The sequence below is a fragment of the Terrabacter sp. NPDC000476 genome (assembly GCF_040300125.1).
GTDB lineage: Bacteria > Actinomycetota > Actinomycetes > Actinomycetales > Dermatophilaceae > Terrabacter.
On record NZ_JBEPDF010000003.1, the window covers coordinates 513,909 to 571,579 of the forward strand.

General features: G+C 73.5%; 45 protein-coding genes, 1 pseudogene and 1 riboswitch (2 of these 47 cut by a window edge). Of the genes and pseudogenes, 21 read left to right on the forward strand and 25 right to left on the reverse strand.

Translation table 11 applies throughout. The features are described 5' to 3' along the window. From ABT295_RS18355 to ABT295_RS18365, 3 genes and pseudogenes are all read right to left on the reverse strand, one after another. On the reverse strand, positions 1 to 565 hold the 5' portion of the coding sequence (locus ABT295_RS18355; protein WP_352395835.1) for a quinone oxidoreductase family protein. Its footprint begins 419 nt before the window's first position; 565 of the gene's 984 nt are visible here — the first part of the coding sequence; it begins with the start codon at positions 563 to 565; the stop codon falls past the left edge of the window. Beyond that, positions 562 to 2,106 carry a wax ester/triacylglycerol synthase family O-acyltransferase gene (locus ABT295_RS18360; RefSeq protein ID WP_352395836.1) on the reverse strand — a complete coding sequence of 515 codons (1,545 nt, stop codon included), beginning with the start codon at positions 2,104 to 2,106 and terminating at the stop codon, positions 562 to 564. The genes ABT295_RS18355 and ABT295_RS18360 overlap by 4 nt, the downstream gene beginning before the upstream one ends. Further along, positions 2,107 to 2,622, reverse strand: a pseudogene (locus ABT295_RS18365) (GNAT family N-acetyltransferase); the annotation flags it as partial. A 107-nt stretch (positions 2,623 to 2,729) separates the two neighbouring features. Here ABT295_RS18365 and pcrA point away from each other — a divergent pair. Continuing rightward, positions 2,730 to 5,231, forward strand: a complete 2,502-nt coding sequence (gene pcrA / locus ABT295_RS18370; RefSeq protein ID WP_352395837.1) for a DNA helicase PcrA — start codon at positions 2,730 to 2,732, stop codon at positions 5,229 to 5,231. Between the two features lie 519 nt (positions 5,232 to 5,750). Here pcrA and ABT295_RS18375 read toward each other — a convergent pair. Next, on the reverse strand, positions 5,751 to 6,575 hold the full coding sequence (locus ABT295_RS18375) for a M23 family metallopeptidase (RefSeq protein ID WP_352395838.1): 825 nt from the start codon (positions 6,573 to 6,575) through the stop codon (positions 5,751 to 5,753). A gap of 264 nt (positions 6,576 to 6,839) precedes the next feature. Continuing rightward, entirely contained in the window at positions 6,840 to 7,808 is a 969-nt protein-coding gene (locus ABT295_RS18380; protein ID WP_352395839.1) for an esterase/lipase family protein, read from the reverse strand. Between the two features lie 79 nt (positions 7,809 to 7,887). On the opposite strand from ABT295_RS18380, the gene ABT295_RS18385 reads away from it, so the two are divergent. The 3 genes from ABT295_RS18385 (at position 7,888) to sucD (ending at position 10,768) form a co-directional block, all read left to right on the forward strand. Continuing rightward, positions 7,888 to 8,355, forward strand: coding sequence for a cobalamin B12-binding domain-containing protein (locus ABT295_RS18385; protein ID WP_352395840.1), 468 nt, complete (start codon positions 7,888 to 7,890; stop codon positions 8,353 to 8,355). Between the two features lie 303 nt (positions 8,356 to 8,658). Then, complete coding sequence (gene sucC / locus ABT295_RS18390; RefSeq protein WP_352395841.1) at positions 8,659 to 9,843, forward strand: ADP-forming succinate--CoA ligase subunit beta; 1,185 nt, start codon at positions 8,659 to 8,661, stop codon at positions 9,841 to 9,843. Between the two features lie 31 nt (positions 9,844 to 9,874). Continuing rightward, positions 9,875 to 10,768 carry a succinate--CoA ligase subunit alpha gene (sucD, locus tag ABT295_RS18395; protein ID WP_352395842.1) on the forward strand — a complete coding sequence of 298 codons (894 nt, stop codon included), beginning with the start codon at positions 9,875 to 9,877 and terminating at the stop codon, positions 10,766 to 10,768. A gap of 60 nt (positions 10,769 to 10,828) precedes the next feature. Here the strand turns inward: sucD and ABT295_RS18400 are convergent, their stop codons facing one another. Next, positions 10,829 to 11,530 (reverse strand): polysaccharide deacetylase family protein, encoded by a 702-nt coding sequence (locus tag ABT295_RS18400; RefSeq protein ID WP_352395843.1) that lies wholly within the window; start codon positions 11,528 to 11,530, stop codon positions 10,829 to 10,831. Between the two features lie 210 nt (positions 11,531 to 11,740). Here ABT295_RS18400 and ABT295_RS18405 point away from each other — a divergent pair, with 210 nt between their 5' ends. Then, positions 11,741 to 13,072, forward strand: coding sequence for a cell division protein PerM (locus tag ABT295_RS18405; protein ID WP_352395844.1), 1,332 nt, complete (start codon positions 11,741 to 11,743; stop codon positions 13,070 to 13,072). Here the strand turns inward: ABT295_RS18405 and ABT295_RS18410 are convergent. Next, positions 13,059 to 13,451 carry a hypothetical protein gene (locus ABT295_RS18410; RefSeq protein WP_352395845.1) on the reverse strand — a complete coding sequence of 131 codons (393 nt, stop codon included), beginning with the start codon at positions 13,449 to 13,451 and terminating at the stop codon, positions 13,059 to 13,061. The two genes, ABT295_RS18405 and ABT295_RS18410, sit on opposite strands and share 14 nt — an antisense overlap. 111 nt (positions 13,452 to 13,562) lie before the next feature. On the opposite strand from ABT295_RS18410, the gene purN reads away from it, so the two are divergent. The 3 genes from purN to ABT295_RS18425 all read left to right on the forward strand — a co-directional run bounded on the left by purN (position 13,563) and on the right by ABT295_RS18425 (position 17,062). Beyond that, a complete protein-coding gene (gene purN, locus ABT295_RS18415; protein ID WP_352395846.1) occupies positions 13,563 to 14,195 on the forward strand; it encodes a phosphoribosylglycinamide formyltransferase in 633 nt (210 codons plus the stop codon). Between the two features lie 8 nt (positions 14,196 to 14,203). Continuing rightward, a riboswitch (ZMP/ZTP riboswitch) is annotated at positions 14,204 to 14,280 on the forward strand. Positions 14,281 to 14,349: 69 nt separating this feature from the next. Further along, positions 14,350 to 15,975, forward strand: a complete 1,626-nt coding sequence (gene purH / locus ABT295_RS18420) for a bifunctional phosphoribosylaminoimidazolecarboxamide formyltransferase/IMP cyclohydrolase (RefSeq protein ID WP_352395847.1) — start codon at positions 14,350 to 14,352, stop codon at positions 15,973 to 15,975. Positions 15,976 to 16,087: 112 nt separating this feature from the next. Beyond that, entirely contained in the window at positions 16,088 to 17,062 is a 975-nt protein-coding gene (locus ABT295_RS18425) for a DMT family transporter (RefSeq protein ID WP_352395848.1), read from the forward strand. Positions 17,063 to 17,183: 121 nt separating this feature from the next. Here ABT295_RS18425 and bar read toward each other — a convergent pair whose 3' ends face one another. Together bar and ABT295_RS18435 are read right to left on the reverse strand one after the other, a co-directional pair. After that, positions 17,184 to 18,320, reverse strand: coding sequence for a barbiturase (bar, locus tag ABT295_RS18430; RefSeq protein ID WP_352395849.1), 1,137 nt, complete (start codon positions 18,318 to 18,320; stop codon positions 17,184 to 17,186). A gap of 5 nt (positions 18,321 to 18,325) precedes the next feature. Continuing rightward, positions 18,326 to 19,273 (reverse strand): carbamate kinase, encoded by a 948-nt coding sequence (locus tag ABT295_RS18435; protein WP_352395850.1) that lies wholly within the window; start codon positions 19,271 to 19,273, stop codon positions 18,326 to 18,328. A 222-nt stretch (positions 19,274 to 19,495) separates the two neighbouring features. On the opposite strand from ABT295_RS18435, the gene ABT295_RS18440 reads away from it, so the two are divergent. Next, positions 19,496 to 19,741, forward strand: a complete 246-nt coding sequence (locus ABT295_RS18440; RefSeq protein WP_352395851.1) for a hypothetical protein — start codon at positions 19,496 to 19,498, stop codon at positions 19,739 to 19,741. Positions 19,742 to 20,004: 263 nt separating this feature from the next. On the opposite strand, the gene ABT295_RS18445 is transcribed toward ABT295_RS18440, so the two are convergent. Next, complete coding sequence (locus tag ABT295_RS18445) at positions 20,005 to 21,462, reverse strand: carboxyl transferase domain-containing protein (RefSeq protein ID WP_352395949.1); 1,458 nt, start codon at positions 21,460 to 21,462, stop codon at positions 20,005 to 20,007. Positions 21,463 to 21,837: 375 nt separating this feature from the next. Between ABT295_RS18445 and ABT295_RS18450 the strand changes: the two genes are divergently transcribed. Next, positions 21,838 to 22,746 (forward strand): potassium channel family protein, encoded by a 909-nt coding sequence (locus ABT295_RS18450; protein ID WP_352395852.1) that lies wholly within the window; start codon positions 21,838 to 21,840, stop codon positions 22,744 to 22,746. An 18-nt stretch (positions 22,747 to 22,764) separates the two neighbouring features. On the opposite strand, the gene ABT295_RS18455 is transcribed toward ABT295_RS18450, so the two are convergent. From ABT295_RS18455 to ABT295_RS18485, 7 genes are all read right to left on the reverse strand, one after another. Then, positions 22,765 to 23,697 carry an ABC transporter permease gene (locus tag ABT295_RS18455; RefSeq protein WP_352395853.1) on the reverse strand — a complete coding sequence of 311 codons (933 nt, stop codon included), beginning with the start codon at positions 23,695 to 23,697 and terminating at the stop codon, positions 22,765 to 22,767. Next, positions 23,694 to 24,782 carry an ABC transporter permease gene (locus tag ABT295_RS18460; protein ID WP_352395854.1) on the reverse strand — a complete coding sequence of 363 codons (1,089 nt, stop codon included), beginning with the start codon at positions 24,780 to 24,782 and terminating at the stop codon, positions 23,694 to 23,696. The genes ABT295_RS18455 and ABT295_RS18460 overlap by 4 nt, the downstream gene beginning before the upstream one ends. After that, positions 24,779 to 26,440 (reverse strand): ABC transporter ATP-binding protein, encoded by a 1,662-nt coding sequence (locus ABT295_RS18465; protein WP_352395855.1) that lies wholly within the window; start codon positions 26,438 to 26,440, stop codon positions 24,779 to 24,781. The genes ABT295_RS18460 and ABT295_RS18465 overlap by 4 nt, the downstream gene beginning before the upstream one ends. Before the next feature lie 10 nt (positions 26,441 to 26,450). Then, a complete protein-coding gene (locus ABT295_RS18470; protein ID WP_352395856.1) occupies positions 26,451 to 27,470 on the reverse strand; it encodes a BMP family protein in 1,020 nt (339 codons plus the stop codon). A gap of 123 nt (positions 27,471 to 27,593) precedes the next feature. Beyond that, positions 27,594 to 28,472 (reverse strand): NmrA family NAD(P)-binding protein, encoded by an 879-nt coding sequence (locus ABT295_RS18475; RefSeq protein WP_352395857.1) that lies wholly within the window; start codon positions 28,470 to 28,472, stop codon positions 27,594 to 27,596. A gap of 17 nt (positions 28,473 to 28,489) precedes the next feature. After that, positions 28,490 to 30,520 carry a hydantoinase B/oxoprolinase family protein gene (locus ABT295_RS18480; protein WP_352395858.1) on the reverse strand — a complete coding sequence of 677 codons (2,031 nt, stop codon included), beginning with the start codon at positions 30,518 to 30,520 and terminating at the stop codon, positions 28,490 to 28,492. Between the two features lies 1 nt (position 30,521). Next, the gene (locus ABT295_RS18485) at positions 30,522 to 32,654 is read right to left on the reverse strand and encodes a hydantoinase/oxoprolinase family protein (protein ID WP_352395859.1); all 2,133 of its coding nucleotides are present in this window, start codon (positions 32,652 to 32,654) and stop codon (positions 30,522 to 30,524) included. Positions 32,655 to 32,890: 236 nt separating this feature from the next. Between ABT295_RS18485 and ABT295_RS18490 the strand changes: the two genes are divergently transcribed. The 3 genes from ABT295_RS18490 to ABT295_RS18500 are packed head-to-tail and all read left to right on the forward strand — an operon-like array spanning position 32,891 to position 35,898. Then, positions 32,891 to 34,198 carry a hypothetical protein gene (locus ABT295_RS18490; RefSeq protein WP_352395860.1) on the forward strand — a complete coding sequence of 436 codons (1,308 nt, stop codon included), beginning with the start codon at positions 32,891 to 32,893 and terminating at the stop codon, positions 34,196 to 34,198. 39 nt (positions 34,199 to 34,237) lie between these two features. Then, entirely contained in the window at positions 34,238 to 34,678 is a 441-nt protein-coding gene (locus ABT295_RS18495; protein ID WP_352395861.1) for a YciI family protein, read from the forward strand. Between the two features lie 26 nt (positions 34,679 to 34,704). Next, on the forward strand, positions 34,705 to 35,898 hold the full coding sequence (locus tag ABT295_RS18500) for an RNA polymerase sigma factor (protein ID WP_352395950.1): 1,194 nt from the start codon (positions 34,705 to 34,707) through the stop codon (positions 35,896 to 35,898). Positions 35,899 to 36,034: 136 nt separating this feature from the next. Here ABT295_RS18500 and ABT295_RS18505 read toward each other — a convergent pair whose 3' ends face one another. The 7 genes from ABT295_RS18505 to ABT295_RS18535 all read right to left on the reverse strand — a co-directional run bounded on the left by ABT295_RS18505 (position 36,035) and on the right by ABT295_RS18535 (position 45,275). Continuing rightward, positions 36,035 to 36,958, reverse strand: a complete 924-nt coding sequence (locus tag ABT295_RS18505; RefSeq protein WP_352395862.1) for a carbon-nitrogen hydrolase family protein — start codon at positions 36,956 to 36,958, stop codon at positions 36,035 to 36,037. A 1-nt stretch (position 36,959) separates the two neighbouring features. Further along, positions 36,960 to 37,622, reverse strand: a complete 663-nt coding sequence (locus ABT295_RS18510; protein ID WP_352395863.1) for an SRPBCC family protein — start codon at positions 37,620 to 37,622, stop codon at positions 36,960 to 36,962. Beyond that, the gene (gene cutA / locus ABT295_RS18515; RefSeq protein WP_352395864.1) at positions 37,619 to 40,060 is read right to left on the reverse strand and encodes an aerobic carbon-monoxide dehydrogenase large subunit; all 2,442 of its coding nucleotides are present in this window, start codon (positions 40,058 to 40,060) and stop codon (positions 37,619 to 37,621) included. Before cutA ends, ABT295_RS18510 begins: the two co-directional genes overlap by 4 nt. Further along, positions 40,057 to 40,656, reverse strand: coding sequence for a (2Fe-2S)-binding protein (locus ABT295_RS18520; RefSeq protein ID WP_352395865.1), 600 nt, complete (start codon positions 40,654 to 40,656; stop codon positions 40,057 to 40,059). The genes cutA and ABT295_RS18520 overlap by 4 nt, the downstream gene beginning before the upstream one ends. Continuing rightward, positions 40,649 to 41,533: an FAD binding domain-containing protein gene (locus ABT295_RS18525; RefSeq protein WP_352395866.1), complete on the reverse strand. Its 885-nt coding sequence runs from the start codon at positions 41,531 to 41,533 to the stop codon at positions 40,649 to 40,651. The genes ABT295_RS18520 and ABT295_RS18525 overlap by 8 nt, the downstream gene beginning before the upstream one ends. 145 nt (positions 41,534 to 41,678) lie before the next feature. Next, complete coding sequence (locus ABT295_RS18530; protein ID WP_352395867.1) at positions 41,679 to 43,166, reverse strand: uracil-xanthine permease family protein; 1,488 nt, start codon at positions 43,164 to 43,166, stop codon at positions 41,679 to 41,681. Positions 43,167 to 43,508: 342 nt separating this feature from the next. Beyond that, the gene (locus tag ABT295_RS18535; protein WP_352395868.1) at positions 43,509 to 45,275 is read right to left on the reverse strand and encodes a helix-turn-helix domain-containing protein; all 1,767 of its coding nucleotides are present in this window, start codon (positions 45,273 to 45,275) and stop codon (positions 43,509 to 43,511) included. A gap of 138 nt (positions 45,276 to 45,413) precedes the next feature. Between ABT295_RS18535 and ABT295_RS18540 the strand changes: the two genes are divergently transcribed. The 4 genes from ABT295_RS18540 to ABT295_RS18555 all read left to right on the forward strand — a co-directional run bounded on the left by ABT295_RS18540 (position 45,414) and on the right by ABT295_RS18555 (position 53,374). Further along, the gene (locus tag ABT295_RS18540; protein ID WP_352395869.1) at positions 45,414 to 46,292 is read left to right on the forward strand and encodes an oxamate carbamoyltransferase subunit AllH family protein; all 879 of its coding nucleotides are present in this window, start codon (positions 45,414 to 45,416) and stop codon (positions 46,290 to 46,292) included. Beyond that, the gene (locus ABT295_RS18545; protein ID WP_352395870.1) at positions 46,271 to 49,306 is read left to right on the forward strand and encodes a bifunctional FdrA/YlbE family protein; all 3,036 of its coding nucleotides are present in this window, start codon (positions 46,271 to 46,273) and stop codon (positions 49,304 to 49,306) included. The genes ABT295_RS18540 and ABT295_RS18545 overlap by 22 nt, the downstream gene beginning before the upstream one ends. Positions 49,307 to 49,379: 73 nt before the next feature. Further along, positions 49,380 to 51,350, forward strand: a complete 1,971-nt coding sequence (locus ABT295_RS18550) for an ABC transporter ATP-binding protein (protein ID WP_352395871.1) — start codon at positions 49,380 to 49,382, stop codon at positions 51,348 to 51,350. Further along, positions 51,347 to 53,374: an ABC transporter ATP-binding protein gene (locus ABT295_RS18555; RefSeq protein ID WP_352395872.1), complete on the forward strand. Its 2,028-nt coding sequence runs from the start codon at positions 51,347 to 51,349 to the stop codon at positions 53,372 to 53,374. Before ABT295_RS18550 ends, ABT295_RS18555 begins: the two co-directional genes overlap by 4 nt. 75 nt (positions 53,375 to 53,449) lie before the next feature. On the opposite strand, the gene ABT295_RS18560 is transcribed toward ABT295_RS18555, so the two are convergent. After that, positions 53,450 to 54,598: a phosphotransferase gene (locus tag ABT295_RS18560; protein ID WP_352395873.1), complete on the reverse strand. Its 1,149-nt coding sequence runs from the start codon at positions 54,596 to 54,598 to the stop codon at positions 53,450 to 53,452. 66 nt (positions 54,599 to 54,664) lie between these two features. On the opposite strand from ABT295_RS18560, the gene ABT295_RS18565 reads away from it, so the two are divergent. The 4 genes from ABT295_RS18565 to ABT295_RS18580 form a co-directional block, all read left to right on the forward strand. Further along, complete coding sequence (locus tag ABT295_RS18565; protein WP_352395874.1) at positions 54,665 to 55,147, forward strand: MarR family winged helix-turn-helix transcriptional regulator; 483 nt, start codon at positions 54,665 to 54,667, stop codon at positions 55,145 to 55,147. A gap of 71 nt (positions 55,148 to 55,218) precedes the next feature. Beyond that, a complete protein-coding gene (locus ABT295_RS18570) occupies positions 55,219 to 56,478 on the forward strand; it encodes an NAD(P)/FAD-dependent oxidoreductase (protein ID WP_352395875.1) in 1,260 nt (419 codons plus the stop codon). 39 nt (positions 56,479 to 56,517) lie between these two features. Then, positions 56,518 to 57,372, forward strand: a complete 855-nt coding sequence (locus ABT295_RS18575; protein ID WP_352395876.1) for a bifunctional methylenetetrahydrofolate dehydrogenase/methenyltetrahydrofolate cyclohydrolase — start codon at positions 56,518 to 56,520, stop codon at positions 57,370 to 57,372. 10 nt (positions 57,373 to 57,382) lie between these two features. After that, positions 57,383 to 57,671 carry the 5' portion of a DUF3017 domain-containing protein gene (locus tag ABT295_RS18580; protein ID WP_352395877.1) on the forward strand. It continues 32 nt past the right edge of the window, so 289 of the gene's 321 nt are visible here — the first part of the coding sequence; it begins with the start codon at positions 57,383 to 57,385; its stop codon lies beyond the right edge, outside the window.

Here is a 57,671-nt window from a genome sequence, read left to right on the forward strand (position 1 = left end):
GGTGCTGCGCGCCCAGCCCCCTTGCGATCTCGAGCTTCTCGTCGGTGCCGGCGGTCGCCACGACGGTCGCGCCACGGGCCGTGACCATCTGGACGAGCAGCTGCCCGACGCCACCGGCGGCGGCGTGCACGAGCGCCACGTCACCCGGCTTGACGGCATACGTGCTCGTGACGAGGTAGTGCGCCGTCAGGCCCTGCAGCATCGTGGCCGCCGCGACCTCGAGGTCGACGGCGTCGGGCACGGGCACGACGAGGTGGGCCGGCTTGTTGACGAGCGTGGACTCGCTGCCGGCGGACTGGCACCACGCCACGCGGTCGCCGACGGCGACGTCGGTGACGCCGGCGCCGACAGCGGTGACGGTGCCTGCGCCCTCCTCGCCGAGCACGAACGGGGTCGGCACGGGGTAGACGCCCTGGCGCTTGTAGACGTCGATGAAGTTGACGCCGGCGGCGCCGACCTCGACCTGCACCTCGCCCTCGGCGGGGTCCGGCAGGTCGTGCTCGCGCACCTGCAGGACGCTGCGGTCGCCGGGCTCGGAGACGAAGACGCTGGTCGCTCGGTTCATGCCCGCCACCCTACGACCGGCGCCGCGCCGCCCGGTGGGGGGGAGCGCCGCCCACGCCCGCCGGGCCCGGCCCCTCCTGCCCGGCCGTCGTCGTCCGTCCCGGCCGCACCGATGCGCACGAGGAGGGCCACCTCGTCCTCGAGCGCCGTCAGCAGGCGCTCCGGCTCCGGCACCTCCGCGTCGTCGGCCATGATGCCGATGCGCACGGCGCCGTCGTAGGTGACGATGCAGAAACCGACCGTGTGGCGCCCCGACCCCGGCACCCAGCCGAGCACCCCCGTCACGGGCACGCCCGCGAGGCGACGCGGCTCGCGGGGCCCGGCCACGTTCGTCGTGACGCCGATCGCCTTGTCCGCGAAGAAGTCCACGAACCGGCGCTGCAGGCGGGCGGGCACGCGCCCGATGACGGAGAGCAACGCGAAGGTGAGGGATGCCTCGGGCGAGGCCTTGAGCCAGTCCATCCGGGCCTTGCAGACGGCGAGACGGCCCAGCGGGGTCGCGTCGGCGCTCGGGAAGCGGAGGAAGAGCAGGGCGAAGCGGTTGCCGAGCTCGCGGGGGAGCGGCTCGTCGGGCGGCCGGACGTCGACGGGCACCATGGTCGCGAGGTCGACCGGAGAGCGGCCGCTCTCGCGCTGGTAGGTGTGCAGCGCGCCGGCCACCGCGCTGAGCAGCACGTCGTTGAGGGTGGCCCCGACGAGGCGGCCCACCTGCTTGAGCCCGGTGAGCGGCAGGGGCGCCGTCCACAGCACGCGCTTGCGGTGGCCCGGCACGCCGCCCACCGCGCTCTCGGGGCTGCTCGTGAGGAGCACGTCGCCGACGACCTGGCCGGTGCGCAGCGCGACGGCCGCGGTGGTCGTCGCGGCGTCGACGACGACGCGGCGGGCTCCCTTGTCGCGCAGCTGCATCCGCCCGGAGCGGATGCCGGCGCGCGCGAGTCGCAACCCGGCGGCCAGGAGGCCGCCGTTCGGCTCCCCGGCCCGGCCGAGGGGGAGGGCGGTGAGGGGGAGGGCGGCGAGCCCCGCCGCCTCCGGCGGGCCCACGAGGTCGCCGGGCACGCCGTCGGCGTCCTCGGTGAGGCCGAGCAGCACGCGGGTCAGCGCGATCCCGTCCGCGAGCGCGTGGTGGATGCGGAAGACGAGGGCGGCCCCGGGCCCGGGGCCGTCGACGAGGTGCACCTCCCAGAGCGGGCGGGACCGGTCGAACGGCCGGGGGAGGTGCTCCTCGACGTAGGCCTGCAGCGCCGCGTCGGCAGTGCCGTGCACCGGGCCGGGGAGCGTCGCCCGGTGCACGTGGTGGGAGAGGTCGAAGTCGGGGTCCTCCTCCCAGCGGTGCGCCCCGAACGGCCGTCGGCGGTGGCGCGAGCGCTCGCGGAAGACGGGGTGGGGCTCGACGAGGCGGGTGCGCAGGACGTCGAGCACGGCGTCCCAGTCGGGTCGCGACTCGAGGAGCACCACCGAGGTGATCACCATGAGGTTCGTCGGGCGGTCCATCGTCAGCCAGAGGGAGTCGGCCGACCCCATGCGCCGGCTCGCGCGGGCCACCTACGGGCTCGCCAGCCGGGCGAGGGCGTCGCCGTCCACCCGGAACGTCGTCCACTCGTCGAGCGGGCGGGCACCCTGCGCGCGGTAGAACGCGATCGACGGGGTGTTCCAGTCGAGCACCGTCCACTCGAGGCGCGTCCACCCGCGCTCGACGCACGTCGCAGCGAGCCGGGCGAGCAGGGCCCGGCCGAGACCGCCGCCCCGGTGCGCCGGCTCGACGAAGAGGTCCTCGAGCCAGATGCCCGCCTCACCGGTCCACGTGGAGAAGCTGCGGAACCACAGCGCCATCGCGACGGTCCGTCCCTCCCACACCCCCACGAGGGCGTATGCCGTCGGGTCGCCCTGCGCCGGGAAGAGGGCCCCGTGGAACTGCTCGGGCGTCGCGGTGGCCGCCTGCGGCTCCTTCTCGTACGCCGCGAGCTCGCGGACCAGCCGGATGAGGTCGGGCACGTCGGCCGGCGTCGCCTCACGGATCTCGAAGTCGCTCACGGCCCCATCCTCTCCCGCCGCGACGGGGGCACGCCTCCGGCCACGGCGGGAGGCGTGCCCCGATCGCGACGGCCCGGGCGGCCCGGGTGGCGCGGTCGGGCGCTGTGGGTGGTTCGACGTAGGCTTGAGCGATCATGAGCACGCTCTTCGACGACCTCCCCATCCCCGGCTTCCCGCACGGTCAGGACGCCTCCTCCGGAGGCTCCGGGCGGACGTCGCGGAACGGCGACGTCACCGAGCAGGGAGTGCCCACCTGGGCCGAGGCGGCCGCGCGGGGCGGGGTGGCGACCCCCGACGGGGGCCGCGGCGGGATCGACCCCGACGCCCTGCTCCAGGGGCTCAACCCCGAGCAGCGCGAGGCCGTCGTTCACGAGGGCACGCCCCTGCTCATCGTCGCCGGTGCCGGATCGGGCAAGACCCGGGTGCTGACGCACCGCATCGCGTGGCTGCTCGGCGAGCGCGGGGCGCAGCCGGGGCAGATCCTCGCGATCACCTTCACGAACAAGGCCGCGGCCGAGATGCGCGAGCGGGTCGAGGCCCTCGTCGGGCCGCGGGCGCGCGCCATGTGGGTCATGACCTTCCACTCCGCCTGCGTGCGCATCCTGCGCCGTGAGGCCGCCAAGGTCGGCATGAAGTCGACCTTCTCCATCTACGACGCCGCCGACAGCCAGCGACTCATGAGCCTCGTGCTGCGCGACCTCGACCTCGACCCGAAGCGCTACCCGCCCCGCAGCTTCTCGGCCCAGGTGAGCAACCTCAAGAACGAGCTCGTCGACGAGGAGGCCTACGCCTCCCAGGTCACCGAGGGCAACCACTACGAGCGCACGCTCGCCAGCGCCTACTCGCAGTACCAGCGTCGCCTGCGCCAGGCGAACGCCCTCGACTTCGACGACATCATCATGATGACCGTCAACATCCTGCAGGCCTTCCCCGACGTCGCCGAGTACTACCGCCGCCGGTTCCGCCACGTGCTCGTCGACGAGTACCAGGACACCAACCAGGCGCAGTACCAGCTCATCAAGGAGCTCGTCGGCGAGGTCAAGGGCCCCGAGGGCGCCTATGCCGTGCCGCCGGGCGAGCTGTGCGTCGTCGGCGACTCCGACCAGTCGATCTACGCCTTCCGCGGCGCGACGATCCGCAACATCCTCGAGTTCGAGCAGGACTACCCCGACGCGCGCACCATCCTGCTCGAGCAGAACTACCGCTCCACGCAGCGCATCCTGCGCGCGGCCAACTCGGTCATCGCCCGCAACGAGGGGCGCCGCGCCAAGAACCTGTGGACCGACTCCGGCGACGGACCGATGATCACCGGATACGTCGCGGACAACGAGCACGACGAGGCCGCGTTCGTCGCGAAGCAGATCGACGACCTCGCGGCGGAGGGCGACGTGCGCCCCGGCGACGTCGCGGTGTTCTACCGCACCAACGCCCAGAGCCGCGCCATCGAGGAGGTGCTGGTCCGGGTCGGGCTGCCCTACAAGGTGGTCGGCGGCACGCGCTTCTACGAGCGGCGCGAGGTCAAGGACGCGCTCGCCTACCTCCGGGTCATCTCCAACCCCACCGACACGGTCAACCTGCGCCGCATCCTCAACACCCCGAAGCGCGGCATCGGCGACCGCGCCGAGGCGTGCGTCGCCGCGCTGGCCGAGCGCGAGCGCATCCCCTTCGTCGCGGCACTGGGGCGCGCCGAGGACGCCCCGGGCATCGCGACCCGCTCGGTCGCGGCCATCCAGGGCTTCACGGCGCTGCTCGAGAAGCTGCGCGGCGTCTACGACGCCGGTGACGGCGTGGCAGCCCTCCTCGAGGCCACGATCGAGGAGAGCGGCTACCTCGCCGAGCTGCGGGCGAGCCACGACCCGCAGGACGAGACCCGGATCGAGAACCTCGCCGAGCTCGTCGCGGTGGCGCAGGAGTTCGACGACCGCAAGCTGCAGGAGGCCCAGGAGGTCGCGGCCAACGGCGGCGAGCTCGCCCCGGGCCAGGAGCCCGAGGACGTCGGCCCGGCCGGGGCGCTCGAGGAGTTCCTCGAGCAGGTCTCGCTCGTGGCCGACGCCGACGAGATCCCCGACGAGCCCGAGGCGAAGGCGCTCGGCGTCGTCACGCTCATGACGCTGCACACGGCCAAGGGGCTCGAGTTCCCCGTCGTCTTCCTCACCGGCATGGAGGACGGCACCTTCCCGCACATGCGTGCCCTCGCGGACCCCAAGGAGCTCGAGGAGGAGCGCCGCCTCGCCTACGTCGGCATCACGCGCGCGCGCGAGCGGCTCTACCTCTCGCGCGCGGCCGTCCGCTCCGCGTGGGGCGCGCCGCAGTACAACCCGCCGTCACGCTTCCTCGACGAGATCCCGGGCGACCTGCTCGACTGGCAGCGCCTCGGCCCCTCGTTCAGCGGTGCCCGCGGCTCCGACCGCCCGGCCGTGGCGACGCTCGCCGCCCGACCGGGCGTGCGCAGCGCCGGCAAGCGGCCGGTCATCGCCCTGTCGGCGGGCGACCGCGTCACGCACGACTCGTTCGGACTCGGCACCGTCGTGCGGGTCGAGGGGGAGGGCGAGAAGTCGATGGCGCACGTCGACTTCGGGGCCGACACCGGCACCAAGCGCCTGCTGCTGCGCTACGCCCCCCTCGTCAAGCTCTGACCCCGCACCCCCCACCCCCCACCGTCGAAAGGCCACCCTTCGCGAGTGCGCCACCGTCGAGAGGCCACCTTTCGCGGGTGCGCCACCGTCGAGAGGCCACCTTTCGCGGGTGCGCCATCGTCGAGAGGCCGGGTTTCGCGGGTGCGCCACCGTCGAGAGGCCACCTTTCGCGGGTGCGCCATCGTCGAGAGGCCACCTTTCGCGGGTGCGCCATCGTCGAGAGGCCGGGTTTCGCGGGTGCGCCACCGTCGAGAGGCCGGGTTTTGAGGGGTCGTATGCCGTCGAGCGCCGTCATCGGACGGAGGCGCACGAAGGCATCTGGCGAGGCACGGCGCCAGGCAGACGGCCGGCGGGATCGCCAAGGGTGACCTTTCGACGGCATACGGCCGCGAAAAATGGCCCCTCGACGGTCTAGGACCCGCGAAAAATGGCCCCTCGACGGTCTAGGACCCGCGAAAGGTGGCCTCTCGACGGGTCAGGACCCGCGAGAAGTGGCCTTTCGACGGTTGGGGGCGTCCGTCAGATGTCGACGCCGCGCTTGGCGAGCCAGCGCACCGGAGCGACGGCGCCGCCGTCCTCCGGGTGGATCTCGAGGTGCACGTGCGGGCCGGTGGAGTTGCCGGTGTTGCCGCTGTAGGCGACGCGCTGGCCCGGGGCCACGTCCTCGCCGACCGAGACGAGCAGGCGGCTGTTGTGCGCCATCCACGAGACGGTGCCGTCCCAGTAGCGGATCTTGACGAGGTTGCCGTAGCCCTCGTTCGACCAGCCGGCGAAGACGACGGTGCCGCTCGAGAGGGCGCGCACGGGGCTGCCGACGGGGCAGGCGAGGTCCTGGGCCGGGTGCATCTTGCCCCACCGCATGCCGTAGCCCGAGGTCAGCGTGTAGCCGGCGACGGGGGAGACCCAGCGGCGGGCCTTGGCGAGCGCGGCCTCGGCGGCCTTCTGCTTCGCGGCGGCCTTCGCGGCCTTCGCGGCCGCGGCGGCCTTCACCTTGGCGGCGGCGGCCTCCTGCGCCTCGGCGGCGGAGCGCTGGGCCGACGCGCTCGCGGTGGCGATGAGGGCGGTGGCGTCGCGGGCCACGTCACGGGAGGAGCGGGCGCCCGCCCGGTTCGCGGTGGCGGCGGCGACGGCGTCCGGGTCGGCCACGAGGCCGAGGCCGGCGACCGACTCGGAGATGTTCTTCATGGACGCGGCCTCGGGGCTCAGCTCGCTCGCGCCGGCGTCGCGGATGACGAGTCCGGCCGCGACGGTGGAGGAGAGCAGTGCGACGGGGACGACGAGACGTCGACCCCGCGAGGGCTTGGCGGCCGGACGGTGCCGGCCCGTGTAGCTGCGTGTGGGCACGAAGAGATTACCTATCGGGTCACTGGAGGAGAGCGGTCAGCCTAACGTGATCGTTTCGTTATCCGAAATCGTGTCCACAGGCCTGGCTGCCGCGATCCCGGGGCAGGGCGGAGGACGACCCGGGCCGTGGCTGACCTCGACCCTAGGACATCACCGGACGAAGCGGACAGCATTCGTGCGCATGGCGCGGTCTGGTCGTGACCGGGCCGCGACCGGGCCGCGACCGGGCCGCGACCGGGCCGCGACCGGGTCGTCAGCGGCCCGTCAGCGCGTCGAGCCCGACGACCGACCGCCGCCCGCGCGTCGGCTGCGGAGGGGGCTGACCCCCCGCGTCACCGTGGCGCCCGTCGTGTCGAGGTGGGCCAGCGCGGTCGAGATGCCGTGCACGACGCTGCGGATGATCGGCAGGCTCATGTGCCCGACGCCCTGCAGGCCGACGTGGTGCACGTCGAGGTCCTCGTGCTCGAGCCGTGCGTTGCGCTGCGGCACGACGACCTGGTCGAGGTCGCTCCAGTAGACGATGAACCGGGTCTGGCAGTCGGCGACCGGCCCGGCGAGCTCCTCCATGAGGGCACTCCCGGGGCGCAGCTGGCGGGTCAGCGTGTTGTTCCACGTGTAGGCGAGGTAGCTGCCCTGGTGCGGCGTGCCGAGCGTCACGAGCGTGTGCACGTGCTGGTCGCCGCCGAGGCGGGTCACGTAGTAGCGCGCGATGAGCCCGCCCATCGAGTGGCCGATGACGTGGATCCGCTCGTAGCCGGTCTCCTCGACGATGCGCTCCACCTCGGCGCCGAGGTCGGCGGCCGCCGCGCGCACGTCACCGGTGAGGATCGAGTAGTTGATCGTCTCGATGCGCCCGAAGCCACGGCGCACGAGCCCCCGGCGGAGCACGGTGAAGATCGAGCGGTTGTCGACCATGCCGTGCACGAGCAGGATCGGGGTCTCGGCCGCCTCGACGTCCTGGATGGCGAGGCCGCGCTGGGTGGGCGGCAGGTGCTCGAGCCGGTAGCCGCTGCGCCGGTCGCTCGCCCGCGAGCCGAGCAGCCCGAGGGGGTAGAGCCCGAGGTGCAGCCCCATCCACGTCGCCTCGACGGCGGCTCCGGCCAGCCCGGTCGGCGTCAGCAGCGCCGTGGCGACCTCTCCGGCGGCCGCGAGGAAGCCCCGCGACCGCGGCGTCGTGCCGGTCGCGGCCGCCTCCGGGCGCGGCGTCCTCGCCGCACGTGCTGCCGTTGCCACCCCGGGAACGTACCCCGATCGGTGGGCGATGCGTCACTATCGTCCGCCGCCCCGCGCGGCGCGAACTAGAGTTCCCCGCATGAGCCAGACCACCGGTGCCGAGGCCGCCGCCGTCCAGACCGCTGCGAGCCCGACCGGGGGCGGGAGCGCCGCCGACGTCATCCGCGTCGTCGTGGCCAAGCCCGGCCTCGACGGGCACGACCGTGGTGCGAAGGTCGTCGCCCGCGCCCTGCGCGACGCGGGCATGGAGGTCATCTACACGGGTCTGCACCAGACGCCGGAGCAGATCGTCGAGGCCGCGATCCAGGAGGACGCCGACGTCGTCGGCCTCTCGGTGCTCTCCGGCGCGCACCTGACCCTCTTCGCCCGGGTCGTCGAGCTGCTCGCCGAGCGCGACGCCGCCGACATCATCGTCTTCGGCGGCGGCATCATCCCCGAGGACGACATCCCCGAGCTCGAGCGGCTCGGTGTCGCCAAGGTCTTCACCCCCGGCGCGACGACGACCGAGATCGTCGGCTGGGTGCGCGAGCACGTCCACGCCGACTGAGCGGGCGCTCCCGACACCCGCGCCCGCGCACGGCAGCGGTGCAGCGAGGGCGTATGCCGTCCGCGACCTCGCACGCCGCCCGCACCGCGCGAGCCGGGCCGGCAGTGTGATCTTCGTCCGGTCGCCCGCACCCGGTGGCGTCAGCACAGGTCAGGGGCACTAGAGTCCGAGGGACAGCCTGATTCGGTTGCGCCTCGGCGCAGGGCCCCTCTCCGCGCGGAAGCGTGATGCACGTCGGGCCCCGGACGCCGCGGTGGCGCAGTCGACGACGATACGAATCGACGACGAGGACGGACCCCACCCGTGGATCTCTTCGAGTACCAAGCCCGCGACATGTTCGAGAAGCACGGGGTGCCCGTGCTGGCCGGCGCCATCGCCACCACCGCTGAGCAGGCCCGCGCGGCCGCCGAGCAGATCGGCCCGAAGTCGGGCGGCGTCACCGTCGTCAAGGCGCAGGTGAAGACCGGTGGCCGCGGCAAGGCCGGCGGCGTCAAGGTGACGAAGAGCCCCGACGAGGCGCAGGCCGCCGCCGAGGCGATCCTCGGCATGGACATCAAGGGCCACACCGTCGGCACCGTGATGATCGCCCAGGGCGCGCGCATCGCCGAGGAGTACTACTTCTCGATCCTGCTCGACCGGGCCAACCGCACCTACCTCGCCATGTGCTCCAAGGAGGGCGGCATGGAGATCGAGCAGCTCGCCGTCGAGCGCCCCGAGGCCCTCGCCCGCATCGCGGTCGACCCCAACACCGGCATCGACGCGGCCAAGGCGCAGGAGATCGTCGACGCCGCCGGCTTCGACGAGGCCGACAAGGCCGCCATCGCGGACGTCATCCAGAAGCTCTGGACCGTCTACCGCGAGGAGGACGCGACGCTCGTCGAGGTCAACCCCCTCGTCAAGACCGAGGACGGCGAAATCGTCGCCCTCGACGGCAAGGTCTCCCTCGACACGAACGCCGGCTTCCGCCACGCGGACCACGCCGCGCTCGAGGACACCGCCGCGGCCGACCCGCTCGAGGCCGCCGCCAAGGAGAAGGACCTCAACTACGTCAAGCTCGACGGTTCCGTCGGCATCATCGGCAACGGCGCCGGTCTCGTCATGAGCACCCTCGACGTCGTCGCCTACGCCGGTGAGGAGTTCGGCGGCCAGAAGCCGGCCAACTTCCTCGACATCGGTGGCGGCGCGAGCGCCGAGGTCATGGCCAACGGCCTGCACATCATCCTGTCGGACCCGCAGGTCAAGAGCGTCTTCGTCAACGTCTTCGGCGGCATCACCTCCTGCGACGCTGTCGCCAACGGCATCGTCGGGGCCCTCGACGCGCTCGGCGACGAGGAGAACCGCCCGCTCGTCGTGCGCCTCGACGGCAACAACGTCGAGGAGGGCCGCCGCATCCTGCAGGAGCGCAACCACCCCCTAGTGACGATCGAGCCGACGATGGACGGCGCCGCGCGCCGCGCCGCCGAGCTCGCCGCCGCCTCCGCCAACTGACCCCGAGCCTTCGACAAGAGAGAACGACACCATGGCTATCTTCCTCAACGCCGACTCGAAGGTCATCGTCCAGGGCATGACCGGGTCCGAGGGCATGAAGCACACGCAGCGCATGCTGAAGTCCGGCACGACCATCGTCGGGGGCGTCAACCCCCGCAAGGCCGGCACGAGCGTCGACTTCGAGGGCGGCGTGTCCGTGCCCGTCTACGGCTCCGTCAAGGAGGCCGTCGAGGCCACCGGCGCCAACGTCTCGGTCATCTTCGTGCCCGCGCAGTTCACCAAGGCCGCCGCGGTCGAGGCCATCGACGCCGAGATCCCGCTCGCCGTCGTCATCACCGAGGGCGTCGCGGTCAAGGACACGGCGGAGTTCTACAACTACGCCAAGGACAAGGGCACGACGCGCATCGTCGGCCCGAACTGCCCCGGCCTCATCACGCCCGGCGTCTCGAACGCCGGCATCATCCCGGCCGACATCTCCGGCACCGGCCGCATCGGCCTCGTCTCGAAGTCGGGCACCCTGACCTACCAGATGATGTACGAGCTGCGGGACTTCGGCTTCAGCTCGGCCGTCGGCATCGGCGGCGACCCGATCATCGGCACGACGCACATCGACTGCCTCGAGGCGTTCCAGAACGACCCCGACACCGACGCGATCGTCATGATCGGCGAGATCGGCGGCGACGCCGAGGAGCGGGCCGCGGCCTACATCAAGGACCACGTGACCAAGCCCGTCGTCGGCTACGTCGCCGGCTTCACCGCCCCCGAGGGCAAGACCATGGGCCACGCCGGCGCCATCGTCTCCGGCAGCTCGGGCACGGCCCAGGCCAAGAAGGAGGCCCTCGAGGCCGCCGGCGTCAAGGTCGGCAAGACGCCGTCCGAGACGGCCGAGCTCATGCGCGAGATCATGCAGGGGCTGCGCAAGTAGCCGGCGCGACAGCGCGTCCGGAGCGGGCGGTCACCCACGGGTGGCCGCCCGCTCCTGCTGTCAGCAGGCCATCAGGCCGATGACGTAGCCGCGGGCCCGCAGCTTCGGGACGAGCTGGTCCAGAGCGGCCACGCTCTGCGACCGGTCACCGCCGCCGTCGTGCATGAGGATCCGGGAGCCGTCGCGCACGGCGGCGAGCACCCGGCTGACGATGGTCGTCGTACCGGGGCGCGACCAGTCGCGCGGGTCGACGGTCCAGAGGATCAGGCGCTGCCCGCGGTTCGCGATGATCGTCGCGATGCGCGAGTTCGTCGCGCCGTAGGGCGGGCGCACGCAGCGGGGGCGGTAGCCGAGCGCCGACTCCATCCGGTTCAGCTGCGAGGTGACCGACGCGGTCGAGAGCGTCGTGAGGTCCGGGTGGCTCCACGTGTGGTTGCCGATGAGGTTGCCGTAGCTGCGCAGGCTGCGGGTGATCGACGGGTACCACGACACGTTCTCGCCGACCTCGAAGAAGACTGCGTGCACGCCGTACTTCCGCAGCACGGCCAGCATCCGGGGCGTCCACGTGGCGTGCGGGCCGTCGTCGAAGGTGAGGTAGACGGTGCCGGCGTAGGCGAGCGCCGTGGTGGTGCCGCCGCCGGCGCCGGTGGTGCCGGCCGGGCCGACCGCGGCTCCGGCGCCCGCCGGCGGGGCGGCGAGGGTGAGGGCCGCGAGCACGGCGGCGATCAGGGCGGTGAGGAGGTGGGCGGTTCTGGTCCTCATGGCGAGTCATCCCTTTCGCCTCCAGTCTCCGTCGCGCCGGGCCGCGCGGCGGCCCCGGAGCACTGATCCGTGCCTCACACCTCGCGCAGCGTCCCTTCCTTCGGGGTCGCGCGGCGTGGGCGCTCGCCCCGGGACGGTGATCTTGTGACCATGGGACGACGCGCCGGACCCGCGTGGCCCGCACGACCAGACCGACCCGCACATGCAGGAGTGAGACCACTGGCCCCGCCCAGCCCGACCTCGACGCCGACGGCCCCCTCGACCCGTTCCACGACGGGCCCGACGTCGGCCCTGCCCGCCGCGCTGCGCACCGGCGCCCTCGCGGCCGTCGCCACCTGGGCCGTCGTCGTGCTGCCCGCCCTCGTCGGCTGGGTCGCGGCGCCCGAGAGCACCGTCGGCTGGTTCTCGGCGGTGTCGGTCGGCAGCGCCATCTGGTTCCTCGGCCACGGCCAGTCGATCGGGGCGGGCGGCGTCGCCGTCTCGATGACGCCGCTGCTGCTGCTGGGCGTCTTCGTCCTCATCGCCCACCGCTGGGCCCGTCGCCTCGCCGCGACCGAGCGCCTGCGCGTCGGTGCGTCCGACTGGAGCCGCGTCGCCCTTCGGGGCGTCGTGCCGGGCTTCCTCGTCGGCTACGGCCTCGTGGCCGCCGTCCTCGCCCTCTTCACCCTCGGCGGGCCGGCCACGCCGGGCGTGGCCGCGGTCGTCGGGTCGCTGCTCGTGCCGCTCACCGCGCTCGGCTTCGTGCTCGTGCGCCCCGACGACGACGAGGCCCCGGCCTTCGTCCGGTCGTGGTTCCGCCGGGGGCCGACCTGGCTGCCGGCGGTCTGGCGCGTCGGCTGGCGTGGCGCGGGGCTGCTGCTCGCCGTCGGGTTCGCCGTCGTCGTGCTCCGGCTCGGCATGTCGTGGTCGGCCGTCGCCGACATCCAGGGGCAGTACGACGCCAACCTCGCCGGCGCCCTCGTCATCGGCATCGGCCAGCTCGCGATCCTCGGCAACGCGGCGACGTGGGCGCTCTCGTTCCTCGCCGGTCCGGGCTTCCAGGTCGCCGTCGGCTCGGCGATCGCCCCGGCCGCGGCCCAGCCCGGCCTGCTCCCGCTCGTGCCGGTGCTCGGCGCCCTGCCCCGATCCGCCGACTACCCGCCGCTCCTGCATGCCGTCCTGCTCGTCCCCGTGGCCGTCGGCGCCTGGCTGGGCCACCGGGTCGACGCCGAGCTCGAGTTCTTCGGCAACACGCGCGCCCGCCTCACCGCCACGGCCGTCGCCGCGGTGCTCGCGGCCGGCGTCGTCGTGGCCCTGACGGCCCTCGGCAACGGGGCCGTCGGCCTCGACCGGCTCTCGTCCGTGGGCCCGGCGCTCCTGCCGTTCGGCCTGGCCCTGGTCGCCGAGGTCGTGGCGGGCGCCCTGCTCCTGCTCGGGGTGCTCCTGCTCCTCGAGCGTCGCCGTGAGCGGGCGGCGCACGCCGACGTGACGGCGGAGGACGCCGACGAGGCCGACGACGCCGACGGGTCCGACGCTGCGGACGGCGACGTCAGCGGACGATGAGCCCGAGCATGCCGCTGTCGCGCAGCTGCGCGCAGGCACCCTGCGCGATGCCGGTCTGTGCCCCGGCGAGGCACTCCTCGTAGGCGCTCACGCTGTCGTAGAAGGCGACCTGCATGGCGAGCGTCGAGAGCAGCATGATGCTGATGACGAGCGTCACCGCGGGCCAGACCTTCTCCCGGCCCCGCCGCGAGGAGAGGAACCGGAGCAGGCGCACCGTCAGCACGATGGCGATGACGAGCGGCAGCACGGCGACGAAGCGCTTGGGCAGCGGGAGGTACATCGCGACGAGCGCGAGGAGCACGAGCAGCGCGACCGGCAGGGTGCGCTTGGCCTTCTCGCGCGCGAACGCGATCTCCTGCTCGGGCGTCGGGTCGGTCATGGACCCATCCTCACCCATCGGCCGCTGCGTCCCCACATCGCCCCGTGGGACGGCCCGGTCTGCCGCAGACGTCTCGGCCCGGGGAGCGGCCGGCCGACTACACTCCGGCGCGTGACGATCGACGCCGCGCCCGCCCCGCACCTCCCGGTCGACGTCGTCGTCCTCGTCTCCGGGTCGGGCACGCTGCTGCAGGCGCTCCTCGACGCGAGCGTCGACCCCGACTACGGCGTGCGCGTCGCCGCCGTCGGCGCCGACCGCCCGTGCGCGGGGATCGAGCGGGCGCAGCGTGCCGGCATACCGACCTTCGTCGTCGCCCCGTCGACGTATGCCGACCGTGGGGCGTGGGACGCCGCCCTCGCCGAGCGGGTGGCCGGGCACGCGCCGCGGTTCGTCGTGACGGCCGGCTTCATGCGCATCCTCGGCCCGGCGACGCTGGGCACCGCGCCCGTCGTCAACACCCACCCGGCGCTGCTGCCGAGCTTCCCCGGGGCGCACGGGGTGCGCGACGCCCTCGCCTACGGTGTCAAGGTGACGGGCACGACGTGCCACGTCGTCGACGCCGGCGTCGACACCGGGCCCATCATCGAGCAGCGGGTCGTGGCCGTCGACGACGACGACACGGAGGAGAGCCTGCACGAGCGGATCAAGGTGCAGGAGCGCGAGCTGCTCGTCGAGGTCGTGCAGCGGCTGGCGCGCGAGGGCTTCGTCGTGCAGGGGCGACGAGTTCGGCTCGGGAGCGCCTGACCGCTACGCTGGTCGCACACGACTGGCGCAGGTGGGACACCACCGGGGAGTGACGTCGGGAGCATCGACCGCCTGGGTGCCTCGCGAGAACGGATGCCGACCGTCTGACCGACGGACGCACCGCGACCGATGTCACCGAACCAGGAGTGCACCCATGACCGCAGCCCCGTCCGCGCCGAGCACCGACGGCCGCCGCCCCATCACGCGGGCCCTCGTCTCCGTCTACGACAAGTCCGGCCTCGAGGAGCTGGCCCGCGCGCTCGACGCCGCCGGCGTCGGGATCGTCTCCACCGGCTCGACGGCCAAGGCGATCGCGGCGCTCGGCATCGAGGTGACTCCCGTCGAGGCCCTCACCGGCTTCCCCGAGTGCCTCGAGGGACGCGTCAAGACGCTGCACCCGAAGGTGCACGCCGGCATCCTCGCCGACACCCGCAAGCCGGACCACCTGCACCAGCTCGACGAGCTCGGCGTCGCGCCGTTCGAGCTCGTCGTCGTCAACCTCTACCCGTTCCTCGAGACCGTCGCCTCGGGCGCCACCCCCGACGAGTGCATCGAGCAGATCGACATCGGCGGACCGTCGATGGTGCGCGCGGCCGCCAAGAACCACCCGAGCGTTGCCATCGTGACGAGCCCGGCGGCATACGGCGAGGTCACCGAGGCGCTCGGGGCGGGCGGCTTCACGCTCGAGCAGCGCCGGCGGCTCGCGGCGGAGGCCTTCGTGCACACCGCGTCCTACGACGTCGCGGTCGCGAGCTGGATGGGCAACGTCGTGGCCGACACGAGCGACGGCACGGGCTTCCCGGCCTGGGCCGGCGCGACGTACGAGCGGGCGGCGGTGCTGCGCTACGGCGAGAACCCGCACCAGCGCGCGGCGCTCTACCGCACCGGGCGCCCGGGGGTGGCGAGCGCGGAACAGCTGCACGGCAAGGAGATGTCGTACAACAACTACGTCGACACCGACGCCGCCGTGCGCGCGGCCCACGACCACGGCGACCAGCCCACGGTCGCGATCATCAAGCACGCCAACCCGTGCGGCATCGCCGTGGGTGCCACGATCGAGGAGGCCTACGAGCGGGCGCACGCGACCGACCCCGTGAGCGCGTACGGCGGCATCATCGCCTCGAACCGCACGGTCACGGCGGCCATGGCGGCGGCGGCCAAGCCGGTCTTCACCGAGGTCGTCATCGCGCCCGACTACGAGCCCGAGGCGCTCGAGATCCTCACGGCCAAGAAGAACCTCCGTGTGCTGCGACTGCCCGCCGGCATGGCGCAGGCGGGGGCGGCCGTCGAGACGCGCCCGGTCGGCGGCGGGCTGCTCATGCAGTCGGTCGACCGCGTGGACGCCGTCGTGAACGGCGAGGACGGCGACGTCACCGGTGGTGACGACGCGGCGAACTGGCGCCTCGTGTCCGGCGAGGCCGCCGACGAGGCGACCCTCGGCGACCTGCAGTTCGCGTGGCGCGCCATCCGCGCCGTGAAGTCCAACGCCATCCTGCTCGCCGACGGCGGCGCGGCGGTCGGCGTCGGCATGGGCCAGGTCAACCGCGTCGACGCGTGCCACCTCGCGGTCCGCCGGGCGGGGGAGGAGCGGGCCCGTGGCTCGGTCGCGGCCTCCGACGCCTTCTTCCCGTTCGCCGACGGCCTGCAGATCCTGCTCGACGCGGGCGTGCGCGCCGTCGTCGCGCCGGGCGGCTCGATCCGCGACGACGAGGTCGTCGCGGCGGCGCAGGCGGCCGGCGTGACGATGTACTTCACCGGCACCCGGCACTTCGCGCACTGACGCGACGGTTCCGAGGGCCACGAGGCGGCCACGACCCCGACGGGTCGTGGCCGTCCGCGTGTCCGGTGGGCTCGTGGTCGGCCGGCGCGCCGGGGATGACAGGCTGAGCCGCATGCCCGACCTCTCCCGTGCCGCCGGCCCGACCGGCTCCCGCTCCCGCGGCTCCGACCGCACCTGGCTCGTCGCCCTCGCCGCCTCGTTCTGGGGGCTCTCCGCGCTGTGGCGCGAGCCGCTCGCCCGCGAGTACCCCGCGCTCGCCATCGTCTTCTGGGAGCACCTCGTGCTCGTGGTGCTCGTCAGCCCGTGGGTGGTGCCGGCCGTCCGCCGGGTGCTCGCCGCGGACGTGCGCACGAAGGTCAGCGTGCTCGTCATCGGCGCCGGCTCGTCGGCGCTCGCCACGACCCTGTTCACGGCCGCGTTCCGCACCGGCGACCCGATCACGCCGCAGGTGCTGCAGAAGCTCCAGCCGGTCATCGCCGTCGCCCTCGCGGCGGTCGTCCTCGGCGAACGGCTGCACGCGCGCTACGTCCTCTTCGCCGTGCCGGCGCTCGCCGGCGCGTGGCTGCTCGCGTTCGCCGACCCGCTCGGCGTCACGGTCTCGAGCGCGAAGGCCGCGGCGCTCGCGGTCGGCGCCGCCGGGCTCTGGGCCGCCGGCACGGTGCTCGGACGGGCCGCGAGCGCGCAGCTGCGCTTCGCCGACATCACGGCCCTGCGGTTCGTCGTCGGGCTCGTCACCCTGCTCGTGCTGAACCTCGTGACCTCCACGCCCCTCGCGCTCGGCTGGGACGCCGCCCCGAACATCCTGCTGCTCGCGGCGATCCCGGGCCTGCTCGCGCTGCTGCTCTACTACCGGGCGCTCGGGCGCACCCCGGCCTCCCGCGCCACGCTGGCCGAGCTCGCCTTCCCGCTCACGGCGGCGCTCGTCGGGGTCGTGGCGCTCGACGCGAGCCTGACCGGCTCGCAGTGGGTCGGCTTCGCGGTCGTGCTGGCCTCGGTCGTCGGCCTCGCCGTGCACGAGCAGGTCGCGAACCGACCGTCCGTCGTGGCTCCCGCCCGCGCCGAGGAGGCCCTGGCTCCCACCCCCTGACCGGGACCCCGCACCGGGCCCGCGCCGCCCCACCGGGCGCGCGCGAGCCGGGGTGGGTGGGAACGTGCGAGTGCCCAGGCCCCCGTGAGGACCTGGGCACTCGGCATACGTCGGACCGGGGTCAGCGGGTCCAGCGGTAGCCGGTCGGCTCGCCCTCGCCGAGGTCGACGATGGCGGCCACGGGGCCGCCGCCGTCGGGGCCCTGGTGCGCGGCCGAGACCGACACGAAGACGGCCGGGTCGCCGGTCACCGCGGCCGTGACGCCACCGACGCACGACTTGATCTGGCGGTGCCAGTGCACGTCGGAGTCGTCGAGCATGGCGTTGCGACGGCCGTGCACCTGCCCGTCCTGGCTCACCTCGCACTTGAGGAAGACGTTGACGAGGCGGCCCTGGATGTCGCTCGTGTGGGCGCGCTCCGGCAGGTCGAGCCCGGCGTCCTTGATGGCCGACCAGATGCCGTCGGCGTCGAGGGCGTCCTGCATGACGGAGTGGCCGATGCGGTAGCGACCGCCGACGCCGCGGGCGTTGCCGACGACGACGACCTGCGCCTGGTCGAGCTCGACACCCGAGCTGCACGAGGCGACCGAGGAGTAGAGCGAGCGGTTGTGCATGACGTCGGCGTCCGTCGGCATCTCGATCTCGCCGAGGGCGACGGCGATGCCGAGGCCGGTCGTGCCGTTGGAGAGGTCCATCGACTCGTGGGTGTGCTCGGTCCAGACCTGCTGGCCGCGCGACTTGGCGTCGCGGATCGTGTGGATCGTGAGCAGCGGCGTCTTCGTCTGCACGTAGTGCACGTCGGCGGGGTCGGTGATGCCGGCCCGCTCCATGGCGACCTTGACGGCGTCGGCGACCTTGCTGACCATCGCGACGTAGCCGATCTCCTCCGGCTTGATCGGCTCGCTCATCGCGAAGCCGACCGTGAGGCGCAGCTCGTCGGACGGCTCGGCCTTCTCGGCGGGCACGGTCGCGAAGATCGTCGCGTGGGGGCTGATGACACCGTCGGTGCCGCCGGACCACACGATGGGGACCTGCTTGACCTGCTCGGCGGGCGCCCCCTTCTCGACCAGCACCTCGCGGAAGGCGCGGTCGGCGATGATGCGGGTGTAGTCGTTGACCCCACCGTTGCCCTCGGTCTTGCCGATGATGGCGATGACGCGGCTCGCCTCCATCACGCCGTCGTCGATGAGCTTCGCGAGCTCCGACGCGTCGGCGACCGAGTGGATGGGGACCTTGCGCACCTCAATGGCTTCGGGCACGGAAATCACCTTTCTGTTTGCGGGTTCTCGATGACGGTCCCGACCTGGCCGTCGATGGCTGGAGCGAGCTGGTCGAGCGCGGTGATGATGGAGCGTCGGCCTCCACCACGGACGAACCGGAGCGCGGCCTCGACCTTCGGGCCCATCGAGCCCGACGCGAAGTGCCCCTCGGCGGCATACGCCTCCATCTCGGCGAGCGTGACGCGGCCGATGTCGTGGGCGTCCGGCGTGCCCCACGCGGCGACCGCGTGCGCGACGTCGGTGGCGATGACGAGGACGTCGGCGTCGACGGCGCGAGCGAGCAGCGCAGCCGTCAGGTCCTTGTCGATGACGGCCTCGACGCCCTGCACGGCGCCGTCGGCGCCACGCACGACGGGGATCCCGCCGCCGCCGGCCGCGACGACGACGTAGCCCGCGCCCAGCAGGGTGAGCAGCGTGTGCGTCTCGAGCACCTCGAGGGGCTCGGGCGAGGCGACGACGCGGCGCCACCCCTTGTCGCCGCGGTCCTCCCAGCGCTCGCCGTGGTCGATGAGCGCCTGGGCCTGCTCGCGCGGCAGGAAGCGGCCGACGGGCTTGGTCGGGTGGGTGAAGCCGGGGTCGTCGGCGTCGACGAGGGTGCGCGAGACGAGGGCGGCGACGGGGCGCGCGGCGTCGCGCTCGGCGAGCGCCGCCTCGAGCGTGTCGAGCAGCGTGAAGCCGATCGTCCCCTGCGTCTGCGCGCCGCACCAGTCGAGCGGCACGGGCGGCACGACGGAGGCGGCGAGCTCGTTCTTGACGAGCAGGTTGCCGACCTGCGGGCCGTTGCCGTGCGTCACGACCACCTCGTGGCCGGCCGCGACGAGGTCGGCCAGGTGCCGGCTCGCCTCGGCGATGGCGGCGCGCTGCGCCTTGGGCGTCGCGCTGCCGTCGGGCCCGGTCATGGCGTTGCCGCCCAGGGCGACGAGCACCCTCACGGTGCGTCCTCGGTCGTCATGGCGTGAGCCTAGGGAGCCGGGACGAGCGGGCGCGTTGGCACCTCCTGCCCAACGCGGGCCCCGACATTGGCAGATGTATGCCGTCCGCCCCGGTCACGCGGTCGGCCGCGGGTGCGCGAGCGAGGTGGACGGGTACGTGCCGGTAGGGTCGGGGGAGCGCCGCGAGGCGCACGAGCCGTCGAGCGGAGAGGTGGCCACGCTGTGGGAGTCGGAGTCCTGCTCGCCGTCATCGGCGCCATCCTGGCGTTCGCGGTGCGCGCCAACACGTCGGTCGTCAGCCTGCCCACCGTGGGCATCATCCTCATGGTCGCCGGTGGGGCGCTGATCTGGCACGGGCGCAAGGGAACCCGTCACCAGCGGGTCATCACCCGCGAGGAGCGGCCGGGCGGCGCCGCCGGCCCGTCGAGCACGGTGCGCCAGACCATCGAGGACCGCGACATCGACTGAACCGTCGAAAGGCCACTTCTCGTGGCCCCCACCCGTCGAGTGGCCACCGTTCGCGGGTCTGACACCGTCGAGAGGCCACTTCTCGTGGCCCCCACCCGTCGAGTGGCCACCTTTTGCGGATCTGCTTGGTCGAGGGGCCACGATCGGCGCCTGGCCACTCGACGGAAGCAGACCCGCAGAGTTTGGCCTCTCGACGGGAGCAGACCCGCCAAGGTTGGCCTCTCGACGAAAGCAGACCAGCAAAGGTTGGCCCTTCGACGGTGTCAGCGGCGGCCGAGGCGGCGGTAGCGGTCCAGCCGCGCGGCGAGGCGCTGCTCCGGCTGCTCGCGGGCGAGGACCGCGAGCTCGTGCTGGATCGTCTGGCTCATCCTCCGGCAGAAGTCCTCGGGCTCGTCGGCGGCGTCGGGGTGCTCGGCGACGATCCGGTCGACGATGCCGTCCGCGAGCAGGTCGAGCGAACGCACCCGCTGCGCGGTCGCGAGCTCGGGCGCGTGGTCGGTGTCGCGGTGCAGGATCGCGGAGGCGCCCTCGGGCGGCAGCGGAGAGAGCCACGAGTGCTGCGCGCAGATGACCCGGTCGGCGGGCATCACCGCGAGGGCCCCGCCGCCGGTGCCCTGTCCGAGCAGCACGCACAGCGTCGGCGCCTCGAGCGTCACGAGCTCGGCGAGGCAGCGGGCGATCTCGCCGGCGAGGCCGCCCTCCTCCGCCTCCTGGGAGAGCGCGGCGCCCGCGGTGTCGACGATGCTGACGAGGGGCAGGCCGAGCTCACGGGCCAGGGCCATGCCGCGCCGCGCCACGCGCAGGCCCTTGGGCGAGAGCGGCGCGTCGAGCGTCTGGCCGCGGCGGTCCTGGCCGAGCACGACGCAGGGCGCGCCGCCGAAGCGCGCGAGCGCCATGAGCAGGCCGGGGTCGTACTCGCCCTGGCCCGTGCCGTGGAGGGGGAGGACGTCGGTGGCGCCGAGGCGCAGCAGGGCCCGGACGCCGGGCCGGTCCTCGCGGCGCGACCGGCCGATCGAGTCCCACGCCGGCAGGTCGGCGAGCGGCTCCTTGGACAGCTCCGGCACGTCGGGGAGGTCCTCGTGGGGCGCCATCAGCACGTTGAGCGCCCGGTCGGCCGTCTCGGCGAGCGCCTCGACGGGCAGCACGGCGTCGATGAGGCCGTGCTCGAAGAGGTTCTCGGCGGTCTGCACGCCGTCGGGGAACGCGCGCCCGTAGAGGGCCTCGTAGACGCGGGCGCCGAGGAAGCCGATCGTGGCGCCCGGCTCCGCGACGGTGACCTGGCCGAGCGAGCCCCACGACGCGAAGACGCCACCGGTCGTGGGGTGTCGCAGGTAGACGATGTAGGGCAGCCCGGCCGCCTTGAGCTGGGCGCAGGCGGCGCTGATCTTCACCATCCCGACGAACGCGGGCGTGCCCTCCTGCATGCGGGTGCCGCCCGAGCTGGGCGCGGCGAAGACGGGCAGCTCCTCGCGGCGGGCGCGCTCGAAGGCGAGCACGATGCGCTCCGCGGCCACCGCGCCGATCGACCCGGCGAGGAAGGCGAACTCGCCGGCGATGACGGCGACGCGCCGTCCACGCAACCGGCCCTCGCCGGTGATGATGGCCTCGTCGCACCCGCTGCGCTCGGTCGCCGCGGCCAGCTCGGCGGCATACGTGCTGCCCGGCTCGGCGGGCTGGTCGGGCGGCGCGTCCCAGCTGCTCCACGTGCCCGCGTCGAGCACCGTCTCGAGCAGCTCGCGCGCGCCGAGGCGGCGGGGCTTCGGCCGGTCGGTCGGTGCAGCGACAGACGGCTCCTCGCCTCCCGGGCGGGTGGCGGTGGCAGCGGGGTCGGGCGATCCGGACACGGTGCTCCTCGGCGCCCGCGGTCTCCGGCGCTGCGGTCGGCTCCGCAACGCGCACTGCGCGGGCCCGTCCCACTGTGCCGCAGCCGTGCGCGGGCAGCGTCGGCAGCCCTTGCCGGAGACGGGCCGGATGCCTTGGCGCACCCTGCCAGCGCCGCCGGGGTCCGCCGACTCCGTCCCACGCGCCGACCGGCTCCCAGCGTCCTCCCAGCCGGCGACCGACCGCGGCGCAGGTGCGACGCCCACGATGGCGCCATGAGAGCCGACGAGCCCAGGGTGCTGCGATGGGAGGCGCGCACCGGCTGGGTGCTGAGCGCCGCCGCCGTCGCCTTCCTCCTCGCCTACGCCCTGCCGATCCTCGACCCCGGGCTGCCGGCGGCCCAGCAGGCGCTGTGCGCCGCGGCGACGTGGGCCACGTGGGCCGTCTTCGCCCTCGACTTCGGCGTGCGGGTCGGGCTCGCCTCGGACCGTCGGCGTTTCGTCCGGAACAACCTCGTCGACCTCGTCGTCGTCGTGCTCCCGGTGCTCCGGCCCCTGCGCCCGCTGCGCCTCGTCACGCTCATGTCGGTGCTCATCCGGCACGCCGGCAGCTCGTTGCGGGGGCGCGTGCTCACCTACGTCGTGGGCGCGACGTCGCTCGTCATCTTCGTGGCCGCGCTCGCCGTGCTCGACGCCGAGCGGCAGAGCCCGACGGCCAACATCCGCTCGTTCCAGGACGCGCTGTGGTGGGCCGTCTCCACCGTGACGACGGTCGGCTACGGCGACCGCTACCCGACGACGACCGAAGGGCGTTACGTCGCAGCGGGTCTCATGATCGCCGGTATCGCGCTGCTCGGCGTCATCACCGCCGCCTTCGCGTCGTCGCTCGTCGACCGGGTGCGTGAGGCCGAGCAGGAGACCGGCGCGGCCACGCGTCGTGACGTCGCAGCGCTCGCCGACGAGGTCGCCGCGCTGCGGCGCGAGCTGGGCGTGCTCGGTGCGCTGCGCACACCGCACGCCGCGTTCACCGAGTCGTTCCCGGTGCCCGCCGACGCGGTGCCCGCCGACGCGGGGCCCGCGGCGTTCGACGATCCTCCGACGAGGGCCGGAGAGCGTCGTGACGCACGTCGGCCGGAGGCCCCACCCGGGGGGCGGGGACTCCGGCCGACGGTCCTCTCACGCTGAGGGTCGTCGCACGCCGCGTCAGTGCGAGGTGCGACTCTCGCGGTCGTAGTTGCGCCCGAGGAAGGCCGGGATGCTGGCCCACCGCAGGGCGAACATCATGACGAGCAGGGTCGCGACGTAGGGCAGCATCGAGATGAACTGGTGCGGCACGTCGAGCCCGCCGACCTGCACCCGCAGGGCCAGCACCTCCATGCCGGCGAAGAACGCCGAGCCGGCGAGGATGTACTGCGGCCGCCACCCGCCGAAGAAGGCGAGGGCGATCGCGAGCCAGCCGCGCCCGGCCACCATGCCCTCGGTGTAGGTGCCGGTGTAGGTCATCGGCAGGTACGCGCCCGCCAGGGCCATCAGGGCGGCGCCGCCGGCGCTGCACCAGATGCGGGTGCGGGCGACGTTGACGCCGAGGCTGTCCGCCGCCTTGGGGTTCTCACCGACCGACCGCAGCGACAGGCCGTGGTTCGTGCGGTAGAGCAGCCAGTAGAGCAGCCCCGAGACGAGGAACGCGAAGTAGACCATGGCCGACTGCTCGAAGAGCACCGGGCCGAGGACCGGGATCGCGGACAGGCCCGGGATGCTGAGGTCGTCGAGCGTCGGGATGAGCGGCGGCTGGAGCGTGACGCCGATGACGACCTTGTAGAGCAGCGACGCGATGCCGGTCGCGGCGAAGAAGAGCGCGAGCCCGATGACGAACTGGTCGAGGCGGAAGCGCGTCGTGACCCAGCCGAGGAACCAGCCGAAACCGCCGCCGACGAGACCCGCGACGAGCAGGCCGACGAGGTTGCCGCCGAACGTGAGCGACACGAGGAAGCCGACGCTCGCGCCGAGCATCATCAGGCCCTCCTGGGCCACGTTGAAGACGCCGGCACGACCGGCGAGCATCGTGCCCTGGGCCGCGAGGATGAACGGCACCATGGCGGTGACGACGAGCTGCAGGAACGAGGTGACCTCGGTCATCGGGCGTGCCTCCTCAGGCGGGATCCGACGACGTCGGAGAAGAGCAGGAAGAGCAGGATGAGCGCCTCGACGATGAGCACCATCTCGCTCGGGACGCCGGCGCTGCGCTGCATGGCGCTGGAGCCGACCTCGAGCACGGCGATGCCGAAGGCCACGAAGGGCACGGCCAGCGCGTTGCCGCGCGCGATGAGGCCGATGATGATGCCGAGGAGCAGGTAGTTCGACTGCATGCCCTCGATGAGCTTGCCGTGCACGCCGGCGACCTCGATGGCCCCGGCCAGGCCGGCGAGGGCGCCGCCGACGACGAGCGAGCCGACGGCCACCCGCCCGATCCGGATGCCGTGCACCTGGGCCGCGCGGCCGTTCGCCCCGACCGCGCGCAGCTCGTAGCCCGGCACGCTGCGCCGCATGACCACGACCGTCGCGGCCGCGACGAGCACGGCGAGCACGACACCGAGGTGCATGGGTGGGCGACCGACGAGGGGGAGCAGGCCGCCCTCGCCGATGGGGATCGTCGTCGGGTGGCCGGCCGCCGGGTCGCTCCAGACCTCGGAGGCGACGTAGTCGACGATGCCGAAGCTGACGAAGTTGAGCAGCACGGTGCTGAGGATCTCGTTGATGCCGAAGCGGTCCATGAGCCAAGCCGCGATCCAGGCGAACACCGCGCCGGCGAGGACGCCGACGACGAGCACGACCGGGAGGAGCACGACCATCGGCAGGTCGGCGAGCAGGATGCCCGCCGCCGCGCTGGCCGTCGCGCCGACGAGCAGCTGCCCCTCGCCGCCGATGTTGTACTTCCCGGCCGCCAGCGGGATCGTGAAGGCGAGCGCGAGCAGCACGAGCGGCACCCACTTGTGCACCGTCTCGACCAGGCCGAAGCCCGACTTGAACGACGTCGTGAGGATCGCGCGGTAGGCGTCGACGGGGTTGTGGCCGAGCGCGGCGATGACGACACCGGCGACGACGAAGGCGAGCAGGACGGCGACGACGTACGAGCCGATCCGGCCCGCGAGCGAACCCCCGCGGCCGCGCGGGGCCTCGGCCTGCGGCGGCGTCTCGACCGGGGTGCTGGTGGTGGTGGTCATGCGGACTCCTCCAGGCCGGCCATCAGGTGGCCGATCTCGTACTGGTCGTACTCCCCGCGCCGGCGCTCGCCGACGATGCGACCCGAGTAGACGACGAGCACGCGGTCGCACAGGTGCGTCAGCTCGTCGAGGTCCTCGGAGACGAGCAGGACGGCCGAGCCGTTCTGCGCCGCCTCGCGCGTGCGGTCGTAGACGAACTGCGTCGACGGGATGTCGAGACCCCGGGTCGGGTTGTGCAGGATGAGGAAGCCGGGCTCGTGCGAGAAGGCGCGGGCCAGGATGATCCGCTGGATGTTGCCGCCCGAGAGCTGCGCGGCGGGCGTGCCGGCCGAGGGCGCCTTGATCGAGAAGTCGCGGATCGCGGCGTCGGCGTGGGCCCGGGCCCGGCGCCAGTCGAGGAACGGTCCCGTGCGGAAGCGGCGACCGCGCTGCGCGCCGAGGACGAGGTTCTCGACGATGCTCTCGGAGGGCAGGATGCCGTCACGGTGGCGGTCCTCGGGCACGTAGGCCACGCCCCCGTCGAGCCAGGCCGCGGTCGGCTCGCCGGCGAGGTCGCGTCCGTCGAGCGCCATCGAGCCGGCGGCCGCCGGTCGCACGCCCGAGAGCGCCTCGACGAGCTCCACCTGGCCGTTGCCGGCGACGCCGGCGATGCCGACGATCTCGCCGCCCCGGACCGAGAGGCTGACGTCGGCCGCCACCACCCCGTGGTCGTTGTGCGCGACGAGCCCCTCGACGACCACCCGCGCGGGCGGGGCGTCGGGGTCGGCGACGCCGGTCGCCGACCGGTCCGACGCACCCGACGCACCCGACGCACCCGACGCGCCGGCAGGAGCGGCAGCGGCGTGGCCGGCCACGCCCGACGTGGGCGCGGCCATGCCGGCCGTGACGACCTCGGTCACGCGGCTCACCATCGCGTCGTCACCGACCATGAGCTTGGCGAGCTCGGTGGGGGAGGTCTCGCGCCGGGCCACGGTGCCGATCCGCCGGCCGTCGCGCATGACGGTCAACGTGTCGCAGACCGACATGGTCTCGCGGATCTTGTGCGTGATGAAGACGACGCTCATGCCCTCGTCGACGATCGCCCGCAACGAGCCGAAGAGCGAGTCCACCTCCTGCGGAGTGAGGTTCGTGGTGGGCTCGTCGAGCACCAGCACCTTGGCGCCGCGGTAGAGCGCCTTGAGGATCTCGACGCGCTGGCGCAGCCCGACCGAGAGGTCGGCGATGGTCGCCCGGGGGTCGACGGTGAGGCCGAAGCGCGTCGACAGGTCGCCGATCCGGTCGGCCGCGCCGCCGAGGTCGAGGGCCGGCCACGAGGGGAGGTGCGTGCCGAGGACGATGTTCTCGGTGACCGAGTAGGTGTCCACCTGGAGGAAGTTCTGGTGGACCATCCCGATCCCGTGGGAGATCGCGTCGCGGGGGTCGCGGATGACGACCTCCTGCTCGTCGAGGGTGACCGTGCCGCTGTCGGCGCGGTAGAGGCCGTAGAGGACGTTCATCAGGGTCGTCTTGCCGGCGCCGTTGCCGCCGAGCAGGCCGTGCACCTCGTTGCGGCCGACCGTGAGGTCGACGCCGTCGAGGGCCACGACCGGCCCGAACGTCTTGCGGATCCCGTCCATGTGCAGGAGGGGGCGCGCGTCTCGCGCGGTGTGCTCGCTCATGTCCGCGCCGTCACTTGATCGCGGTGAGGTTCTTCTCGACCGTGATCTTGCCCGACGTGATGTCGGCGACGGCCTGCTCGACCTTCTTGGCCACGGCGGGGTCGACGTTCTTCGGGGTCTGGATCGAGACACCGGCGTCGAAGCCGAGCGGGTAGTAGCCGCTGCGCTCGCCGGCCTTGATCTTCGTCAGCATGTCGCCGAGGGGCTTGGTGAAGTCGTAGATCGCGGCCGTCGCGTAGTGCTCCGGGTCGAACTGCGACTTGTCGGTGTACTTCGCCGTGACGACGACGTCGTCCGTCTTGCCCTTGACGGCCTGGAAGGCGCCGACCATGCCGAGGTTGAGCGAGCCGATGATGACGTCGTTGCCCTGGCCGACGAGCTGCGAGGTGATCTGCTGGGCCTTGGTCGGGTCGTTGAAGTCGCCCGTCCACACCGGGGTCACGGTCGCGTTCGACCCGTTGTCCTTGAGCGCCTGGTTGACGGCGTGCACCTCGGAGTACGAGAACGGCAGCGACAGGCCGCCGACGTAGCCGATCTTGCCCGACTTGGTCTGGGCGGCGGCGAGCACGCCCAGCGGGTAGAACGCGGTGTGGAAGTTGCGGTCGAGCACCCACAGGTTGGGCACGGCCTCCTTCGGCTTGTCGTCGAACTCGCCGATGAAGGTGACGTCGGGGTTCTGCTTCGCGAGCTTGCTCGTGGCCTCGAAGTACTGGCTGCCGTGGCTCCAGATGACGGTGTACCCGTCGGCGAGGTACTCCTTCATCACGCGCTCGGCGTCGGGGACCGGCACGCTCTCGGAGTGCGCGGTCTGCGCGCCCGAGGACTTCTCGGCGGCCTGGAGGGCGAGCAGGCCGAGGGCGTTGTAGTCGGCGTCGGTCGCCGACCCGGAGAAGATCGCGGCGATGCGGGGGCTGTCGCCGCTCCCGCCGCCGGTGGCGCCGGAGCCCGCGTCACCGGACCCGCAGGCGGTGGTGAGCAGGGCGACGGTGAGGACAGGGGCGGCGATCCGGACGAACGTGAGGCGTGCCATGTGTTCTCCAAGGGGTGCTCCGACCGCGAGGTCGGTGTGTGAGTGCGGCCTGTGCCGTTGCGGAGGACTGTGCCATCGCTCACAAACACCGCTCTTCGTCAACATCTGACAGCGGGACCGCCCTCAGGTTGTGGTGGATTCAGCCACCAGGACCCGGGCCCACGTGGTGGGCCGCCTCCCGAGGAGGGCCGTCAGGGTGGCCGGATCGCCGACGAGACCGCCGCGGTCGTATGCCGTGAACATCGCGAGCAGGTCGGCGCGGGCCTGCTCGCCCAGGGCGGCTCCCGGCCCCTCGGCCCACGTCTCGGGGGCGAGCTGCTCGGCGACGACGGGGCGCGCGAGCACGTCGGCCGCGACCGCGGCCTGCTCGCGCACGGTGAGCCGTTCCGGGCCGGCGAGGTCGAGCGCGCGGCCCTCGTGGCCGGGGGTCGTCAGCACCGTCGCCGCGACCTCGCCGACGTCGTGGAGGTCGACGTTCGTGAAGGGTGTGTCGAGCGAGTGCGGCACGGCGATCCGCCCGGCGAGGGCGGCCCCGACGAGGTTCTGGTGGTAGGCCGCCGGGCGGAGCACGGTCGCGTGCGGCAGGAGCTCGCGCACGACGGCCTCGGCGCGCCCCTTGCGCACGTGGTGCGGCATCGAGGCGTCGTCCGGGTGCAGCACGGAGTGGAAGGCGAACCGGCTGACCCCGGCACGCGCGGCCGCGGTAGCCACGCGCTCGGCGATGCCCACCTCGTCGGGGTGGACGTTGGGGGCGAGGTGGTAGACGGCGTCGACGCCGTCCACCGCCTCGTCGAGACCCAGCCCCGTCTCGAGGTCAACGACCGAGATCGATGACGCCCCAGCGGCATACGCCGTCTCGGCCCTCGCCGGCGATCGTAGGGCAGCGCGGACGTCGACGCCGCGCCGCGACAGGGCGGCCGTCATCGCGCGGCCGGTCTTGCCGGCCGCGCCGACGACGAGCACCGTCGCCCGGGTCGGCCGGTGCGGTGCGCTCGTCGTCACGGATCTCGTCCCCGGCGTCAGAGCCAGTCGACATCCGCGGCCACCTTGCCCTCGGCGAGGGCCGCGTAGCCCGGACCGCGGTCGAAGAACGGGGACTCCTCCGGGCGCTCGGCCCGGCGACGCCCGCGCTCCGCGTCGGACGCGGCCGCGTCGATCACGGGGGCCTCCTTGTCGCCCGAGGCGACGACGCCGTAGTCGCGGAGCGCGCCCTCGATGGAGACCTTGCCCCACCGGAGGTCGCGCTCGACCTCGTCGTAGGGGCGCTCGAGCGGGTCGCCCCAGCCGCCACCGCCCGTCGTGCGGATGCGGATGACCTGCCCGGCCTTGATGACCTCGGCGTCGGCCAGCGCGTCGACGGTGCGCTCGTCGGGGCCACCCACGTCGACGGTCACCTCGAAGGGACGACCGGCCTTGCCACCCTTGACGCCCCAGCACGCGAGGATCGAGCGGTCCGCGATCGACATGAAGTTCGCGTCCTTGAGCATGCGGATGTGCTTCTCGTAGCCGAGCCCACCGCGGTGACGACCGGCGCCGCCGGAGTCGACGGCCAGGCCGAGCCGCTCGACGATGAACGGGAAGCGGCTCTCGGTGAACTCGGTCGGCAGGTTGCGGCTGTCGGGCACGACGTGGATCGTGTCCTCGCCGTCCGCGTAGTAGCGGCCGCCCGAGCCGCCGCCGAGCACCTCGCGCATGAGGTAGTCGTTGCCGTCGCGGTCCTTGCCGTAGACGCCCGTGTAGCGGATCGTCTCCTGGTCCGCGGGCATCCGGCCGTCGACGGCCTTGGCGACGACGCCGGCGAGCACGCCGAGGAGGCGCAGGATGACGAAGGTGCGGGCGTTGGTCGGCGCCGGGTAGATCGGCGTGAGCAGCGTGCCCTTCTCCGGGAACTTCATCTCGATGAGCGGCACGATGCCCTCGTTGACGTCGAGCTCGGCCATCCGCTCGGGGGTGTCGGCGAGGTTGCGGAGGATCGGGGCGAGCCACTTCTTGAGGAAGTTGCCGCCGACGTAGTCGCCGCAGTGGTTGATCGGGCCCTTGGCCTGCTTGGCCGTGCCGGTGAAGTCGATGACGAGCTTCGGGCCGCCGTCGCCGGGGCCGGGGCCGCCGGTCGAGACCTTGGTCAGGGTGATGCGCTGCGTGTGCAGCATCGGCTCGTCGACGCCGTCGTGCTCGGCGTAGTCCTCCCAGACGTAGGTGCCGTCGGGGATCTTGCTGAGGATCTCGCGGCGGTAGGTCTCCGTCGTCTTGTCGAGGATCGCGTCGAACGCCGCCTCGATGGTGTCACGGCCGTAGCGCTCGAAGAGCTCGCTGAGGCGGCGCGCGCCCATGAGGCAGGCCGAGCACTCGGCGTCGAGGTCGGCGGCCAGGCTGTCGGGCATGCGGCTGTTGCGCGTCATGATGCGCAGGGCGGCCTGGTTCGGAACGCCCTTGTCCCACAGCTTGATCGGCGGGACCGAGAGTCCCTCCTCGAAGACGGTCTGCGCGTTGCTCGGCATCGAGCCCGGCACGGCGCCACCGATGTCGTCGTGGTGCCCGAAGGCCTGCACGAACGCGACGACCTCGCCGCCAGAGAAGACCGGCACGGTGACGCAGAGGTCGGGCAGGTGGCCGATGCCGCCCTCCGACTCGTAGACGTCGTTGTGAAAGAAGACGTCGCCCTCGCTCATCTCGGAGAGCGGGAAGTCGCGCGCGATGGGGTGCACGAGCGCGCTGTAGGACCGACCGGTCAGCTTGCGCAGCTGGCGGTCGTGGATGCCGGCGCGGAAGTCGTGCGCGTCACGGATCATGGGGGAGCGCGACGTACGCGCGATGGCCGTCTCGACCTCCATCTCGACGCTCGCGAGGGTGCCCTCGACGATCTCGACGAGGATCGGGTCGACCGAGCTGCCCTCGGGCGTCAGCCGGTTGCCGTGCTCGTACGCCGTCGGGAGCCCCGCGGGGTTGACGGGCCCGTCCGTGTGGCCGGCCTCCGTGCTGCTCGCGTGGGAGCCGACGGCGGCGTCGACGGGGGCGAGGCGCGTGGCCGCGGTCTGGCAGGAGAAGCACATCTCAGGCCTCCTTGGTGATGACGAGGTTGCCGAGGCTGTCGACGCGGACGACGAAGCCGGGGTGGACGGGGACCGTGGAGCCGAACTCCTCGACGATCGCGGGGCCGGTGACGACGTCGCCGGCGAGCATGTCGGGACGCCACCAGACGTCGGTGTCGACGTAGCCGTCCTCGGGGTCGAAGCAGACCGGGCGGGTGCTGCGGTGGGCCCGCTCGCGCACGTCGGCGGCGCCCTCGGCGGCCCCGAGCTCGCGCAGCTCGGGACGGGTGATCGGGCCGACGCCGGTGACGCGCAGGTTGACCCACTCGACCTGCTGCGTGGGGTCGTCGCGGAAGTCGTAGCCGTAGAGCGCGCGGTGCTCGTCGTGGAAGCGCTCGGCCACACCGGCGGCGTACGCGGCGTCGACCTCGCCGTCGGGGGCACTGACCCGCACCTCGTAGGCCTGGCCGAAGTAGCGCAGGTCGATGGTGCGCGTGTAGCGGTGCGCGTCACGGGGGAAGCCCTCGGCGTCGAGCGCGGCGGCGGCGCGGCCCGTCAGGTCGTCGAAGGTCTTCTGCACGGCCGCGAAGTCGAGCGCGTGCTGGCGGGCGACGGCGGTCTGCACGTAGTCGTTCTTGACGTCGACGGTGAGCAGGCCGAAGGCCGAGACGTTGCCGGGGTTCTGCGGCACGACGACGCCGGCGAGGCCGAGGATGTCGACGAGGCGGCAGGCGAGCAGCGAGCCCGAGCCGCCGAAGGTCGCGAGCATGAAGTCGCGCACGTCGAGGCCGCGCTTGACCGACACCTGGCGCAGGGCGTTGGCCTGGTTCCACGCCGAGATCTCGAGGATGCCGGTCGCGCACCGCTCGAAGTCGAGGTCGAGCCGTGCCGCGAGCTCGGTGATGCCCGCCCGCGCGGCGTCGACGTCGAGCGGGATCTCGCCGCCGAGCAGGTGCGGGGGGATGCGCCCCAGGGTGACGTGGGCGTCGGTGATGGTCGGCTCGAGGCCGCCCTTGGCGTAGCAGAGCGGGCCGGGGTCGGCGCCGGCCGACTGCGGGCCGACCTTGAGCGAGCCCTCGGGGGAGACCCAGGCGATGGAGCCGCCGCCCGCACCGACCGTGACGACGTCGATCATCGGGATCTTGCTCGGGTAGGCGCCGACGGAGCCCTCGGTCGTCAGGGTCGGCTCGCCGCCGAGCACGACCGAGACGTCGGTCGAGGTGCCGCCGCCGTCGCAGGTGAGCACCTTCTCGAAGCCCGCACGGCTCGCGATGAGGCCCGCGCCCAGCGCCCCGGCCGCCGGTCCGGAGAGGACCGTCGTGATCGGCTGGTGCACGACCTCGTCGGCGGAGAGCACGCCGCCGTTGGACTTCATGATGTAGAAGGGCAGCTTCGCGCCGCTGCTGACGAAGTCGTCGAGCCGCTGGTGGATGTTGGCGACGTAGCGCGACACGTTCGGCTTGACCGCGGCGTCGACGAGGGTCGTCATCGAGCGCTCGTACTCGCGGTACTCGCGCAGCACCTCCGAGCTGATCGACACGATCGCCTCGGGGTGCTCGCGCCGCAGCACCTCGCGCAGCGCGAGCTCGTGGCTGTCGTCGGCGTAGGAGTGCAGGAGGCAGACGCCGATGGTCGTGATGCCGCGCTCCTTGAACCAGCGGGCCGCGCGGACGGCGCTCTCCTCGTCGAACGGCCGGATCTCGTTGCCCTCGAAGTCGATGCGGCCGCCGACGGTCTTGACGTAGTCGGCCGGGACGATGCGCGGGGGCTTGACCCAGAAGTAGGAGTTGCCGTAGCCGTCGGGCACGGCCTGGCGGGCGATCTCGAGGATGAACTCGTAGCCCTCGGTCGTGATGAAGCCGAGCGCCTCGACCTTGCCCTCGAGGAGCTTGTTCGTCGCGACGGTCGTGCCGTGCGACACCGCGGTGATGTCGTCACCGCTCGCGCCCATGAGGTCGAGCACCTTGCGCACGCCGTTGAGGAAGCCGTCGGCGGGGTTGCCGGGCGTCGACGGCGTCTTCGTCGTGACGAGCTCGCCCGACACCTCGTCGAGGGCGACGACGTCGGTGAACGTGCCGCCGGTGTCGATCCCGATGCGGATGCGACGGGTGGCGGACGCCCCGGTCTCGGCGGGCTGGGTGGTCGCGTCGGGCATGCGCGCTCCTCGGGTGTGACGTGCGGGCTGGGCTGCACCGATTCAACGGCAGATGGCCGCGCCGTTTCGTTGGCACAACCTGCCAACGGAACGGCCCTCCCGGCTCACACCTCGCCAATCCCGCATTTCGTCGTTCCGGCGTGCTCTCACCCGCGGCGCATGATGCCGCGCCCGGCCACCGGCGCGACGCTGGGTGGGCGACCCGGCATCCGGGCGCGGGTCGGGAGGAGGGCGGCATGGCCGACGAGGACAGGCGCGCCGACGTCGCGGCGCTCGAGGCGGAGGTCGAGCGGCTGCGCCGCCGCAACGCCGCGCTCGAGTCGCCCGGCGGCGCCCGGGCCCGTCGCCTCGCCCGCAGCACCACGGTCGTCGTGCTCGTCGTCGTCGGCGCCCTGTGCCTGACCCTGACGGTGCCGGCGGTCTGGGCCCGCAACCAGGTGCTCGACACCGAGCGCTACGTGGCCAACACGGCTCCGCTCGCCACCGACCCGGGCGTGCAGGCGGCCGTCGAGGCCGTCGCCAACCGGCAGATCGCCGCGCGCCTCGACGTGGGCGGGCTCGTCGCCGAGGCGCTGCCCCAGCAGGCGCAGCGGCTGCGTGCGCCGATCGCGTCCGCGGTCACGGGCCTCGTCGCGGCCGCCGTGCACCGCGCCGTGGTGAGCGAACAGTTCGCGGCGGTGTGGACGGCCGCGAACCGGGCGGCGCACGCGACGCTCGTCGGCATCCTGACGGGCAAGGACGACGGACAGGCCGTGACGGTCTCCGGGGGAGCGGTGCTGCTCGACCTCGCACCCGTCATCGAGCTCGTGAAGGCCCGGCTCGTGGCCTCGGGCCTCACGGTCGCGCAGTCGATCCCGGCGGTGGGGACCTCCATCGAGATCGCCCGGCTCGACGGCGTCGAACGCGCCCAGCAGCTCGTGCGGTGGCTGCGCACCCTCGCCGACTGGCTGCCGTGGGTCGGGCTGGCCGCGATCGCCGGCGGCGTCGCCCTCACGCCCGGGCGCCGGCGCCGGACCGTGCTGCGGGCCGCGCTCGCGACGGCGCTCGGCCTGCTGCTCCTGCGTGCCGGTCTGCTCGTGGCCCGCGAGGTCTACCTCGACCGGATGCCGACCACGGTCCTGTCGACGCCGGCCTCCGCCGCCGTCTTCGACACCCTGACGCGCTTCCTCCGTGACGGCATCCGGCTCGCGTTCGTCGTGGTCCTCGTCGCCGCCGGGCTCACGGCGCTGCTCGGCCACCGCGCCGCCGTGGCCCGCCTCGCCGGCCGGGCGCTCGCCGTCGGACGCGGGCTGTGGCGCGACCTGTCCCACGGCCCCCTCGGTGTCGCCGTGACGCGCCGCCCGCGCGCGGCGGCCGGCTCCGTCGTCGCCGTGGGGGCCCTCGTCCTCGTGCTGTGGGACGACCCGACGGGCGCCGTCGTGCTGACCGTCCTCCTCGTCGTGGTGCTCGTCCTCGCCGTGGTCACGGCGCTCGTGTCGCGCGGCCCGCGCACGGTCCGTCGGGATGATGTCGAGGGCGCGCCGCCGGCTCCGTCCCACGGGTGAGCGTGCCACGCTGGCACGACACGACGAAGGAGCAAACAGATGGCCAGGTACCTCATCGGCGTCGACTTCCGGTCCGGCCCGGACGACACCCCCATGTCGGAGTGGGAGCCCGCCGAGGTGCAGGCGCACCTCGACCACTACGGCGCCCTCAACGACGAGCTGATGGCCTCGGGCGAGCTCGTGGAGGGGACGATCCTCACCGGCCCCGACCTCGCCAAGATCGTGACGAGCGACGGCGGCGCGCCCGTCGTGACGGACGGCCCGTTCTCGGAGTTCAAGGAGTGGCTCGCCGGCTTCCAGGTCGTCGAGGTCGCGTCGGAGGCGCGGGCGATCGAGATTGCCGCGCGGGTCTCGGCCGTGCCGGGACGTGGTGGGCGCCCGACGCAGCAGCCGGTCCACGTGCGGCAGGTCATGGACGAGCCGCCCGCCGACCCCGAGGGCATGGACGCCTTCCTCCGCACCGCCGAGGGTGCGTCCTGAGCGCTCCGTCGACCGTCGACGACCTGCTGCGCGAGCTCGCGCCGCAGGTCGTCGGCATCGTCAGCCGCAGGTTCGGCGACTTCGACGCGGCCGAGGACGCCGTGCAGGAGGCGCTGCTCGTGGCATCCGGGCGCTGGCCCGTCGACGGGGTGCCCGCGGAGCCCCGGGCGTGGCTCGTCACGGCGGCGTCGCGCCGGCTCGTCGACCTGTGGCGCAGCGACTCGGCGCGCCGCGCGCGGGAGGCCCGCGTCATCGCGTGGGACGTGCCCGCCGCCGACCCGGACGACCGCGACGACAGCCTGGCCCTCCTCCTGCTCTGCTGCCACGCGTCGCTGACGCCGGCGTCGGCGATCGCGCTGACGCTGCGCGCGGTCGGTGGTCTCACGACCGCCGAGATCGCGCACGCGTTCCTCGTGCCCGAGGCGACGATGGCGCAGCGGATCAGCCGGGCCAAGGCGACGGTCCGTGCGTCGGGCGCCCGCTTCCGGATGCCGCCCGCTGCCGATCTCGACGCCCGCCTCCCGTCCGTGCTGCACGTGCTCTACCTCGTCTTCAACGAGGGCCACACGAGCTCGCGCGGGGCGCAGCTGCGGCGGGTCGACCTCTCCCGCGAGGCGATCCGGCTCACGCGACTGCTCGTGGCGGCCGTGCCCGACCATGCGGAGGCCTCCGGTCTGCTGGCCCTCATGCTCCTGCTCGAGGCGCGCGGCCCCGCCCGCACCGACGGCCACGGCGAGCTCGTGCCGCTGCCCGAGCAGGACCGCTCGCTCTGGGACGCCGCCCTCGTGGCCGAGGGCCTAGCCCGGCTCGACGAGGCGCTCGCCCACGGCGCGGTCGGGGACTACCAGCTGCAGGCGGCGATCGCGGCCGTGCACGGCCGCGCCGCCACGGCGGCGGACACCGACTGGGCCGAGATCCTCCGGCTCTACGAGCTGCTCGAACGCGTGACGCACAACCCCGTCGTGACGCTGAACCGCGCCGTCGCCGTGGCGATGGCGCAGGGACCCGACGCCGCACTCGCCGTCGTCGACGCCGTCGAGCCCGACCTCGGTGCGACGCACCGGTGGCTCGCGGTGCGGGGACGGCTGCTCGAGATGGCCGGCCGCGCCGACGAGGCGGCCCGGCACCTCGAGCGGGCGGCCGGCATCGCGACGAACGAGGCCGAGCGTCGCCACCTCGCCGGTCGGGCGGCAGCGGTCCGCCGCGCAGCCGGGAGCTGAGCCCACGGGCCGACGGACGACCGTTGCCCACCCGCCCACGTGCCGGCACACGGCAGGAGCCGTCTCGCCGCGAGGCCGGGCCCACCAACGGTCGTCGGTCGGCCCGGCCTCAGGGCGTCGTGCGTGTCGGTCGGCGTCAGCCGGCGTCGCCGCGGTGGATCGGGGCGTGCGGGAAGGACGTCTCGGCGGCGCCCTCGAGCTCGGCCCGGTGGTTGCGGATGAGGTCGAGGTTGCGGTCGCGCAGGTGGTCGAACGCCTGGCCGACGTTCGAGCCCGGCGTCAGCGAGGCGAGCGCGTCGGCCGGGTCGAGCCGGGCCGCCACCCAGCCGGGGTGCGTCGCCGCCTTGGCCACGACGTGACCGATCGGCGTCACGATGTGCGAGTTGCCGAAGTAGAGCACGCCGGCCGGGTCGGCGCCGACGGCGTTGGCGCCGATGACGTAGACGTGGTTGTCGTAGGCACGGGCGCGCGAGGTGAGGTCCCAGATGTCGGCCGAGCGCAGCAGGGCCGACGGGCGGCAGATGACCTCGGCGCCCTGCACCGCCTGGATGCGGGAGAGCTCGGGGTAGTCGCCGTCGAAGCAGATGATCATGCCGATGCGGCCGAGCTCGGTGTCGCACACCGTCACGGTGTCGCCCGGCGTGACCCAGCCGCCCCCCGAGACGATCTCGGAGCAGAACGGGTGGGTCTTGCGGTAGACGCCGAGCACCTCGCCGGCGGGGTCGACGAGCACCGACGAGTTGTAGACGACGCCGCGCTCGGGCCCGCGCTCGTAGGTGCCGAAGCAGACGTGCACGTCGAGTTCGCGGGCGACGGCCTGGATCGGCTCGGTCATCGCGCCGGGCAGCTTCGAGACGAGGTCCCAGAGCTCCTCCTTCGAGCAGTTGGGCGTGAACCCGGTCGTCGCCGACTCGGGGAGCACGACGAGCTCGGCGCCCGTCGCGGCCACGCACTCGCGGGTCATCTCGACGCAGCGCTCGAGGTTGGCCCGGATCGACTCGGCGGTGAGCGGTCCGGCGACGGGGGCGACCTGGACGGCCGCGGCGGTGAAGGCGCGCACGTCAGCCCCTCCGTCCCGCGGCCCAACCGACGAGGACGCCGACGAGGGCGACCACCCCACCGGTCACGACGCCCAGCGCGAACTCGCGCCCGGCGAACGCGGCCGCGGGACCGGGCCCACCGGCATACGTCGTCGGCGCGGCCACGGCCTCGCCCGTCGTCGCCGCAGGGATGCCGGGTGCCGCGGCGGGCGCGGCGGCGGGGGCGCCCTTGGCCGCGGGGCGGACCCCGCTGATGTCGGCGTCGACGGCCGAGAAGAACTGGCCCGCCATCTTCTTCGTCACGCCGGCGAGCATCCGCTGCCCGACACCGCCGATGACGCCGCCGACGGCCGCGTCGGCGTCGTAGGTGAGGGCCGTGCCACCGCCGGTTGCGGGCGCGAGGCGCACGACGACGTCGGCGTCGACGGTGCCGGGCGCACCCGACCCGGTGGCCTTCATGGTGAAGGAGTCGGGGTGGTTCGGGTCGCGGAGCGAGACCTCGCCGTCGTAGGTGCCCTTGATGGCAGCCACGCCCGCGGTGACGGTCATGGCGTAGTGGTCCGGCCCGAGCTCGGTGAGGCGCTCGCAGCCCGGCAGGCAGCGCGCGAGCACGGCCGGGTCGTGGAAGGCGTCCCACACCTGCTGCGGGTCGGCCGCGAGGGTGGCGGATCCGGTGATCTTCATGCGGTCGGCTCCTTCGAGAGCGGGCGTGACGGGCGGGTCGTGCGGTGGAGCGAGGGGATCTCGCCGTCGGCGTGCCGGCGGCGCAGCTCCCAGAGCTCGTAGGGCGAGATGGGCATGCGGGTGATCGGGAAGCCCTCGGCGTCCTCGATCGCCGAGGCGATGACGGCCGTGACCGGGATGCAGCCGGCCTCGCCGGCGCCCTTGATGCCCAAGGGGTTGAGCGGGCTGGGCGTCTCGAGGTGGTCGGCCTCGATGGTCGGCACCTCGGACGCGTAGGGCATGAGGAAGTCCATGTACGAGGCGTTGAGCAGCTGGCCGGACTCGTCGTACGCCATCCGCTCGTAGAGCGCACCGCCGACTCCCTGCGCGACGCCGCCGTGCACCTGGCCCTCGACGATCATCGGGTTGATCATGGTGCCGCAGTCGTGGATGACGCAGTAGCGCAGGATGCGGATCTCGGCCGTCACGGGGTCGGTCTCGACGATCGCGGCGTGCATGCCGTTGGCGAAGGTCGCCTGGGTGGGGGAGTAGAAGCCCTTGCCCTCGAGGCCCGGCTCCTCGCCCTCCGCGACGGGCGGCTTGTCGGGGTCGAAGGTGCCGGCGAACTGCGTTGCGGCCTGGGCCGCCTCGTCGAACGCGTAGCGCAGCGGGTTGGAGAGCACCGACACCGTGCCGAGGCTCATCGACGTCGTCGGGGCCCCCTTGACGCGCACCGTGCCCTCGACGATCTCGAGGTCGTCGGGCGACACCTCGAGGGCGTCGGCCGCGATGCGCAGGGCCTTCTCGCGGACCTTGCGGGCCCCGAGGGCGATGGCGCTGCCGCTCATGACCGCCGCGCGGGACGCGAAGGTGCCGACGGCATACGGCATCTTGCGGGTGTCGCCCGTCGTGACGTGGACGTCCTCCATGCGCACACCGAGCTCCTGCGCGACGATCTGCGCGAAGGCCGTCTCGTGTCCCTGGCCCTGCGAGGTCAGGCCGGTCGCGACGTTGACCCGGCCGCTCGTCTCGATCTGGATGTGGCCGCCCTCGTAGGGGCCGACGCCGGTTCCCTCGACGTAGCAGCCGATCCCGAGGCCGACCTTGCGTCCCTCGGCCTGGGCGGTGCGGCGGTAGTCGGCGAAGTCGTCCCAGCCGACGAGGTCCTTGAGCTTGGCGAGGCTCGTCGGGAAGTCGCCCGAGTCGTACTTGAGCGGGCGGCCGTCCTGGAAGAGCAGGCCGTGGTCGAAGGGCATCTCGCTCGGGAGGATGAAGTTGCGGGCGCGCACCTCGGCGCGGTCGAGGCCGAGCTCGTCGGCGATGGCGTCCATCGTGCGCTCCATCGCGAAGCAGCCCTGCGGACGGCCGGCGCCCCGGTAGGGCGTCACGAGGACGGTGTTCGTGTAGAGCGACCAGAACTCGCAGCGGTAGGTCCCGGGCTTGTAGGGCCCGAGCAGCTGGGTCGAGGTGATGATCGGGACGATGATGCCGTAGGGCGTGTAGGCGCCGTTGTCGTGCCAGAACTTCACGTCGAGCGCGAGCAGCCTCCCGTCGTCGTCGAACCCGACGGTGACGCGCTGGAGCTGGCCGCGCTCGTGGGCCGACGAGATGAAGTGCTCGCGACGGTCCTCTGCCCACTTGACCGGACGGCCGAGCAGGCGCGCCGCCCACGGGACGAGCACCTCCTCGGGCCACGGGTGCATGATCTTGACGCCGAAGCCGCCGCCCACGTCCGGCGCGATGCACTCGACCTTGGCGAGCGGCAGCTCGAGGCGTGCGGCGACGGCCGCGCGCACGCCCGTCGAGGTCTGGGTCGAGGAGTACATCCGCAGCTCGCCGCGCTCGGCGTCCCAGCGGGCGTAGACGCCCTTGCCCTCCATCGGCATGCAGGCGCTGCGCTCGATGTCGAGGTCGAGGGTCAGCGTGTGCGGTGCCGACGCCATGGCGGCGTCGACGTCGCCGACCTCCTGGAGCATGTGGGCAGCGACGTTGCCCGGCACGTCGTCGTGCACGAGCAGGTCGCCGTCGCGGGCCTTCTCGATGCCGACGACGACGGGCAGCTGCTCGTAGCTGACGCGGATCCGCTGGCAGGCGTCCTCGGCGACGTAGCGGTCGGTCGCGACCACCATGACGATCGCCTCGCCGACGTGGTTGACCTGGTCCTTGGCGAGCGCGTAGCCGGTGCGCCCGTGCGTCAGCGTCGGGTGGGGGATGAGGAGCGGCATGGGCTGGCCGACGCTGGTGGGGAGGTCCTCGTGGACGTAGATGCCCACGACGCCCTCGACGTCGATGGCGTCGGCCACGTCGATGTCGACGATCCGGGCGTGCGCGTGGGGGCTGCGCACGAAGGCGGCGGCGAGCGCGTCCTGGCCGAGGTCGTCGAGGTAGCGGCCGCCGCCCGTGACGAGGCGGGGGTCCTCCTTGCGCCTGATCGGCGCGCCGAACATCTGCGTCGTCATGCCTGCTCCTCGCCCGAGTCGCCCGATTCGCCCGAGTCGCCCGATTCGCCCTCGGCACGCTCGGCACGCTCGGCCTTGATCTCGGCGGCGCGGAGCACGCTCTTGACGATGTTCTGGTAGCCCGTGCAGCGGCACAGGTTGCCCGAGATCGCCTCGCGCGCCTGCTCGCTCGTCGGGGCCGGGTTCTCCTCGAGGTAGGCCGTGACCGTGGTGAGGAACCCGGGGGTGCAGAAGCCGCACTGGAGGCCGTGGCACTCGGCGAACGCCTGCTGCACCGGGTTCATCGACTCGCCGGTGGGGGCGACCCGGGCGTCCGGGGCGGTGCAGAGGCCCTCGACCGTCGTGATGGCGTGGTCTTGGGCCGTGACGGCGAACATCAGGCACGAGCGCATCGGCTGGCCGTCGACGAGGACGGTGCAGGCGCCGCAGACGCCGTGCTCGCAGCCGACGTGGGTGCCGGTGAGCTCGAGGTCGTGGCGCAGGAAGTCCGACAGGAGGCGCCGGGCCGGCACGGCGGCCGAGCGGCGCAGGCCGTTCACCGTGACGGTCACGTCGTGGAGGGTCTCGCTCGTGGTCTCGCTCGTCGTCTCAGACATCGCTGGCTCCTGCACGGTCGGCGGCTTGGGGGAGGACCCGTCGGGTCAGCTCGGTGACGAGCATGCGGCGGTAGTCGGCGCTCGCGTGGATGTCGCCCTCCGGCTCGACGTGCGCGTGGACCGCCTCGGCGGCGGCGTCGAGGGCCGAGTCCCACGCGCCCGAGCCCGGCTCGACGCCGCCGAGGGCGGGGGCGAGGTCGAGCACCGACGGCACGTCGGTGACGGAGACGAAGGAGGCGCGGGCGGCGGAGACGAGGCCGTCGGTGACCGTGACCGCGACGCCGATCCCGGCCATGGCGTAGTCGCCGTGCCGCCGGGCGGCCTCGACGAAGGCGGTGCCGGTGCCGGCGGCGAACCGCCCGAAGCGCACCGCGACGGCGAGCTCCTCGGCGGCGAGCGAGGTCTCGAGCGCGCCGAGGAAGAAGTCCGACCAGGCCACCTCGCGCGACCCGGACGGCCCGGCCACCTCGATGACCCCGTCGGTCAGGGCGAGCACGGCCGGCATCTCCCCGGCGGCGTCGGCGTGCGCGATCGAGCCGACCGTCGTGCCGCGGTTGCGGATCGCGGGGTGGGCGACGTTGACGAGCGCCTGGCGCAGGAGGGGGAGGGCGGCATACGCCCCCTCGGAGCGCTCGAGGCCGGCGTGCCGCACGAGGGCGCCGACGCGCACGGCGTCCGGGCGGACCTCCACGGCGTCGAGGCCGGCGACCCGGTTGATGTCGACGAGGTGCGCCGGTGACGCGAGCCGCATGTTGAGGATCGGGATGAGGCTCTGACCGCCCGCGAGGACCTTGCCGTCATGGCCGACCTCGGTGAGGACGGAGACGGCCTGCTCGACGGTGAGCGGGGCGTGGTGCACGAAGGGGGCGGGCTTCACCGAACTGATCCTGCCTCTCGATGACGGTCGGGTACTAGTGATGGTTGTGCATGGCTGGGCGTGGGCTTTTGGCAACATCTGCCGTGAACGACCGTGGGCCCCCGATTCGAGATCGGGGGCCCACGGGCCGCGGGAAGCAGGTGCGTCAGCGGCGGCGCAGGTCCGGCCCGCCGGGACGGTCCTGGTAGAGGTCGTCGATGCCGTCGGCATCGCCGTAGTCGCCTTCGCGTTCGCCGAGCGAGATCATCGTGCCTCGTGCGCTGTCGGCGCGTGCACGCAGGTCGGCCGGGGCCAGGCTGCGGGCCAGGTGGAAGGCCGCGACCGCGACGATCGTGCCGAGCGCGATGCCACCGAGGGTGAAGCTGTCGGTGAACTTCAGCTCGACGTTGCCGATGCCGATGATGATGCCGGCGGAGACGGGAACGAGGTTGATCGGGTTGCCGAAGTCGACCCCGTTCTCCTTCCAGATCTTCGCGCCGAGCAGGCCGATCATGCCGTAGAGCACGACGGTGATGCCGCCGAGGACGCCACCGGGCACCGAGGCGACGAGCGCGCCGAACTTCGGCGAGAGGCCGAAGATGATCGCGACGACCGCCGCGACGTAGTAGGCGGCCGTCGAGTAGACGCGGGTGGCCGCCATGACGCCGATGTTCTCGGCATACGTCGTCGTCGGCGAGCCGCCGACCGCGGACGCGATGACCGTGCCGACACCGTCGGCGGCGATGGCCCGGCCCATGTAGGGGTCGAGGTTCGTCTTCGTCATCTCGGCGACGGCCTTGACGTGGCCGGTGTTCTCGGCGACGAGGGCGATGACGGCCGGGAGCACGAGGAGGATCGCGGCGATCGAGAACGACGGGGCGTGGATGCCCGCGATCTCCTTGCCGTCGGCGCCCGTCGTCGTGGAGGGCGGGAAGCCGAACCACGGCTGCGCGGCGAGGTTGTCGAAGTTCGTGCGGAAGTGCGTCGTCACCTTGCCGGCGCCGGCGTCGTAGGACGTGATCTGGCCGAACGCCTTGTCGAAGATCCAGCTGATGACGTAGCCGAAGATGAGCGCGAGGAACACGGCGATGCGCGAGACGAACCCGCGGAAGGCGACCGCGCAGACGACGGTGAACGTCATGACGAGCAGCGCCACCCACTGGTCCTGCGGCCAGTAGATGCCGGCGACGACCGGGGCGAGGTTGAAGCCGATGAGCATGACGACGGCGCCGGTGACGACCGGCGGCAGCACCTTGTGCACGATCGAGGAGCCGAGGAAGTGGATGGCGACGCCGACGAGCGCCAGCACGAGACCGGCCACGAGGATCGCGCCCGTCACCTGCTGCGAGGTGCCGCCCTGCGCGCGGATCGCGACGACCGCGCCGACGAAGCTGGCCGACGTGCCGAGGTAGCTCGGCACCTTGCCCTTGACGATGAGCAGGAAGCAGATCGTCGCGATGCCGCTCATCATGATCGCGAGCTGCGCGTTGAGGCCCATGACGAGCGGGAAGACGAAGGTCGCCCCGAACATCGCCACGACGTGCTGCGCACCGAGCCCGATCGTCCTGCCCCACGCGAGCCGCTCGTCCGGAGCGACGACGTCGTCGGGGCCCATCGTCTTGCCGTCCCCGTGCAGTTTCCAGCCCAAAGCCATTCCGACTCCCTTGGTTGCCACGTCTCGTGACGTGGGTCACGCCCCCAGGCGGGGTTGGCCGAAAACTACTCCCACTGCAGGCGATTCCGTTCGTCAAACGTTGATACACGCCGAGGTGCGCCCTCTGGCAGGAGATGACGTATGCCGTCCGCCGCCCACTCCGCGAACCCGCGCCGTCCCGGGAGCTGCGTACACGGGAGCAGCCCCAAGGACGCCCAGCCGGTCGCGGATTCGAGGTGATATGCCGCGGTTGGGCGCGACCAATCACCTCGAATCGCCTGTGGCGACGTCGGATCGAGGTGCCGCGCCGATCTGGGACGCGACGTTTCACCTCGAACGGCGTCAGATGCCGCGCATCTGGTGGATCTTGAGGGCCAGGGCGAGGGTGAGGCGCAGGTCGGGGTCGGTCGTGAAGGGGCCGAGGATCTTCTCGAGCTTGCCGATGCGGTAGCGCAGCGTGTTGTAGTGGAAGAAGAGCAGGCGGGCCGTCTCGGCGACGTTCATGTTCGTGTCGATGAGGATGCCGAGGGTCTGGCGCAGGCCGGCGTACTCCGGCGAGTCGTCGGTGGCCAGCTCGCGCAGCGACTCGTGGACGAAGCGCCGCAGGTCGGTGCCGTCGGGGATCAGGGCGAGCAGGCGGTAGATGCCAAGGCCGTCGACGTGGGTCAGGGCTCCGTCGCCGTGCATCTGGCGCCCGACCGTGACGGCCGAGAGGGCCTCGTCGTAGGCCTGGGGGAGGTCGGCCACCGAGCCGATGGGCCGGGAGACGCCGGCCGAGAAGCTGCGCCGGCCGCCGCCGCCGTCACCGCGCACGACCCGGACGTACTCACCGACGATGCGCATCACCTGGTCGGTGTCGGAGCCCTCGGGCACCCCGATGAGGGCGACGACCTCGCGGCTGAAGCCCATGACGGGCGAGGCGGCGTCGCGGACGGCGACGGCATGGGTCCAGGCCCGGGCGAAGCGCTGCTGGAGGAAGCGGACCTCCTCGGCGTCACGCGTCGAGCGGTCGTCGTCCTCGTCGGTCTCGGCCACGACGACGACGAGGGGTCGGTCGATGTCCCAGCCGAGCGAGCTCGCGTGGGCGACGGCGTCGACGGGGGTGCCGGCCCGGCCGGCGAGGGCGTCGCGGAGGAACTCGGCGCGGTACTTGCTCTCGACGGCCGACACGGCCGAGTCCTTGGTGATGGCGAGCGCGGCGACCGTGGCGGCCCGCTCGAGCAGTCGCACGTCGTCGGTCGTCAGCCGCCGCTGGCTGCAGAAGGCGACGAGCAGGCCGTGGTCGAGGTGCCCGGCAACGATCCGGACGGCGGCCCGGTTGGCGTTGGGGCCGTCGGGGCGGGGGCCGGTGGGCTCGGCCTCGGTGAGGAGGCGACCGGTGCGGTCGAAGCAGTCGAGGCCCTCGGCGTGGGCCAGCTCCCGGGCCGAGCCGGCGCGGGCGATGACCCGCCCGTCGGTGGTCGTCACCATGGCTGCCCCGTCGAGGAAGCCGACGACCTGCTCGCACAGGTCGTCGAGCGAGCCGCCGGCGAGCACGATCTGCACGAGGGCGCGGTCGGCGTCCTCGAGCCGGCGCAGGGTCGCGGTCTGGTGGTCGAGGATCGCGCTCAGCACCTCGGTCGTGAAGGCCGCGATGCGGTCGAGCGGGATCTCGATGACGGGCAGGGCGACCGGCCCCGCCGCTGCGACGAGCTCTGCGGCCTCCGCGTCGTCGAGGCCCGAGACGACGAGGCCCGCGGCCCCCGAGGTCTGCAGGAGCCGCACGACGTCGGCCATCCGGGAGTCGCCGTGCCCGGACGGCGCGGCCGGCTCGCGCGTGTCGCCCGGCTCACCCGTCTCGGCGAGCGAGGCCGCGTCGGCGAGCACGAGGCGGTGACCGAGGTGCGCCCCGGCGGCGGCGTCGCGCAGGGCCGGGCGCAGGGGGGCGGTGCCGTCGACGGTGACGTCGAGGCGGCCGGAGCCGGCCCGCACCGACCCGTGGGCCGTCGCCGCGAGGCCCGCGATGAGCCGCAGCGAGATGCCCGACACCTCGGGTTCGGGCTCGCCGGGGCGACCCACCGCTGGCAAGTCACCCTCGGTGCGGGACGGATCGTTGGCAACTTTCACCATGAGCGCACCCTACCCAGCGTCGGTAGCGTCGCGGCAGCGGTCCGCGTGGACGACCCTCCACCGGGGATCGGACGCGCGTCCGGCGAGCACGCCGCGACCGCACGGCAGACGGCACACGGCACGACGAGTGGAGGCGCGATGGGCGAGCGACCCGGCACGACCCTGCGGCCCGGCGCGGTGTCGCCCCTCGTGCTGACCGAGGTCACCGGCGCGCCGCGACGGGCCCGCGTCCTGGCCGCCTTCCCGACGTGCGTCTACCTCGACCTCGGCGCGCACGAGCGCGTCCTCGCCGTGCTCGCCTCCGACGCCCTGGCGCTGCCGATCGGGGTGCGGCTCGCCGTGCCGGCCGCCGCGGTGCGGTGGGGCGTCGAGCCGGGCGACCACGCCGTCGTCGGCGAGGGCCGCGTCGTCCTGCCCGGGCTCGAGGTCGTCGCGTCGCGCACCCAGCGTCCGGCGCGCGTGCGGCCGGTGGCCCCGAGACGTCGCCGGCTCCTGCGCGTCGGTGCGGTGCCCGTGCACCTGCCCGAGCCGGGCGTGCTCGGTGACCTCGCGCACGACCTGACCGCCGCGGCGCTGGCCGGCCGGCCGGTCGGTCCGGGGGTGCGCGGGCTCGTCGGCGTGGGCCGCGGGCTCACACCGAGCGGCGACGACGCGCTCTGCGGCGTGCTGCTCACGCTCGGCGCCGTCGACGCTCCCGCCCCGCGACGCGCCCTCGGCTCCCTCCGTGACGCCGTCCGCGAGGCGCTGCCCTCGACGACGAGCCTCTCGGCCGCCCTCCTCGTGGCCGCCGGCGCCGGGTATGCCGTGCCGGACGTCGCGCGCCTCGTCAGCCTCGTCGCCGCCGGCGGCGCACCCCTCTTCGACCGCGACCGACTGGTCGACCGCGTGCTCTCGATCGGGCACTCGTCCGGTCGTGACCTGCTCTCCGGCGTCTCCGGTGCCCTCCGCGCCGTCGACGCCTCCCTCGAACCCGCCCCCCCAGGAAGGAGCCCATCGTGGCTGACCACGTCGAGCTGAGAACCGGTGCCTACTTCGACTCCGTGACGCTCATGCAGGTGTCGCGCACCGTCGCCGCTGCGCCCGGAGTCGAGGCCGCCCAGGTCGCCATGGCGACCGAGCTCAACCTCGAGGTGATCCGGGGCATGGGCTTCGAGGTGCCCGAGTCGGCGCCCAACGACCTCGTCGTCGCGATCCGCGGCGACGAGTCCGGCATCGCGGCCGGCACGGCGGCGCTCGAGACGGCGCTCACCCAGAAGCACTCTGCCGCAAGCGGTTCCGGCGGCTTCGGCGACGCGCCCGCTGCCCGCACCCTCGGCGGGGCCATCCGCCTGTCGGGCGCGGAGCTCGGGCTCGTGTCGGTGCCCGGCGAGCACGCCGTGGCCGAGGCGCTCGACGCCGTGCGCGCCGGCGTCTCGGTGATGGTCTTCTCCGACAACGTGCCGGTCGAGGACGAGGTGCGCCTCAAGGAGGCGGCCGCCGCGGCCGACGTGCTCGTCATGGGTCCGGACTGCGGCACCGCCGTGGTCGGCGGCGTCGCCCTCGGCTTCGCCAACGTCGTGCGGGCCGGCTCGGTCGGTCTCGTCGCGGCCTCCGGCACGGGCGCCCAGCAGGTCATGTGCCTGCTCGACGCGGCCGGGGTCGGCATCAGCCACTGCCTCGGCGTCGGTGGGCGCGACCTGAGCTCGGCCGTCGCCGCGCGCTCGACCAAGCAGGCGCTCGCGGCCCTCGCCGCCGACCCCGACACGACGTCGATCGTCGTCGTGTCCAAGCCCCCGGCACCCGAGGTGCTCGCCGACCTCGAGACGTATGCCGCCGGGCTGGGCAAGCCGGTCCACTGGGCGACGCTCGGGGCCGGTCGCCCCGACCTGACGTCCGCCGTCGAGGCGGCCCTCGCGGCCACCGGTCACGAGGTGCCGCGGGACTGGCCGTCCTGGGGGACTCCTGAAGGCGAGACGTCGAACACCTCTGCTGCGCAGGGCAGCTCGCTGCGCGGCCTCTTCTGCGGAGGCACGCTCGCCGACGAGGCGATGCTCGTCGCCGGCGCGGTGCTCGGCGACATCCGGTCCAACATCCCGCTCCGGCCCGAGCTCGCGCTCGGGGCCGACCTGCGCGATGCCGGGCACGTCGTGCTCGACTTCGGCGACGACGCCATGACGGTCGGGCGCGCGCACCCGATGATCGACCCCTCGCTGCGTCTCGAGCGGATCGCCGCCGAGGCTGCCGACCCGACGTGCGGCGTGCTCCTGCTCGACCTCGTGCTCGGTCACGGCGCCCACGCCGACCCGGCCCCGGAGCTCGCCGAGGCGGTGCGCGCGGCGCGGGCCACGGCATCCGGGGACGGGCGGCGCCTCGACGTCGTCGTCTCGCTGACGGGCTCGGAGGGCGACCCCCAGGGGCTCGAGAAGAGCGCGGCTCTGCTCGTCGAGGCGGGCGCCGTCGTCCTGCTCTCGAACGCGGCGGCCACGCGCGAGGCCCTGCGCCTGCTCGGCCACGAGGCCGGTGCCCCCTCGGCCAGCGGTGGGGACGCCTCCTCGGCTGGAGCTGCCCCCGCGACGGGCGGAGGCGCCGCTGCGGCCGGCGCGACGGAGGACGAGTCCGCGGCCGAGGCCGGGGGCGAGCGGCTGCACGGGCTGCTCTCGCACGACCTGTCCGTCGCCGCCGCCGGCGTCTCGCTCTTCTCCGAAGCCCTGCGCGCACAGGCGGTCTCGGTGACCGAGGCGGCGTGGCAGCCGCCGATGGCCGGCACGGCCGGTGACCTCGCGCGGGTGCTCGCCGACTCCCGGCGCGACGCCGCCAACGCGGAGGCGGTGCGCCGCATGACCGCAGCGGGCGCCGACCTCGTCGACGTGCGCCCGGCCCACGAGGTGCTCGGGCTGGAGCGGGGCACGTTCCTGCACGCGGGCCCGCCGATCACCTTCGACCGGGCCTCCGGTCCGCTGCGCGGTGCCCTCATCGGCGCGATGCTCTTCGAGGGCCTCGCCGAGACCGCCGAGGAGGCCGAGGCCAAGCTGGAGAAGGGCGACGGCATCACGCTCGAGCCGTGCCACCACCGCGACGCGGTCGGCCCGATGGCCGGCGTGACGAGCCCGTCGATGTGGGTCTACGAGCTGCGCGACGAGGTGCACGACAACACGTCGTGGTGCTCGCTCAACGAGGGCCTCGGCAAGGTGCTGCGCTACGGCGCCTACGGCCCCGAGGTCATCGAGCGGCTGACGTGGATGAACACGGTGCTCGGCCCGATCCTCCAGCAGGCCGTGCGGGCCCGCGTCGAGCAGCAGGGACCGATCGACGTCAAGGCGATCATCGCCCAGATGCTCCAGATGGGCGACGAGGGCCACAACCGCAACCGGGCCGGCTCGCTCATGCTGCTGCGCGAGCTGCTGCCGACGATGATCACGGCCGACGCCTCGTCGACCGACATCGCGGAGGCCGTGCGGTTCTCCGGCGCGAACGAGCACTTCTTCCTCAACCTCGGCATGCCGGCCTGCAAGCTGAGCACCCTCGCGGCGCACGGCATCCCGGGCTCGTCGGTCGTCACGACGATGGCGCGCAACGGCACCGACTTCGGCATCCGGGTCTCGGGCACCGGTGACGAGTGGTTCACCGGACCGGCGAACACGCCCGAGGGCCTCTTCCTCGGCTCCTACGGCCCCGACGACGCGAACCCCGACATCGGCGACTCCGCGATCACCGAGACGGCCGGCATCGGCGGCTTCGCGATGGCCGCCGCCCCCGCCATCGTCAAGTTCGTCGGCGGCGACGTGCCGTTCGCGCTGCGGGCCACGCAGACGATGTACGAGATCGCCGCCGGGGAGCACACGGCCTACCAGGTGCCGATCCTCGAGTTCCGGGGCACGCCGACCGGCATCGACGTCGCGGCCGTGGCGCGCACCGGCATCCTGCCGCAGATCAACACCGGTATGGCGGGGCGCGTGGCCGGCACGGGCCAGGTCGGCGCGGGCCTCGTGACGCCCCCCGAGCAGTGCTTCACGCAGGCGCTCACGGCCCTCGCCGAGGCGGCCGCGCGGTAGCTACACGGCGCGCACCCACCCCGGGGAAATTGGGTGGGTGCGTGTCGGTGCGCCCGCCTAGGGTGGACACGCCATGCGAGACTTCCCGCCCGAGACCCGGGCCTACACCGACCGGGGCGCCGACGTGCCCGACACGCGCACCCCACGGGCCTTCCTGTGGTGGATGGTGCGCCAGAACGGCGTGCTCTTCTGGGCCGGGCTGCTCGCGGCGCTGGCCTGGATGGTCCCGCAGACGCTGGGGCCGTGGATGGTCGGGCGGGCCATCGACACCGGCATCGTCACCGGCGACTCGTCGGCGACGACGCGCTGGGTCGTCGCGCTCGCCGTCGTCACCACGCTCGGCGCGGCGAGCGGCATCGTCTTCCACACCATCATCGTCCGCGAGTGGCTCATCGCCCTCTACGGCACGACGAAGCTCGTCACCCGCAAGGCCCTGCAGCTCGGTCACGTGCTGACCCGCCGCACGCCGACCGGTGAGGTGCTCTCGGTCTCGGGCAGCGACGGAGACCAGTTCGGCGCCCTCATGGAGATCTGCACGCGCGCCTTCTCGCAGCTCGTCGCCTACCTCGCCGTCGCGGCCATCGTGCTGACGACGTCGGTGCGCATGGGCGTGCTCGTGCTCGTGTCGGCGCCGCTGCTCGTGCTCCTCGGCACGCCCCTGCTGCGACCCATGCAGCGCTGGCAGGGGGTCGAGCGCTCCCGCAACTCCGAGCTGACCTCGATGGCGACCGACATCGTCGGCGGGCTGCGCATCCTGCGCGGCATCGGCGGCGAGGAGACCTTCGGCGGCAACTACGCCGCCCAGTCCCAGCGCGTGCGCCACTCCGGGGTGTCGGCCGGCCGGTGGCTCGCCGCCGTCGAGTCGGTCGGCGTGCTGCTTTCCGGTGGCTTCGTCGTGGCGCTGCTCTGGCTGGGCACGCGCGAGGTCGCGCAGGGCCGGCTCACGGTCGGCCAGCTCGTCAGCTTCCTCGGCTACGGCCTCTTCCTCGTGCAACCGATGCGCACCTTCGTCGAGTTCGCCCAGAAGTGGACGCGGTCGGTCGTCTCGGCCCGCAAGGCCGTCGCCGTGCTGTCGCAGCGCCCGCCGTGGGTGCACCCCGACGAGCCGCAGCCGCTCGACACGGCCGCCGAGATCGTCGACACCGAGTCGGGCGCGACGATCCGCCCCGGCGTGCTGACCATGGTCGTCTCCGCCGTGCCGGACGACTCGGCCGCCCTGGCCGACCGGCTCGGACGCTACCTGCCGAGCGAGGAGGGTGCCCTCGTCAGCGACGAGATCCCCGAGGAGCTCAAGGGCCGGGCCGCGCGCCGGGAGCGCTCGGCGCGCGCCCGGGCCCGCGAGGAGCAGGCTCGCCGCGACGAGGAGCGCGCCCGGCAGCCGTGGGGCGTCAGCGTCGGTGGGGTCGACCTCTCCCGGGTCGAGCTCGACGAGGTGCGCGCCCGCATCCTCGTCAGCGACACCGCGCCCCAGGTCTTCGCCGGCACGCTGCGCTCGGCCATCGACCCGCAGGGTCGGCTGAGCCGTGCGGAGGCCGAGCGGGCCCTGCACACGGCGGCCGCCGACGACGTGTTCGACGCGCTGCCCGGCGGCTGGCAGGGCGAGCTCGAGGAGCGCGGCCGCGGCCTCTCCGGCGGCCAGCGCCAGCGCCTCGTGCTCATGCGCGCGCTCGCGGCCGATCCCGACGTGCTCGTGCTCGTCGAGCCGACCTCGGCCGTCGACGCCCACACCGAGGCCCGCATCGCCGAGCGCCTCGGCGCGCACCGCGCGGGTCGCACGACGGTCGTCATGACGGCGTCGCCGCTGCTGCTCCACCACGCCGACGAGGTCATCCTCCTCGAGGACGGCGCCGCCACCGCGCGCGGCCGCCACGCCGAGCTGCTCGCCGAGTCCGCGTCCTACCGGTCCGTCGTCGTGCGCGGGGAGGCGACCGCCGGCTCGAGCCCGGAGCCGGCCGACCTCGACGCCGCGCCCCCCGTCGCGCACGGGCCGCGGGACGTCGACGTCGACCCCGTCCACCACGACGACCGGGAGGAGCTGCGATGACCGACGTCGACCAGCACGTGTCACCCGCCGGCTCCCCGCCGCCCTCCGGCGCCCCAGCGGGTCTGCCGACCCTGTCGCCGGACCTGCCTGCCGAGCTCGCGGCCGAGTCGGCCCGCACGTGGGACGCACCCGCCGCGCCACCCGCCGTGCCCGACGAGCTGCGACCGCCCACCGACGTCCCGGTGCGCGAGCGCATCGTGGCCCTGCGCCGGCGCCACCTCCTGCGCGAGCGCCGGGCCCAGGAGTTCGTCGCCGACACGATGAACGCCCGCACCGGCCTGCCCATCGCCGACAACCGGCGGGTCGTGCGCTTCGTCGGGCGGCTGCTCTCCGATGAGCGCCGCCTCGTCGTGGTCGTCGTGCTCGCCAACGCCCTCGCCGCCACGGCCGGCCTCCTGGTGCCCCGGCTGCTCGGCGAGCTCGTCGACTCGACGGTCGCCGACGTCCAGGCCGGGCGCGTGGACGCCGCTCTCGCCGGGGCGAACTCGGCCGCCCTGGTCGTGGCCGGGCTCGTCGTCGTGCAGAGCGCCTTCACCCTCGCCGCGAAGATCTCCTCGGCGGTGCTGGGGCAGAGCGTGCTCGCCAGCGCCCGTGAGTTCGTCGTGCGGGCCATCCTGCGCCTGCCGCTCTCGCGCGTCGAGAGCGCGAGCTCCGGCGACCTCGTCACGCGTGTCACCCGCGACGTCGGCACCATGAGCGAGAGCGTGCGCTGGGCGCTGCCCGAGTCGATCGTCGCGAGCATCACGGTGGTGCTGACGCTCGTCGCGATGCTCAGCAACTCGGCGCTGCTCTCCGCGCCGTCGATCGTGCTCATGGGCCTGGCCCTGATCCAGGTGCGCCGCTACCTGCAGCGCGCCCCCAAGGGCTACCTCACCGAGGGCGGCACCTACTCCCGCATCAACACGACGCTGACCGAGACCGTCGAGGGCGCCCGCACCGTCGAGGCGCTGGGCCTGCGCAGCCACCGCCTGCGTCGCGGCGACGACGACATCGAGGTGTCGGGCCAGGCCGAGCGCTACACGCTGACGATGCGCAACCTGCTCTTCGCCGTCATGGACATCGCCTTCAGCACGCCGCGCGTGCTCGTGCTGCTCCTCGGCGCGATCGGCTACACGCAGGGCTGGGCCACGCTCGGCCAGATCACGACGGCCATCCTCTACACCGAGGCGCTCTGGGGCCCGTTCGACATGCTCGTGCACACCGTCGACCGCGTGCAGGTCGGCATGGCCTCGACCACGCGCCTGCTCGGCATCGCGACGGTGCCTCCCGACCGCGAGGCCGGTGACGACCTGCCGGCCGGCCCCGACCTCGTCGGGCGCGACCTGCGCTACGCCTACCGCGCCGACCACGACGTGCTCCACGGCATCGACCTCACCCTCACCACCGGCGAGCGGCTCGCCGTCGTCGGGCCGAGCGGCTCGGGCAAGTCGACGCTCGGTCGCCTCCTGTCGGGCATCCACGGCCCGCGCACCGGCTCGGTCGCGGTGGGGGGCGTCGAGCTGACGTCGCTGCCCCTCGACGTGCTGCGCACCGAGGTCGCCCTCGTCACCCAGGAGCACCATGTCTTCATCGGCTCGGTGCGCGACAACGTCGTGCTCGCCCGCGAGGGCTCCACCGACGAGCAGGTGCGCGACGCGCTGCGCGCCGTCGACGCGCTCGACTGGGTCGAGCGACTGCCGGAGGGGCTCGACACGAAGCTCGGTTCGGGACACCAGGCGCTGACGCCGGGTCGCGCCCAGCAGATCGCCCTGGCCCGGCTCATCCTCGCCGACCCGCACACCATCGTGCTCGACGAGGCGACCTCGCTCATCGACCCGCGCACCGCCCGTCACCTCGAGGGCTCGATGAACGCGCTGATGACCGGCCGCACCGTCGTCGCCATCGCGCACCGGCTGCACACCGCGCACGACGCCGACCGCATCGCGGTCGTCATCGACGGGCGGATCGCCGAGCTCGGCAGCCACGACGAGCTCGTCGCCCAGGACGGGGAGTACGCCGCCCTGTGGCGGGCCTGGACGTCCTGACGACGGCGCCCGCGCCCGCCGCACGCGTCCGCCGCGCCCGTATGCCGTGTCCCGCCCTGCCGTCCCGACGCCCGGTCAGGCGCGGGCGCGGCTGCGGGCCAGCCGGTCGCGCACGACCGGCCCGGTCAGCTCGAGCAGGGCCCGGGTCAGGGCGACCCGCTCGTGCACCGAGCGGCGCAGCGTGGCTGAGTCCGAGCCGCGGAGCTCGGCCACCGGCAGGGCCGTGAAGAGCGAGCGGGCGAAGAGCGAGCCGAGGTAGCCGAAGTTGACGTCCTCGGGGTCGACGTCGAAGCCCTCGACGGCCAGGCCCTGCAGGTAGCCCTCGAGGATCGCCGGGTGGATCCGCTCGATCTCGGAGGCCGGCGTCAGGCCGGCGTGCATGGGTCCGACGAGCAGCTGCCCGAGGTCGAAGCCCACGGCGAGCGGGGAGCCGAACCCCCAGTCGATGACGACGACGTCGTCCTCGCCGTCGCAGATGAGCAGGTTCTGCACGCTGGCGTCACCGTGGGCATACGTCTGGGGGAGGGCGTCGAGCTCGTCGAGGACCTCGTGCAGCAGGGGCAGGTGGCGCCGCAGCTCGTCGCGCAGGTCTGGTCCACCGGTGGTCCGGACGGCCTCGTCGAGCGTCGGGTGCCGCCACAGCTCGTCGTCGGCGAGGTCGGCACCGGCGCCGTGGAGGACGCGCCCCTCGACGAGGTAGCGCAGCGCGGCGCCGTCGGGGATGCGGCAGGCGTCGGGCAGGGCGTCGTTGGCGGCGGCTCCGGCGCGGCGGCGCGCGGCCAGCCGGCCGAGCAGCTGTGCGACGTGGGTGAACTCGGCGACCGACCACGGCCCACGCCGCTCGTGCACGAACTCCCACCAGAGCCCGACGTGGTGGTCGTCGAACTCCTCGTGGTGGTGCAGGGTCGGCAGTCGCAGGCCCGGGGGCAGCACCGCCCCGATGCCCGAGAGCGCCATCTCGAGCTCGAAGCGCCACGGGAAGCTCGAGGCGAAGTGCTCGCGCAGGGGCCCCTCGGGGATCTGGCCGAGGCCCGGCCAGAGCCGGGGGTGGCGCAGCAGCTTGACGAAGTACGTCGCCTCGGCGCCGTCCGGGTGCACGGCCGAGGCGTGCCACAGCCCGGCCGTGGCGGGCGAACCCCAGGCGTAGTCGATCGACGAGAGGGTGACGGCGTGGTCGGGGACCGCTGCCAGCCGGGCCGTGACCCCGGCGATGTCGACTGCCATGGACCCTCCAGGGACGTGCTCCGAAGAAGTAAAGGTGCTTGACCAATTCGAGGATAGGCTCGCGGTGTGGCACCCGACAAGCCTTTTCCCGCCGCCCCCGCCGCCCCCGCCGGCGAGGTCGCGGACGACCTGCCCGACCACCTGTTCCGCTGGTCGGAGGCCGTGGGACGGCGGCTGTCGCGGGAGATGCGGGCCATCGCCCCGCCCGACCTGGCGGCACTCGGCGGTCGGCGTGGCCGGCTGCTGCAGATGATCCCGCGCGAGGGCCTGCGCGTCACCGACCTCGCGTCACGCGCGGGCGTGACGAAGCAGGCCGTCGGTCAGCTCGTCGACGCGCTCGAGGAGCTCGGGCTCGTGCGGAGCGGTCCGGGCGAGGAGGACCGCCGGGTGCGGTGGGTGCGGCGCACGGCGGCCGGTGACGCCGTGACCGACCAGACCCTGGCCCTCATCGCGGGGGCCGAGGACCGCCTCCGCGCCCAGGTCGGCCGGCGCCGGTTCGACGACATGCTGGCGACGATGCGCGAGCTGGGACGCGAGGTCACGTGGTGACGTCCACCCGCACCCCGTCCACGGGCACCGGCGCCTCTCGACGGTGGCTCGTCCTCGTGTGAGGGTGAGGCATGGACACTGACACGACCGCAGGGCCGGAGCGCACGGCATACGTCATCGTCGGCGGGGGACTGGCGGCAGCGAAGGCGATCGAGGGCATCCGCGAGAGCGACACGGCGGGCTCGATCGTGCTCGTCACCGAGGAGGACCGGCTGCCCTACGAGCGTCCGCCGCTGTCGAAGGGCGCGCTCAAGGGCGACGACGAGCTCGAGTCGGCCTACACGCACGACCGCGACTGGTACGCCGAGCACGACGTCGAGCTGCGGCTCGGCACGCCGGCCACCTCGCTCGACGCGGAGGCGCACACGCTCACCCTCTCCGACGGCACCGTCCTCACCTACGAGCGGCTGCTGCTCGCGACGGGCTCGTCCGCCCGCGCGCTCGAGGTGCCCGGGGCCGACCTCGACGGCGTGCTCTACCTGCGCGAGATGCAGGAGTCCGAGGCGCTGAAGGCCCGCCTCACCGACGGCGCGCGCGTCGTCGTGGTCGGTGCGGGCTGGATCGGCCTCGAGGTGGCGGCCGCCGCGCGCGAGGCCGGGTGCCCCGTGACCGTCGTCGAGCCGCAGGCCGCCCCGCTCCTCGGGGTCATGGGTGAGCAGGTGGGCGCGTGGTTCGCCGAGCTGCACCGCGGCCACGGCGTCGAGTTCCGATTCGGCGAGGGCGTCGAGCGCATCGAGGGCGACGGCGCCGTGACCGGGGTCGTCACGAGGTCCGGCGACACCCTGCCCGCCGACGTCGTCGTCGTGGGCGTCGGCATCACCCCGAACACCGGCCTGGCCGAGGGGGCGGGCATCCGCACCGACAACGGCATCGTCACGGACTCCTCGCTGCGCACGGCCGCCGACGGGGTGTGGGCGGCCGGCGACGTCGCGAGCTGGCGCAGCGTCACGCTCGGCACCAACGTGCGGGTCGAGCACTGGGCCAACGCCAACGACGGCGGCCTGGCGGCCGGCCGGTCGATGGCTGGGCAGGACGTGACCTACGACCCGGTGCCGTTCTTCTTCTCCGACCAGTACGACGTGGGGCTGGAGTACGCCGGCCACGTCGCGCGGGGCACGGACGCCGAGGTCGTGCTGCGCGGCAAGCCGTCGGACAACGAGTTCATGGCGTTCTGGGTCGTGCCCGAGGGCGAGGGCGTGCGGGTGCTCGCCGGCATGCACGTCAACGTCTGGGACACCATCGACGACGTGCAGCGGCTCGTGCGCGACCGCACCGTCGTCGAGCGCGACCGCCTCGCCGACCCCGACGTCGCGCTGTCGGAGCTCACCTGAGGTGGGGAGGCCGGTGACCGGGATGGCAGGATGGCCTGCGTGACGGCACAGATCCTCGACGGCAAGGCCACCCTCAAGGCGATCAAGGTCGAGCTGACCCAGCGGGTCGCCCGGCTGCGCGAGCAGGGCGTCGTGCCCGGGCTCGGCACGGTGCTCGTCGGCGACGACCCCGGCAGCCACTGGTACGTCAACGCCAAGCACAAGGACTGCGCCGAGATCGGCATCACGAGCATCCGGCGCGACCTGCCGGCCACGGCCACCCAGGCCGAGGTCGAGGCGGTCATCGACGAGCTCAACGCCGACCCCGGGTGCACCGGCTTCCTCGTCCAGCAGCCCACCGGGCTCGACGAGATGGCGCTGCTCTCGCGCGTCGACCCGGGCAAGGACGTCGACGGCCTGCACCCGATGAACCTCGGCTGGCTCGCGCTCGGCAAGCCCGCGCCGCTGCCGTGCACCCCGATGGGCTGCATCGAGCTGCTCCGCCGGCACGACGTGCAGATCGCGGGCGCCAAGGTCGTCGTCATCGGCCGAGGCCTCACCGTCGGCCGACCGCTCGGGCTCATCCTCACCCGCAAGAGCGAGAACGCGACCGTGACGCTCTGCCACACCGGCACGAAGGACCTCGCGGCCGAGGTGCGCCAGGCCGACATCGTCATCGCCGCCGCCGGGGTGCCGAGCATCGTGACGGCCGAGATGGTCAAGCCCGGTGCCGCGGTGCTCGACGTGGGCGTGAGCCGTGTCGACGGCAAGATCGCCGGTGACGTCGCGCCCGACGTCGCCGAGGTCGCCGGCTGGGTGAGCCCCAACCCCGGTGGCGTCGGCCCGATGACGCGCGCCCTGCTGCTGACCAACATCGTCGAGGCGGCCGAGGCCTCGCTCGCCGCCGGCGCCTGAGCGGCCCCTGATGCAGTGGCGGGGGAGCGGCTTCGTCGTCCTCAGCTGGTGGTACCTCGTCGCCGCCGTCGCGGCGGCCGGGGTGTTCGTCATCGCCTTCGTCGACGTGCGGTGGGGCGGCCGGATCGTGGCGGCCGCGTTCCTCGTCGGCGCGAGCATCCGCCTCGTCGCCCGCCCCGCGCGCAGGGCCGGCGGTCTCACCGTGCGCTCCCGGGCGCTCGACGTCGTCATCCTGCTCGCCCTGGGCGCCGGCGTGCTCATCGCCTCGGCGACGGTCAACGTCGCGGCCGACGTGCCCT

Excerpts from the sequence above, each read along its gene's own strand:
- pcrA (WP_352395837.1), top strand. The coding sequence starts at position 2,730 with ATGAGCACGCTCTTCGACGACCTCCCCATCCCCGGCTTCCCGCACGGT.
- ABT295_RS18385 (WP_352395840.1), top strand. The coding sequence starts at position 7,888 with ATGAGCCAGACCACCGGTGCCGAGGCCGCCGCCGTCCAGACCGCTGCG.
- sucD (WP_352395842.1), top strand. The coding sequence starts at position 9,875 with ATGGCTATCTTCCTCAACGCCGACTCGAAGGTCATCGTCCAGGGCATG.
- ABT295_RS18400 (WP_352395843.1), bottom strand. The coding sequence starts at position 11,530 with ATGAGGACCAGAACCGCCCACCTCCTCACCGCCCTGATCGCCGCCGTG.
- ABT295_RS18410 (WP_352395845.1), bottom strand. The coding sequence starts at position 13,451 with ATGACCGACCCGACGCCCGAGCAGGAGATCGCGTTCGCGCGCGAGAAG.
- purH (WP_352395847.1), top strand. The coding sequence starts at position 14,350 with ATGACCGCAGCCCCGTCCGCGCCGAGCACCGACGGCCGCCGCCCCATC.
- ABT295_RS18425 (WP_352395848.1), top strand. The coding sequence starts at position 16,088 with ATGCCCGACCTCTCCCGTGCCGCCGGCCCGACCGGCTCCCGCTCCCGC.
- ABT295_RS18450 (WP_352395852.1), top strand. The coding sequence starts at position 21,838 with ATGAGAGCCGACGAGCCCAGGGTGCTGCGATGGGAGGCGCGCACCGGC.
- ABT295_RS18455 (WP_352395853.1), bottom strand. The coding sequence starts at position 23,697 with ATGACCGAGGTCACCTCGTTCCTGCAGCTCGTCGTCACCGCCATGGTG.
- ABT295_RS18460 (WP_352395854.1), bottom strand. The coding sequence starts at position 24,782 with ATGACCACCACCACCAGCACCCCGGTCGAGACGCCGCCGCAGGCCGAG.
- ABT295_RS18465 (WP_352395855.1), bottom strand. The coding sequence starts at position 26,440 with ATGAGCGAGCACACCGCGCGAGACGCGCGCCCCCTCCTGCACATGGAC.
- ABT295_RS18470 (WP_352395856.1), bottom strand. The coding sequence starts at position 27,470 with ATGGCACGCCTCACGTTCGTCCGGATCGCCGCCCCTGTCCTCACCGTC.
- ABT295_RS18480 (WP_352395858.1), bottom strand. The coding sequence starts at position 30,520 with ATGTGCTTCTCCTGCCAGACCGCGGCCACGCGCCTCGCCCCCGTCGAC.
- ABT295_RS18485 (WP_352395859.1), bottom strand. The coding sequence starts at position 32,654 with ATGCCCGACGCGACCACCCAGCCCGCCGAGACCGGGGCGTCCGCCACC.
- ABT295_RS18490 (WP_352395860.1), top strand. The coding sequence starts at position 32,891 with ATGGCCGACGAGGACAGGCGCGCCGACGTCGCGGCGCTCGAGGCGGAG.
- ABT295_RS18495 (WP_352395861.1), top strand. The coding sequence starts at position 34,238 with ATGGCCAGGTACCTCATCGGCGTCGACTTCCGGTCCGGCCCGGACGAC.
- ABT295_RS18510 (WP_352395863.1), bottom strand. The coding sequence starts at position 37,622 with ATGAAGATCACCGGATCCGCCACCCTCGCGGCCGACCCGCAGCAGGTG.
- cutA (WP_352395864.1), bottom strand. The coding sequence starts at position 40,060 with ATGACGACGCAGATGTTCGGCGCGCCGATCAGGCGCAAGGAGGACCCC.
- ABT295_RS18520 (WP_352395865.1), bottom strand. The coding sequence starts at position 40,656 with ATGTCTGAGACGACGAGCGAGACCACGAGCGAGACCCTCCACGACGTG.
- ABT295_RS18530 (WP_352395867.1), bottom strand. The coding sequence starts at position 43,166 with ATGGCTTTGGGCTGGAAACTGCACGGGGACGGCAAGACGATGGGCCCC.
- ABT295_RS18535 (WP_352395868.1), bottom strand. The coding sequence starts at position 45,275 with ATGGTGAAAGTTGCCAACGATCCGTCCCGCACCGAGGGTGACTTGCCA.
- ABT295_RS18540 (WP_352395869.1), top strand. The coding sequence starts at position 45,414 with ATGGGCGAGCGACCCGGCACGACCCTGCGGCCCGGCGCGGTGTCGCCC.
- ABT295_RS18550 (WP_352395871.1), top strand. The coding sequence starts at position 49,380 with ATGCGAGACTTCCCGCCCGAGACCCGGGCCTACACCGACCGGGGCGCC.
- ABT295_RS18555 (WP_352395872.1), top strand. The coding sequence starts at position 51,347 with ATGACCGACGTCGACCAGCACGTGTCACCCGCCGGCTCCCCGCCGCCC.
- ABT295_RS18560 (WP_352395873.1), bottom strand. The coding sequence starts at position 54,598 with ATGGCAGTCGACATCGCCGGGGTCACGGCCCGGCTGGCAGCGGTCCCC.
- ABT295_RS18570 (WP_352395875.1), top strand. The coding sequence starts at position 55,219 with ATGGACACTGACACGACCGCAGGGCCGGAGCGCACGGCATACGTCATC.